Origin of the sequence: Arachidicoccus rhizosphaerae (assembly GCF_900107765.1) — a bacterium.
GTDB lineage: Bacteria > Bacteroidota > Bacteroidia > Chitinophagales > Chitinophagaceae > Arachidicoccus > Arachidicoccus rhizosphaerae.
In genome coordinates, this window is record NZ_FNQY01000011.1 from 57,672 (window position 1) to 115,342 (window position 57,671).

Annotated in this window: 50 protein-coding genes (2 of these 50 cut by a window edge); 21 read left to right on the forward strand and 29 right to left on the reverse strand. The window is 46.3% G+C overall.

Going from position 1 to position 57,671, the window contains the following annotated elements; genetic code table 11:
* Positions 1–745: the 5' portion of an LptF/LptG family permease gene (locus tag BLU80_RS10755; RefSeq protein ID WP_091397933.1), read on the reverse strand. 725 nt of this gene lie to the left of the window's left edge; 745 of the gene's 1,470 nt are visible here — the first part of the coding sequence; it begins with the start codon at positions 743–745; the stop codon falls past the left edge of the window.
* Positions 746–893: 148 nt separating this feature from the next.
* Positions 894–1,277 (reverse strand): START-like domain-containing protein, encoded by a 384-nt coding sequence (locus BLU80_RS10760; protein WP_091397936.1) that lies wholly within the window; start codon positions 1,275–1,277, stop codon positions 894–896.
* Between the two features lie 539 nt (positions 1,278–1,816).
* On the opposite strand from BLU80_RS10760, the gene BLU80_RS10765 reads away from it, so the two are divergent.
* The 4 genes from BLU80_RS10765 to BLU80_RS10780 all read left to right on the forward strand — a co-directional run bounded on the left by BLU80_RS10765 (position 1,817) and on the right by BLU80_RS10780 (position 5,311).
* The gene (locus BLU80_RS10765) at positions 1,817–3,343 is read left to right on the forward strand and encodes a GH3 auxin-responsive promoter family protein (RefSeq protein WP_091397939.1); all 1,527 of its coding nucleotides are present in this window, start codon (positions 1,817–1,819) and stop codon (positions 3,341–3,343) included.
* A gap of 37 nt (positions 3,344–3,380) precedes the next feature.
* Positions 3,381–3,644: a hypothetical protein gene (locus BLU80_RS10770; RefSeq protein ID WP_091397942.1), complete on the forward strand. Its 264-nt coding sequence runs from the start codon at positions 3,381–3,383 to the stop codon at positions 3,642–3,644.
* Between the two features lie 217 nt (positions 3,645–3,861).
* Positions 3,862–4,617: a 3-oxoacyl-[acyl-carrier-protein] reductase gene (fabG, locus tag BLU80_RS10775; protein ID WP_091397945.1), complete on the forward strand. Its 756-nt coding sequence runs from the start codon at positions 3,862–3,864 to the stop codon at positions 4,615–4,617.
* Between the two features lie 58 nt (positions 4,618–4,675).
* On the forward strand, positions 4,676–5,311 hold the full coding sequence (locus tag BLU80_RS10780) for a carbonic anhydrase (protein ID WP_091397948.1): 636 nt from the start codon (positions 4,676–4,678) through the stop codon (positions 5,309–5,311).
* A gap of 139 nt (positions 5,312–5,450) precedes the next feature.
* On the opposite strand, the gene BLU80_RS10785 is transcribed toward BLU80_RS10780, so the two are convergent.
* Complete coding sequence (locus BLU80_RS10785; RefSeq protein ID WP_091397953.1) at positions 5,451–6,017, reverse strand: hypothetical protein; 567 nt, start codon at positions 6,015–6,017, stop codon at positions 5,451–5,453.
* 169 nt (positions 6,018–6,186) lie between these two features.
* Entirely contained in the window at positions 6,187–7,374 is a 1,188-nt protein-coding gene (locus BLU80_RS10790) for an aspartate aminotransferase family protein (protein ID WP_091397956.1), read from the reverse strand.
* Positions 7,375–7,566: 192 nt separating this feature from the next.
* On the opposite strand from BLU80_RS10790, the gene rnhA reads away from it, so the two are divergent.
* Positions 7,567–8,046 carry a ribonuclease HI gene (rnhA, locus tag BLU80_RS10795; protein WP_091397959.1) on the forward strand — a complete coding sequence of 160 codons (480 nt, stop codon included), beginning with the start codon at positions 7,567–7,569 and terminating at the stop codon, positions 8,044–8,046.
* Between the two features lie 87 nt (positions 8,047–8,133).
* On the opposite strand, the gene rsmI is transcribed toward rnhA, so the two are convergent.
* From rsmI to BLU80_RS10820, 4 genes are all read right to left on the reverse strand, one after another.
* Positions 8,134–8,799, reverse strand: a complete 666-nt coding sequence (rsmI, locus tag BLU80_RS10800) for a 16S rRNA (cytidine(1402)-2'-O)-methyltransferase (protein ID WP_091397962.1) — start codon at positions 8,797–8,799, stop codon at positions 8,134–8,136.
* Positions 8,800–8,839: 40 nt separating this feature from the next.
* Positions 8,840–9,088 carry a phosphoribosylformylglycinamidine synthase subunit PurS gene (gene purS, locus BLU80_RS10805; protein ID WP_091397965.1) on the reverse strand — a complete coding sequence of 83 codons (249 nt, stop codon included), beginning with the start codon at positions 9,086–9,088 and terminating at the stop codon, positions 8,840–8,842.
* Positions 9,089–9,175: 87 nt separating this feature from the next.
* Complete coding sequence (locus BLU80_RS19720) at positions 9,176–10,027, reverse strand: NUDIX domain-containing protein (protein WP_211481816.1); 852 nt, start codon at positions 10,025–10,027, stop codon at positions 9,176–9,178.
* A 58-nt stretch (positions 10,028–10,085) separates the two neighbouring features.
* Positions 10,086–11,099 (reverse strand): SPFH domain-containing protein, encoded by a 1,014-nt coding sequence (locus BLU80_RS10820; RefSeq protein WP_091397968.1) that lies wholly within the window; start codon positions 11,097–11,099, stop codon positions 10,086–10,088.
* A 35-nt stretch (positions 11,100–11,134) separates the two neighbouring features.
* Between BLU80_RS10820 and BLU80_RS10825 the strand changes: the two genes are divergently transcribed.
* Positions 11,135–11,839 carry a 2-C-methyl-D-erythritol 4-phosphate cytidylyltransferase gene (locus BLU80_RS10825; RefSeq protein ID WP_091397971.1) on the forward strand — a complete coding sequence of 235 codons (705 nt, stop codon included), beginning with the start codon at positions 11,135–11,137 and terminating at the stop codon, positions 11,837–11,839.
* A gap of 55 nt (positions 11,840–11,894) precedes the next feature.
* Here BLU80_RS10825 and BLU80_RS10830 read toward each other — a convergent pair whose 3' ends face one another.
* The 9 genes from BLU80_RS10830 to BLU80_RS10870 all read right to left on the reverse strand — a co-directional run bounded on the left by BLU80_RS10830 (position 11,895) and on the right by BLU80_RS10870 (position 25,707).
* Positions 11,895–12,869, reverse strand: a complete 975-nt coding sequence (locus BLU80_RS10830) for a hypothetical protein (protein ID WP_091397973.1) — start codon at positions 12,867–12,869, stop codon at positions 11,895–11,897.
* 21 nt (positions 12,870–12,890) lie between these two features.
* Entirely contained in the window at positions 12,891–15,290 is a 2,400-nt protein-coding gene (locus BLU80_RS10835) for a hypothetical protein (RefSeq protein ID WP_091397975.1), read from the reverse strand.
* A 51-nt stretch (positions 15,291–15,341) separates the two neighbouring features.
* Complete coding sequence (locus BLU80_RS10840) at positions 15,342–16,769, reverse strand: sugar transferase (RefSeq protein ID WP_091397977.1); 1,428 nt, start codon at positions 16,767–16,769, stop codon at positions 15,342–15,344.
* A gap of 36 nt (positions 16,770–16,805) precedes the next feature.
* The gene (locus BLU80_RS10845; RefSeq protein ID WP_091397980.1) at positions 16,806–17,801 is read right to left on the reverse strand and encodes a Gfo/Idh/MocA family protein; all 996 of its coding nucleotides are present in this window, start codon (positions 17,799–17,801) and stop codon (positions 16,806–16,808) included.
* Positions 17,802–18,006: 205 nt separating this feature from the next.
* Positions 18,007–19,533, reverse strand: a complete 1,527-nt coding sequence (locus BLU80_RS10850; RefSeq protein WP_091397982.1) for a helicase HerA-like domain-containing protein — start codon at positions 19,531–19,533, stop codon at positions 18,007–18,009.
* 156 nt (positions 19,534–19,689) lie between these two features.
* Complete coding sequence (gene murI / locus BLU80_RS10855; RefSeq protein WP_091397985.1) at positions 19,690–20,517, reverse strand: glutamate racemase; 828 nt, start codon at positions 20,515–20,517, stop codon at positions 19,690–19,692.
* Between the two features lie 97 nt (positions 20,518–20,614).
* A complete protein-coding gene (locus BLU80_RS10860) occupies positions 20,615–22,975 on the reverse strand; it encodes an efflux RND transporter permease subunit (RefSeq protein WP_091397988.1) in 2,361 nt (786 codons plus the stop codon).
* Between the two features lie 111 nt (positions 22,976–23,086).
* Positions 23,087–23,788 (reverse strand): hypothetical protein, encoded by a 702-nt coding sequence (locus BLU80_RS10865; protein WP_091397991.1) that lies wholly within the window; start codon positions 23,786–23,788, stop codon positions 23,087–23,089.
* Positions 23,789–24,009: 221 nt separating this feature from the next.
* Positions 24,010–25,707, reverse strand: coding sequence for an OmpA family protein (locus BLU80_RS10870; protein ID WP_091397993.1), 1,698 nt, complete (start codon positions 25,705–25,707; stop codon positions 24,010–24,012).
* Positions 25,708–26,057: 350 nt separating this feature from the next.
* Between BLU80_RS10870 and BLU80_RS10875 the strand changes: the two genes are divergently transcribed.
* The gene (locus BLU80_RS10875; protein ID WP_170831211.1) at positions 26,058–27,020 is read left to right on the forward strand and encodes a polyprenyl synthetase family protein; all 963 of its coding nucleotides are present in this window, start codon (positions 26,058–26,060) and stop codon (positions 27,018–27,020) included.
* 273 nt (positions 27,021–27,293) lie between these two features.
* Here BLU80_RS10875 and BLU80_RS10880 read toward each other — a convergent pair whose 3' ends face one another.
* Entirely contained in the window at positions 27,294–27,719 is a 426-nt protein-coding gene (locus tag BLU80_RS10880) for an acyl-CoA thioesterase (protein ID WP_091397996.1), read from the reverse strand.
* A 56-nt stretch (positions 27,720–27,775) separates the two neighbouring features.
* Positions 27,776–28,096 (reverse strand): hypothetical protein, encoded by a 321-nt coding sequence (locus BLU80_RS10885; RefSeq protein ID WP_139188132.1) that lies wholly within the window; start codon positions 28,094–28,096, stop codon positions 27,776–27,778.
* Positions 28,097–28,202: 106 nt separating this feature from the next.
* Here BLU80_RS10885 and BLU80_RS10890 point away from each other — a divergent pair, with 106 nt between their 5' ends.
* Positions 28,203–28,799: a TetR/AcrR family transcriptional regulator gene (locus tag BLU80_RS10890; RefSeq protein ID WP_091398000.1), complete on the forward strand. Its 597-nt coding sequence runs from the start codon at positions 28,203–28,205 to the stop codon at positions 28,797–28,799.
* A gap of 228 nt (positions 28,800–29,027) precedes the next feature.
* On the opposite strand, the gene BLU80_RS10895 is transcribed toward BLU80_RS10890, so the two are convergent.
* The 6 genes from BLU80_RS10895 to BLU80_RS10920 form a co-directional block, all read right to left on the reverse strand.
* Positions 29,028–33,767: a translocation/assembly module TamB domain-containing protein gene (locus BLU80_RS10895; RefSeq protein ID WP_091398003.1), complete on the reverse strand. Its 4,740-nt coding sequence runs from the start codon at positions 33,765–33,767 to the stop codon at positions 29,028–29,030.
* Between the two features lie 108 nt (positions 33,768–33,875).
* The gene (locus tag BLU80_RS10900) at positions 33,876–36,131 is read right to left on the reverse strand and encodes a cation:proton antiporter (RefSeq protein ID WP_091398005.1); all 2,256 of its coding nucleotides are present in this window, start codon (positions 36,129–36,131) and stop codon (positions 33,876–33,878) included.
* 61 nt (positions 36,132–36,192) lie between these two features.
* A complete protein-coding gene (locus BLU80_RS10905) occupies positions 36,193–36,675 on the reverse strand; it encodes a YkgJ family cysteine cluster protein (RefSeq protein ID WP_091398008.1) in 483 nt (160 codons plus the stop codon).
* 203 nt (positions 36,676–36,878) lie between these two features.
* Complete coding sequence (locus tag BLU80_RS10910; protein ID WP_091398010.1) at positions 36,879–37,679, reverse strand: outer membrane beta-barrel protein; 801 nt, start codon at positions 37,677–37,679, stop codon at positions 36,879–36,881.
* A 29-nt stretch (positions 37,680–37,708) separates the two neighbouring features.
* The gene (locus tag BLU80_RS10915) at positions 37,709–38,842 is read right to left on the reverse strand and encodes a hypothetical protein (protein WP_091398013.1); all 1,134 of its coding nucleotides are present in this window, start codon (positions 38,840–38,842) and stop codon (positions 37,709–37,711) included.
* Positions 38,823–39,395, reverse strand: a complete 573-nt coding sequence (locus tag BLU80_RS10920) for an RNA polymerase sigma factor (protein ID WP_091398015.1) — start codon at positions 39,393–39,395, stop codon at positions 38,823–38,825. The genes BLU80_RS10915 and BLU80_RS10920 overlap by 20 nt, the downstream gene beginning before the upstream one ends.
* 122 nt (positions 39,396–39,517) lie before the next feature.
* On the opposite strand from BLU80_RS10920, the gene BLU80_RS20115 reads away from it, so the two are divergent.
* From BLU80_RS20115 to nagA, 13 genes are all read left to right on the forward strand, one after another.
* A complete protein-coding gene (locus tag BLU80_RS20115; RefSeq protein WP_091398018.1) occupies positions 39,518–39,682 on the forward strand; it encodes an AAA family ATPase in 165 nt (54 codons plus the stop codon).
* A complete protein-coding gene (locus tag BLU80_RS10930) occupies positions 39,672–39,974 on the forward strand; it encodes a hypothetical protein (RefSeq protein ID WP_091398021.1) in 303 nt (100 codons plus the stop codon). The genes BLU80_RS20115 and BLU80_RS10930 overlap by 11 nt, the downstream gene beginning before the upstream one ends.
* Positions 39,975–40,175: 201 nt before the next feature.
* Positions 40,176–40,586 carry a hypothetical protein gene (locus BLU80_RS10935; RefSeq protein WP_091398023.1) on the forward strand — a complete coding sequence of 137 codons (411 nt, stop codon included), beginning with the start codon at positions 40,176–40,178 and terminating at the stop codon, positions 40,584–40,586.
* A 110-nt stretch (positions 40,587–40,696) separates the two neighbouring features.
* Complete coding sequence (gatB, locus tag BLU80_RS10940) at positions 40,697–42,160, forward strand: Asp-tRNA(Asn)/Glu-tRNA(Gln) amidotransferase subunit GatB (RefSeq protein ID WP_091398151.1); 1,464 nt, start codon at positions 40,697–40,699, stop codon at positions 42,158–42,160.
* A gap of 109 nt (positions 42,161–42,269) precedes the next feature.
* A complete protein-coding gene (locus BLU80_RS10945; protein ID WP_091398025.1) occupies positions 42,270–42,857 on the forward strand; it encodes an adenylate kinase in 588 nt (195 codons plus the stop codon).
* Between the two features lie 495 nt (positions 42,858–43,352).
* The gene (locus tag BLU80_RS10950) at positions 43,353–44,270 is read left to right on the forward strand and encodes a dihydrodipicolinate synthase family protein (RefSeq protein ID WP_091398027.1); all 918 of its coding nucleotides are present in this window, start codon (positions 43,353–43,355) and stop codon (positions 44,268–44,270) included.
* 108 nt (positions 44,271–44,378) lie between these two features.
* Complete coding sequence (locus BLU80_RS10955; RefSeq protein WP_091398029.1) at positions 44,379–45,584, forward strand: hypothetical protein; 1,206 nt, start codon at positions 44,379–44,381, stop codon at positions 45,582–45,584.
* A 40-nt stretch (positions 45,585–45,624) separates the two neighbouring features.
* Complete coding sequence (locus BLU80_RS10960) at positions 45,625–46,857, forward strand: MFS transporter (RefSeq protein ID WP_091398031.1); 1,233 nt, start codon at positions 45,625–45,627, stop codon at positions 46,855–46,857.
* A 21-nt stretch (positions 46,858–46,878) separates the two neighbouring features.
* Positions 46,879–49,017, forward strand: coding sequence for a GDSL-type esterase/lipase family protein (locus BLU80_RS10965; protein WP_091398033.1), 2,139 nt, complete (start codon positions 46,879–46,881; stop codon positions 49,015–49,017).
* A gap of 66 nt (positions 49,018–49,083) precedes the next feature.
* Positions 49,084–50,253, forward strand: coding sequence for an AGE family epimerase/isomerase (locus BLU80_RS10970; protein ID WP_091398036.1), 1,170 nt, complete (start codon positions 49,084–49,086; stop codon positions 50,251–50,253).
* A 124-nt stretch (positions 50,254–50,377) separates the two neighbouring features.
* The gene (locus BLU80_RS10975) at positions 50,378–51,676 is read left to right on the forward strand and encodes a sialidase family protein (protein ID WP_211481817.1); all 1,299 of its coding nucleotides are present in this window, start codon (positions 50,378–50,380) and stop codon (positions 51,674–51,676) included.
* Between the two features lie 17 nt (positions 51,677–51,693).
* Positions 51,694–52,653, forward strand: a complete 960-nt coding sequence (locus BLU80_RS10980; protein ID WP_091398038.1) for a DMT family transporter — start codon at positions 51,694–51,696, stop codon at positions 52,651–52,653.
* 13 nt (positions 52,654–52,666) lie between these two features.
* Positions 52,667–53,839 carry an N-acetylglucosamine-6-phosphate deacetylase gene (gene nagA / locus BLU80_RS10985; RefSeq protein ID WP_091398040.1) on the forward strand — a complete coding sequence of 391 codons (1,173 nt, stop codon included), beginning with the start codon at positions 52,667–52,669 and terminating at the stop codon, positions 53,837–53,839.
* Positions 53,840–53,945: 106 nt separating this feature from the next.
* Here nagA and BLU80_RS10990 read toward each other — a convergent pair whose 3' ends face one another.
* The 4 genes from BLU80_RS10990 to yihA all read right to left on the reverse strand — a co-directional run.
* Complete coding sequence (locus tag BLU80_RS10990) at positions 53,946–54,959, reverse strand: tetratricopeptide repeat protein (protein ID WP_091398042.1); 1,014 nt, start codon at positions 54,957–54,959, stop codon at positions 53,946–53,948.
* Positions 54,960–55,004: 45 nt separating this feature from the next.
* The gene (locus BLU80_RS10995) at positions 55,005–56,237 is read right to left on the reverse strand and encodes a DUF1015 domain-containing protein (protein WP_091398044.1); all 1,233 of its coding nucleotides are present in this window, start codon (positions 56,235–56,237) and stop codon (positions 55,005–55,007) included.
* Between the two features lie 94 nt (positions 56,238–56,331).
* A complete protein-coding gene (gene serC, locus BLU80_RS11000) occupies positions 56,332–57,405 on the reverse strand; it encodes a 3-phosphoserine/phosphohydroxythreonine transaminase (RefSeq protein ID WP_091398046.1) in 1,074 nt (357 codons plus the stop codon).
* A gap of 193 nt (positions 57,406–57,598) precedes the next feature.
* A protein-coding gene (gene yihA, locus BLU80_RS11005; protein WP_091398048.1) for a ribosome biogenesis GTP-binding protein YihA/YsxC crosses the window boundary here: on the reverse strand, positions 57,599–57,671 show its 3' portion. The gene runs 572 nt beyond the window's last position; 73 of the gene's 645 nt are visible here — the last part of the coding sequence; its start codon lies beyond the right edge, outside the window — the gene reads right to left on this strand; the stop codon is at positions 57,599–57,601.

Below are 57,671 nucleotides of genomic sequence, written 5' to 3' on the forward strand. Positions count from 1 at the left end.
TATTCAGCTTGAAACTGGACATATCAAAACTCTTTCTATAAGTCTTAAAAGACATTCTTACAAACTGGGTATTGCTTCCGTACCTGGGACCTGACTCCTCATAACGGTGACCATCCTTTAAGGTAAAATCCATCGTCAGTTTGTCCGGGCTCATTTCCATGGTGCCTTCTTTGGCGGTCAGCAGGTTGTCCTGGATATCATGATTTTTTTCGTAAATCACCACATCGCCGATATGTTTACTGTCTTTATCCTTTTTACCCACCCGGATAACAAAGCCCTCAATCTTATCATAAAAACTGCCCACTTTGATATTGAGCGCCGGCTTGGAGGAAATAATATCAAACATCAGGCGGTCCTTTTTCAGGTTCACCACCGGGATGATGTTGTTGGCAAACAAATAAGCCACCCCGCTTAAGCCGATGGCCACGACCAGTAAAGGGCGCATAAATCTTTCCAGTGAAATCCCCGCCGATTTAATAGCGACCAGTTCAAAAGACTCCCCCAGCTTCCCGAAAGTCATAATGGAGGACAGCAGCAAGGATAAGGGTAAGGCCAGGGGCACAATAGTGGCCGTAATAAAGCCGATCAGCTTCATCACCACAAAAAAATCGAGTCCTTTTCCCACCAGATCATCAATCCACAACCAAAACACCTGCATCACCAACACAAAATTGGAGATCAGAAATGTGGCGATAAAGGGTCCGACAAAGGACCTGATAATGAGTTTATCTAGCTTTTTGATCATGAATCTTTCCAGGATATACTTTACAGGGCTCAAAAATAAGCAAAGCAGGCCGTGAATCAGGAAATTTATCCAAAAATTGACGTTAACCCTGGGTTCCGGCGACAAAAAAACCTGCTTTCAGAGCAGGTTTTTCTCATAATCATTAAGATTAGCTTCCTAATCTGTGGAACAGCTCCTTTACCTGGTGCTCCCACATCATGGACTCGTCTTTAATATCATTTTTTTCTGCAAAAGCACTGACCGTAAGTATGGTTTGATTTGAAACTTCTGCTGTATCAATTTTAAATTCAAAATATTCCTTCGGATCTTCATGCAACCAACTATATCTGATACTGACATTTTCTTCTGCAGCGACCACTTTAGCCTTCTCAGGCTTTCCGCCGCCCCAGGTGAAACTGAAAACGCCTTCGCGCTGATCTACCAGATCAGCAAACCATTCCTGTAACCCTGCTGGAGTAGCCAAAAAGCTATATAAGATATTTGGAGAGCAACGAACCGGAAATTCAATTGAATATAATTGCCTCTTTGCCATTACAATAAACTTTACATGAACAATGATGGTTGCAATAATAAAAAATAAATGACCAAATCAGCCAATTTTTAAAATTATTCTCTAATTTTTTTTAACACTATTTCTAAATATATTGATAACAAACATGTTATAAAGAAATTAGATTGAAAATCCCCACAATTTCCAAGAACTTTGTTAAGATATAATATCCGCCGGCCTTATAAGGCGGCAAAAATCCCAGAAAATCTGACAAAGGGAAGCTTTAAAATAGATCATTATTTTTTATCTTCGACCAGGCAGGCCGTCCGGTGGCAGAAAATGTGTACAGATTTCAAATAGCCTTGCCAGCCTTGAAAAGACCGGGTCCAATGCGTAGCCCCTTGTTTCAGGACGATTGAATACCAGAGTTATAAGCAGAGCCGTTCACTCATTTGAACATGGATGTATAGATTAAATATTGCGGCAAAGGATACCCGGCATACTCCCGAGCCCTGAAAAATATATTTTTTACACTATTTTTACCCAAAAAGGGAACCAAGGGTAGCGCCAAACAAGTATCTATGAAGATTTTCAGTCCGACCATATCAAGACTTGCGAGACTCAGGCACTGGCGTATCGAAGAATGGATGGCCAGTCCGGTTGCCATCCAAAGAGAAGTACTGCAGGACCTGGTAACGCATGGCCAGAATACGATATTTGGCAGAAAGTACGGCTTTCAGGGGCTATTCGGCACCCGTCAGTTCAAAGCAGCCGTCCCCATCCATGAATACCCGGATATAAAACCCTATATTGACCGGATCATGCAGGGTGAAGAAAATGTATTATGGAATACGCCGGTTAACTGGTTTGCCAAATCCAGCGGCACGACCACAGATAAAAGCAAATTTATTCCCATTACGACCGAGAGTCTGGAAAACTGCCACTACCAGGCGGCTAAAGATGTGCTGACCCTGCATTACCATAACCAGCCGGAGAGCGATTTACTGACCGGCAAGGGCCTGGTCATCGGCGGCTCCCATCAGGTCAGTCAGCTCAATGAAGAAATCTTCTACGGAGACCTCAGCGCTGTTTTATTACAAAACACGCCTTTTTGGGGACAGTGGCTCCGCACGCCAGAACTGTCCATAGCACTCATGGATGAATGGGAGGCCAAACTGGAAGCGCTGGCCCAGTCCACCATCAAAGAAGATGTCACTTCCATATCCGGCGTACCGACCTGGACACTGATTTTGCTGAAAAGAATTTTAGAGATCACGGGCAAACAAACCATAAAGGAAGTCTGGCCGAACCTCGAGCTCTATATGCACGGAGGCGTTTCTTTCACCCCCTACCGGGAGCAGTTTCAGCAACTGTTGGGCAACCATGTTTCTTATCTGGAAATGTATAATGCAAGTGAAGGCTTTTTTGCCGTTCAGGATATACCGGGTGGTGACGGTATGTTACTGTTACTCAATCATGGCATTTTCTATGAGTTTATGCCCATTGAGGAATATGGCAAAGCGGATCCCAAAACCATCGGCCTGAGAGATGTGGAACTGCATAAAAACTATGCGCCGGTCATCTCCACCAACGGCGGTCTCTGGCGCTATTTACTGGGAGATACCATTCAGTTTACCTCTTTATTTCCTTTCCGGATAAAAGTCAGTGGCAGGATCCGGCATTTTATCAATGCATTCGGGGAAGAGCTGATTGTAGACAATGCGGACCAGGCCATCGACCATGCCTGTCATGAGCTCAACTGTCAGATCGCAGAATATACGGCCGCACCGATTTACTTCAGCGATCATGGCAACGGTGCCCATGAATGGCTCATCGAGTTTGAAAAAGCCCCGGAGGATATGGACCGTTTTACAGACTTGCTGGATCAAAAACTGCAACAGCTCAACAGCGATTATGAAGCCAAACGCCACAAAAGCATCGCGCTGGGCCTGCCTGTCATCCGCAAAGTTCCGCCCCGCACCTTCAACAGATGGCTGAAAAGTAAAAACAAACTGGGCGGACAGCATAAAGTGCCCCGGCTCAGCAATGACAGAAAATATATAGAAGAAATTGACTGTTTACTGGCAGCAAAACAGACACTCGTATAACCCGGCTGCTACTTTCCAAAAGAAGTATTTAAAAAAAATGAATCCAACAGAGAAAAAAAAGCGTGTTAAAGACCCCAGAGAGAATAAATATCAGATAGGCATTATCGTATCACTGATTTTCATGATTATTTATGGCTATTCCCTATACATTGCCGTCAGGCTTGGCAGGACCACCAAGATATACATGAATGGTGGTATCATGTTTGGCTGGTTTCTGCTCTGCCTGTACTGGCTAAGACAACTGGGCCTGCTGCATAAGCAAAACCAAAGTAATCAGGATCTTCCGGATGATCAGAAATAAGCCATAAAATCATTCGCTAAGTCGCTCATTTTTAATTCAAAAATCATATTCGACCCCAGGGTCCGGGCTAAAGCCGATTCGAATGGAGCCATTTAGCGCAATATCCCTTAAATTTGAGCCGGATTTGAGCGGATTTAAACAGCGCCTTCACCCGCGCTGTATGAAACCTTTTATTCATAAGCAAAACAGTAAACATACAACTTAACGATTATCGTCCATGAGTTTATTAAAAGATAAAGTAGCGATTATAACAGGTGCCGCGCGTGGTATCGGAGAAGCCATCGCCTTAAAATTTGCCGAGCAGGGAGCAAATATTGCTTTCACCTATGTCAGTGACTCCAGCAAAGAAAAGGCAGAAGCCTTAACTGAAAAATTAAAAACCTACGGTGTACAGGCAAAAGCCTGGCAAAGCAATGCGGCTGATTTCAGTGCGGCTGAACAATTTGTCGCTGAAGTCGTGGAAACCTTTGGCAAAGTAGACATCTGTGTTAATAATGCAGGTATCAGCAAGGATAACCTCCTGCTCAGGTTAACGCCTGATCAGTGGCAGTCCGTCATTGAAACCAACCTGAACAGCATTTACAATATGACCAAACAGGTCATCCGTCCCATGATGAAAGCAAAGGCCGGATCTATTATCAATATGAGCTCCGTGGTTGGCCTTTCAGGCAACGCCGGGCAGAGCAGCTACGCTGCTTCCAAAGCAGGCATTATCGGCTTTACAAAATCCATCGCCCAGGAACTGGGCAGCAGAAATATCCGCTGCAATGCCATTGCACCCGGCTTTATTGAGACCGACATGACACATTATCTGAAAGATAATCCCGCAGGAGAGGCCTATCTGAAAAGCATTCCTTTGGGCAGGTTCGGAAAGGCAGAGGAAATTGCCAATACCGCATTATTTTTAGGTTCGGATCTGAGCTCCTATATCACCGGGCAGGTCATCAGTGCCTGTGGCGGTATGCATATGTAATTTTTTAAAATCGGGCCCGTGCCCGATTTTTTTTACCGGATTCTAATTTTTAGGCAATATGGAAATCATCAGAAAAGTCTTGCAAAACAATAAGGATTGGGCAGAAAAGGTCGCCCAAAGTGACCCGGAGTTTTTTAAGGACCTGGCAAAAGTGCAGAATCCGGAAATCCTCTGGATTGGCTGCAGCGATTCCAGAGTCCCGGCAGACCGGATTACAGGCACCATCCCGGGAGAGATCTTTGTACACCGTAATATTGCCAATCTCGTCATTCACACGGATGTCAACTTTTTAAGTGTGCTGGATTATGCAGTCAGGCATCTGCATGTAAGGCACGTAGTGGTTTGCGGTCATTACGGCTGCGGCGGCGTGGGAGCCGCGCTCTCCAATCATAACGTTGACCTGGTGCTTAATATGTGGCTTCGCCAGATAAAGGATGTGTACATGCTGTATGAACAGGAGCTCAGCGCCATCACGGATCCCACACAAAAGGCCAACAGGCTGGTTGAACTCAATGTCATTGAACAGGTAAAACACCTGGCCAAGACCTCCATTATCCAAAGAGCCTGGAAACATGAACAAATTCCTCATTTGCATGGCTGGGTATACGGACTGGATAACGGTAAAATAAATACGATCTGCGAGATGCATCCCGGCGAAGCGCTGGATCCCATCTACCAATATGACGACCTGTAATTCCTGATGGCATTTTTAAAATAACAGTCCCCCTGCGCTGCCTATACATGCATGAGTATGATAGACAGGTAGAGGGACTTTTTTTGCCCTACATGCTCTTTTGCTGTCCTATGTGACCCTCTTTTATTTTGGTCACCCCTTAATACAATGGTGTCTGCGGTTCAGCCATATAGGTTTCCACCCAATGCATAAAATCGGAGAATGGGCCATGCATTTTATTGGTGGCATCATCCAGCGTTGTATTATGCAGTAAGGACCCAACCTGTAACTCCGCAGGCAGCCTGGTTAATATAGCCATGCGCTGACTGGTCATATAAGACTTGACTTCTTTGCCTGTCGCATTAGCGCCAATGGCGCTTTTAATTTCCAGTACTGCTTTTTGGGCGACGGCATATAAATGCTGCCGTATGACACTGGTCGCACACTTGGTATAATCAGCAATTCTTTTTTCCAGTTTTACCGGATACTTATGAAAAATAATCTCCAGCCAGGTCCTGTTCATTTTAGGCATTAAGAGCTTACCCGCATCCTGTTCTTCTCTGGTAAACTGGTAAATGCCGGCAAGCACAGAACTTACACAGGCCTGATCCAGTTTTTCCGGATGGAATGCATGATCTGAAGATTCACTGACCTGATGATTGGGGTTTTCTTTTTCCAGCCTGGCAAATGCCAGGTGGCGCTGTACGGATTCAATGAGATTTGCCATAACATCTAGATTTAGCGTGAGAGCAAAATCGCTACTGTGAAAATACAATTTTCATAAGAAGCCGGGTGTTAACGGAGCGCCAAAACCTAACAATAGATAGTTTTTAACAGGACACAAACAATGGAATATTGTATATTGATTGTCAACAATTTAAAACACACACGCTTCTTTAAACGCCTGCTTTTTCAATGGAAAGGAGGATTTTGTCACAAACTTCTTCCAGCTGTTTTTCCGTGATAATCAAAGGCGGCCCGATTCTTAAGCCGGCAGGGTTAAATAAGAACCAGTCTGCTATTAAACCTGCCTGAATACACTGGTCAATGACTTTCTTATTGGTCTCAAAATCCGCAAATTCCAGACAGGCCCACAGACCGGCGGTGCGCAATTTTTTAATCGCCGGATGGCGAAGCTTGCTTTTAAGAACCTTTTCTTTGGCAGCCACCCCGGCTATATAGTCTCCTTCTAAAAGCACCTCTAGCGCCGCCAGACCGGCAGCGCAGCTGACCGGATGGCCCCCGAAGGTGGTGATATGACCCAGTACCGGGTTATAGGTCAGCTGACGCATCAGCTTTTTATCGGCGATAAAGGCGCCCAGCGGCATCCCTCCGCCTAAAGCCTTGGCCAGCAATAATATATCCGGCACAGTCCCGTACTTTTCAAAGGCAAATAAATGCCCGGTTCTGCCAAAACCGGCCTGGATTTCATCAAAAATCAATAAGGTGCCCGTCCTGGTACATTTTTCTCTGATGGCCGTGATCCAGTCCGGATCCGGGCGGATAATACCCGCCTCCGCCTGTACGGTTTCCATAATCACACAGGCCGTATCTTCATCAATGGCTTCGAGCGCCACGGGATCATTAAAGCGGTGATGGTAGATACCCGGCAATAAAGGCCTGAAACTCTGCCTGAAATATTCATCGCCGATCAGACTCAGGGCTCCCTGCGTGGAGCCGTGATAGCTATTATCAAAACAAATCATTTTACTGCGGCCGGTCACTCTTTTGGCCAGTTTCATAGCGCCTTCCACCGCCTCCGCGCCGCTATTGGTAAAATAAACACAGTTTAAAGAGTCCGGCAATAGGTCCGTTAATTTTTTAGCGTACCTGACCTGCGGGGTCTGGATAAATTCTCCATACACAATCAGGTGCATGTAGGCCGTGATCTGCTTTTCAATGGCAGCCAGCACCTGAGGGTGACCGTGCCCGATATTACAGACACTAAAGCCGGAGATTAAATCCACATAGGCTTTACCGTCCACATCATACTGATAAATGCCTTTAGCGGATACCATCTCAAGACCCATGGGGGCGTCAGAGGTCTGGGCCACATGCTGTAAAAATAATGCTCTGTTATTCATCTGCTTCTAATATATGTACGCAAGGGGGAGTCTTTTATGCTGTAATAAATCCTGCCCGCCCTTACCGGGTACAAAATTACAAATAGTTATCTCAGTTGTGGCAGCAAACTGTTAATTGCGGAAAAAGCCGTTCTGGTATTATTTCTCCCCAACACAAAAAATAGCCCTGATATCTGCTATCTTCGCGCCCATATGGCAGAACTGATTATATACACAGACGGCGCGTCCAGGGGCAATCCCGGACCGGGAGGCTATGGCATTGTGATGATGTTCGGACCGCATGTCAAGGAATTTTCTGCCGGATTCAGGAAGACCACCAATAACCGGATGGAGCTGTTAGCCGTTATTGTTGCCCTGGAATCGCTGACCAAAAGACAGATCCCCGTAAAAATATATACCGACAGCAAATACGTGGTGGACAGCGTGGAGAAAAAATGGCTGAATGGATGGCTCAGGACAAATTTCAGCGGAGGTAAGAAAAACAAAGACCTGTGGCTCAGATATGCAGCCATCTCCCGGGAATTTACCGTAAAGTTTCATTGGGTGAAGGGGCACGCCGACAATCCTTATAATAACCGCTGTGATCTGCTGGCGACTCAGGCAGCGGATAATAAAGCAGCCCTTGGTATAGATCACGGCTATGAGGCGGAGGCGCCAAAATTAAACCTGTAAGCCCTATTTTAAGACACAAAACCCCTATCTGCTGACAGCATCAGGATTTGCGGTCTTATCAGACCCGACGGGTAATAAAAAGTAAAGTCAGGATTTCCCCTGGACAATCAGAACGATTTCTCCTTTTACGCCGGCCTCCTGGTAGTGGGCATGCACCTCTAGCAGGCTTCCCCGGAAGGTTTCTTCATATAGCTTGCTGATTTCTCTACTCACACTGCAGGGCCGCTCGGCACCAAAATAACCGATCATCTCCTGCAGGGTCTTTACCAGCCGCATCGGGCTTTCGTAAAATACCATGGTCCTGGTTTCCTCCGCCAGTTGTTTCATTAAGGTCTGACGACCTTTTTTAAGCGGCAGAAAGCCTTCAAAACAAAAACGGTTACAGGGAATACCGCTACTCACCAGGGCGGGCACAAAGGCCGTCGCGCCAGGCAGGGTCTCTACCCGGACACCTCTTTGTGCACAGGCACGTACGAGTAAAAAAGCAGGATCAGAAATACCGGGAGTGCCTGCATCGGTAATCAGTGCCATTTTTGTACCGGCAGCCAGCTGATCCACCAGGCGTTCCACAATCTTATGCTCATTATGCATATGATAGGATACGGTCTGCTTCTGGATCCCATAGTGTTGCAGGAGTCTACCCGAGGTCCGGGTATCCTCACACAGGATAAGATCGCTTGCCTGCAGCACTTCAATGCTGCGCAGCGTCATATCCTTTAGGTTTCCAACAGGGGTAGGTACGATATAAAGCATAATCAACCAATGCTAATGGAGATAAGATGGCCGTGCCATCTTATCCAACCACCTCAATTTCAAAGAATTCCATTACAGGATTGGCTAAGAGCTTAGTGGCAGTCGTTTCAGCAATCTGCTTTGCCGCTTCAGCTGACTCCGCTTCGATTTCCAGGGTGATATGCTTACCGATACGGATATCATTGACACTTTTGATCCCCAGGTTCACCAGGCCGCCCATGACGGCTTTACCCTGCGGGTCCAATAAATCCTTTAAAGGCATAACATTTATCTGTACATGATAGGTCATAACTAACAAAATTTTGAAGGGCAAAGGTAATTTAAAAAATCGCTTTATGGATGCCTGCCGCCCTTAATTATTATATGGGCGGAGCCGTCACCCCTGCTCCCGGTGCACCCGTGCGGGGGAAAAAGCCGGCAGACAGACACTCCAGTATTCACAGGGCTCTTTAAAAGGATTGCTATAACGGACTTTGGCCCCTTTGGAGACCCACAGGCTCTGCCCGGCCTCGAGCGTCAGCACCTCATCATTTACCGCTACCTGCTTTTTACCCGAGCTGACCAGGGTCCATTCATCAAATTCAGGCCACTGGGCAGGCTCTGACCAGCCGGCGGGAGCTACCATATGGGCGATGCTGATATCCGTCCTTCTGGTAGAAGCGCCGCCAAAATGCTCCTCGATAAGTTTGCCGTCCGTTGTGGGCACCCTAAAAGGAGTTGTCTGCAGAAAATAAGCCGCCGGTTGTTTGGATCCGCCATCAATAGGCGGCCGGTTTTGTAAGATCAGCCGGATAACCGCCTGATCAATAGGTAAAGACATCAGGTTTTCATCCAGATCCTGCCAGCTGACCCACCGAAATGACTCGGTGTCCCTTTCTGGAGCGCGCAGCTCCGCCCCTTCAAAATCAAAAGGTTTTGTATGGGTTTTTAATCCTGTAATGTCCTGATCCGGGCAGTGTACCCAGTAATAAATAGAGATGATCTGCTGAGCAGCACTAAAGGCCGACATCTGGTAAAAATCCGTGGTATACAGATGCGCTCCGATCTGCACATCCAGGCCTGTCTCTTCTTTAAATTCTCTTTTCAGACAATCCCTGGTGCCCTCCCCCAGTTCCAGACCGCCACCGGGTAGTTTGGTATAAAAAGCGCCTTTGATATATTCGTCACTCACCAGCAGTCTGCCCTGATGGATTAAGACGCCGTATACTCTGACATTAAATTCGTTCATTTTTCTTTCCTGTTGCTTTAACTGCGGCTGCAGTAGTATTTGTTTTAACCTGGGCACATTAAGGGTGAACCGGAGGCGGATTCTGACTAAAGCCCGGATTGCCGGAAGGGCCTTTTATCCTTGCCCCGGAGCCGGATGAGGGCCCGCCGGGCACCTGCTGCTCATGCATATGCATCATGGCCATCAGTTCTTTCATGGTTCTTTGCATCCCATCGGCACTCCCGTCTAAAAAGATAATATTCCCCTTACCGTATTCCGCAAAATTCTGGATGGCTTCCGTCCACATGCTGAACAGGATTACATTGGTATCCAGATTCGCCTGTTTCATTTGTTCGGCCGCGTCACTCATCCCACGGGCTACTTCCTCCCTAAAAAGCGCCACCCCCTGACCTCTTAATTTGGCGGCTTCTCTTTCTGCCTCGGCAGAAATTTTAATGGCATTCCCGTCTGCTTCCGCCGCCTTGGTCTTGGTAATTAAAAGCGCCTGACCTTCATTTTCTGCCGCAGCCTTCAGGTTATTGCTGGCCACGACCTTACTCATGGACTCCATGATCACTTTATCGAAGGTGATATCATTGATCTGCAGATCCAGTAAATGATAGCCCCATTCCTCCAGCACCTGATCCACTTCCAGTTTGACTGAGCCTACAATATCCCTGCGCAGCGCCAGAATCTCTGCCTGCTTCTTGGTGGCTACATAGGAGCGGACATTCCCCTCAATGGTTCTGACCAGGGCCTGCATCAGCTCCCGGTCATTAATAAACTTAAAAGCCACTTTCTGGATGGTCTCCGCATCGGCACTCATAACGGCGTACAGTAACATGGTCTTAAAATACACGTTCGCCTGATCAGAGGTGACCGCCTGGAACTCCATTTCAATAGAGCGGTTCTGGATACTGATCCTTTTATAGATTCTCTCCAGTAGCGGGATTTTAAAGTTAAGGCCCGCCGGTAAAATGCGCCGGTATTTGCCAAACATGGTTACAACAGCAATCGATCCTTGGTTTACACTGACAAGCCCGCTTAAAATAATGATTAACAGTACTACCAGTACAACATAAAGTGGTATCATCGTATTTTTTTCTGAAAGTTAGGTACTTTTGACCTATGGACAAAATTGCGATTATCGTGGCGGCCGGCTCCGGTACCAGAATGGGCTCAGATATCCCCAAACAGTTTTTGCCCCTCAAGGGCAAAGCTGTTATTTTACATACCATCGAGGCCTTTATTAAAGCGGTGCCGGGTATTCAGATACGTCTGGTATTGCCGCCTTCCATGGTGGCATATGGTCAAAGCCTGATAGAGGGAATGCCGTATCAGGGCCAGGTAACCCTGATTAACGGAGGCAATAGCAGGTTCAGTTCTGTAGCCAGCGGCCTTGCCAGCGTCCCGGAAAACAGCCTGGTGGCTATCCATGACGGCGTACGTTGCCTGATTACGCCGGCGCTGATAAACCGCTGCTTTGAGGCAGCGCAGGCTTTCGGGTCGGCCATTCCTGTGACCCCTGTCACAGACAGCCTGAGAGAAGTTTCCGTGGAGGGTAATCATCCAACAGATGCCGTTTCCAAAGCCCTGGACAGAGTGAACATCAGACTTGTCCAGACGCCGCAGACTTTTAAAACCAGTCTGATTCAGGCGGCCTTCAGCCAACAGGAGCAGCCGGGATTTACCGATGAGGCTTCCGTGGCAGAAGCTGCCGGTAAGCAGGTACATTTAGTGGAAGGGGACCCGGAAAACATTAAGATTACCAGACCCGTTGATCTGATACTTGCCGCTGCCATACTGGATCAGAGAACAGCGCAGGATAATTAAATCAGCATTAAATCCGTAAGCCTGCTTAACTACTCAGCAGTAAAACAAAGAAATTTTATTTTTTCAGCCGTTGTAAAGGCCAGGGTAAGTGATTAAAATGATACAGATAATATGGACGGTTGACGGCCCCGAAACTTTCAATAAAAGTCTGTACGCCGCTCAGCGCGGAACCCATAAAATCAAAGATCAAAGGCTGCCCCCCGTATGTTTCCATTAAATAATCCAGGGCAAAAACAGTGGCCTGTTGCTTTCTGCCTTCCGGAGTGGCAGCTGTCATAAATTTATAAATACGGCTGTCGTCTTTTGCGTAAATACCTCTCAAAAGCACTTCTTTACTATCTGAGCGCTGTACCTGATATCCCTTAAAATGCGCTTTTCCAAAAGCCGTTTCCAGCAGTTGTAGACATCTTTTAAAATCTGTTGGCAGTTGGATATCTTCTTTATCCTTTAAAAGTTCTGCGTAGGCCGTTACCGCCTGCCGCGCTTCAAGCGGAGAGACCCTTAACAGCGCCTGTTTTTTTATCCGGCTTAATCGACTTTTCACCGTGCGGTGATAGCCTGCCATTATTTTATCATAGCCCTGTTCCAGATCAATTTCATAATTAGGCGCCGCCTTCAGGGCGCCGCCATACAGAGATTGTTTTTGCTTCGTTGCATCCGGGAAGAAAACACCGTTGTGATGATTAAAACAGATATCTCCATATCTTATAAACCGGTGAAGGGTTTTAAAAATTTCTTTGCTGAATGCGTCCCTCCGCTTTTGATCCGGCAGTTCCAGGGCAAGAGGATCTCCCATCAGTCCCAGCTGGCGGACAAATGCGGGTGCACATACATAACGAATCCCGAACTTTGACCGGATAATCAAGGGCATCACGGCCCGGTAGTCACCCACAACCAGACCGCTCCAGCCGGGAGTCATCTGCTGCAGGTATTCATAAAAGGCAAACAGACTTCCTCCCTTAGATGTGCGAACCCTGTGGTTCCATTTGTCTTTGTCAATATCCCCTGAAGAAATTATCCTGATATCCATCTGTTACTGCTTTGAGCGGCATTACCAATTCAGATCCGGTTGCAGCCTTTTGGGTAAAAGACGCTCCAGGTTAATGGAAAAACGAAGCCTTTGGGCAAAGCCTCCCAGATCTCCCATAGACTTATAGGTATCTTTGTAAATCTTGCTGTAGAGTACCGGCATATATATCGTTACCGCCTCTTTTAAAACACTGACCTGCAGGCCGGCGTCATATAAAAAGCGGCCGGCCGCCGGGTTTTCCGACCATAAGCCGCTATAAGTCCCCAGATCTAAAAATACCCGGACAGGCATTTTAAAGGGCAATACAGAGAAAGGATTTATACCGGCCGGGATATCGGAAGTCAGGTTAATGGCCGCCAGCCAGTCATCTGTCTGCCCTACCGGATCTGATAAATAAGGCGTGGAGACTTTAAAAAAACCGCCACCCGTTGTCATCTGCTGACTCATCCAGCCCTGGTAAGCACTGCGGCCTATAAAATAATCGCTATAGGTAAAGTCTTCTTTGCCGACTGGACCGCTCAGATTAAAAAAATAATTTTGAAGATTATAACTGCTTTGAATGTTTTTATCCTCCAGATAGAAGAATTTACCGGCGTAACCCCTGATGGCAAGGCCTGCCCCGGAAGCGTCATAATTTAAAAAATAATCTCCCCGGACCGCCAGGCGCAGGAACTGATCCGTACCCTGCAGCACAGCGTTTACCGCATATGGATAAAGCACCCTGTCGTTATTAAAACCGCCGCTTAATTCACCGATGGTCGTGGTTGTTTTATGAATGCTGAGCTGATCCTCACTGGCAAACCAGCTATCCTTATTTAATATATATGCCCTGGCCGACAATGACCAGGTCTTATCCGAATCATGATGGTCCGGCATCCATTTATACCTAAGAGACGGCACGATTCTTAACAGCCGCATATCTGCGCCCTTAATCATGGCGCCTGTCCCGTCGGAAAAATCACTATAGGCATTGAACCCGTAACGGGACGCCGTGACACTGATCTGCCACTTATCAAAGGGACGCCTTGCCGTATAACTTAATTTACCCAGACCGCTGAGCGTATGATCATGCGTACTGTATAAAGGAGCCAGTAAAAAATTAAAAGCGGTGGACGGCAGTCCGTAGTTATGAATCAGCACCCCTGGCATCCATTTGTCATAATCATTATATCCCAGGGCGGGACTGAAGCTCAGATAGCGGTAAATATCCGCCTGTCTGGCGTTGAATAAAAAAGCAGGCTTTAAAGGCTTTGGACCGGAGCTATACGCACCTATGCGGGCGGCTGTCATCTCCGCCCATAGGCTATCCGGGCGGGCGGGCCTTTTGCCTTTGAGCGGACCCGGTAAAAGCCGCTCAAAAAACTGCCCGGGATCCGTAGTATAAGCAGCTGCATCTTGATCCTGATCCTGATCTTTATTTCGATTTCGGTTCAGATCCGGATTGAAATTAGGTCCTGCAGTAATACCGCCGTTTTCAAGGCTGCCGCCTTGCTGTAGCAAGGCTAATGCCCCGTGGGGATCCATGGTAAAATGATAACTTCCCTGGTTACCGGCACTCCTGTTCAGTTCACCATTACCAGTAGGCTCCAGCTTTTGCCCGTCCAGATAAAGGGCCGCCTCCGAAGGGATCATCAGATGTATTTCAGCCTGCGCTAGCCGGTCTCCGGTCTTTTCTATTTGAATAAACCAGTCTTTCAGATAACTTACGCCGTCTGTATAGCCCAGATCTTTAATTCTTTGGGGTAAACGAAGCGTAAAAGGCGTCTCCAACAGGATACTGTCCCCCGGTAGCAGTGGCGCGGGCAGCGTTAACATCAGCAGCTCTTTGGTACCGGACGTTGTCAGATCAGAGAGCTGCAATGACGCCTGGTTATGGATACCACTTTTTCCCTGCAAAGAAATATTCAGTCCGCTGATACCGCCCAGTTGATCCGGGCCTGCAAAATACAGTCTTGTATCTCTTTGCTTTAACAGATCTTCTGCCAGCCGGGTACTATCGCTGCTGTAGCCGTTAGGGTACAGCCTTAGCATAAGGTTACGTACCGGTCGCGCGCCCATATTCACCATCTGAATACGTTCCATGACATCCAGCTGATGGGGGCGGATAGTTCCGGCAGCACCCGTTGGTTCATACCTGGCATAAATTATATAGCGAACCTGCAGGCCCTTTTCCAATGCCTCTTCTATGGACGGCTGACCGGGCCTCAATTGTCCTTTGGTCTTAAGAGCTGACTGCGCCCGGGCAGACAAAAAAAACACCTGCAGACTTAACAGTAAAAGCAGGGGCAAGCCTCCGGCTTTAGGCCATAACCGGGCCACTTTTTTGTAGGCGGAAGAGCTCTTTACAGCACCTGATACCACTTGCTGTATTCTCTTTGCCAATGCCTTGCCATCTGTATGGATCCATTCCCTTGTTGTCACAGTCGTAGTTTAAAGTGAAGCGCTTCATATAGAGCGCATTGGTGATTACCGTTATTTGCCCTTCCCCAAAAATATAATTTTTAGTGTATGTAATATAATCTTAAAATCAATCAGCAAAGAGGCATTCTCGATATACATTAAATCATATTTCATTCTTTCCAGCATCTCCTGCACGCTGGAGGCGTATCCGAAACGCACCATCCCCCAGGAGGTAAGCCCCGGTTTTACCTTCAGCAGGTATTTATAATAGCGGTTATGGATCATCATCTGATCAATAAAATACGCCCTTTCCGGCCGTGGGCCCACCAGGCTCATTTCTCCTTTGAGGACATTGATAAACTGTGGTAATTCATCCAGACGCCAGCGGCGCATGACTTTTCCCCAGGAGGTGATGCGCTGATCATCATCACTTGACAGCTGCGGCCCGTTTTTTTCGGCGTCCGCCACCATCGACCTGAATTTATAGATCTTAAAAGGCTGTCCTTTAAACCCGATCCGCTGCTGGGAATAGATGACGGTACCTTTGGTGGAAAAATAAGTTCTGATGGCCACAAAAAGCATAACCGGACTCAGCGTCACAATGGCCAGTACCGAGAACACCTTATCGAGGGCCATTTTCAGATTGTACTGCCAGTCCACCATGACCGTGGTATTTATGGTGATAAAAGGGGCGTTCAGCACATTGGATGTCTTAACAGACCCCTTGATGATATCCAGGTCCTCCGCTACAATGCGGATCAGTACATCATGTTCGCTGAGGATGCTGATCAAAGGCTGCATCATCTGGATTTCATCTTCTTCCAGGGCTACGATCACCTGGTCCACCCGGCAGGTTTTCATCAGAAAAGCAATATCTTCCACAATACCCAGCTTTTTGATCTTGGTTTCCAGGGTGGCCGTCACAGGAGAGTTGCCAAAACTGGTGGTCAGAAAGCCTACAATGCGGTAGCCCAGGTTCTTGTAAAAATCTTCCACGGAATAAAAGGCCTTTAAGGCTTTAAACCGGTTGCCAACCAAAAGCGTGGAAAAGAAAAATTCTCCGGATTTCATTTTTTGTTTGGCCCACCGCAGCTGCATTCCCCTTACAAAAAAAGTCAGTGCGAGCTGCAGCCACCAATAGAGGAAAAAGATTTTAAAATGATAGCCGTAATCCTCCTGATCCCTTAAAAAGAGCACGAAAAAGATAACCAGACACCCGAAGAGTGTCTGGAAAAAAGTGATAAAAAATTCGTTTAATCGGGATTTTTCAAAAATAGAATACCGGTAAGCCCCGGTAATGGAGAACAGCAGCATCCAGAAGGCAAATACGAACAGTGATTTCAGCAGTTGTGGCATACCAAACAGTCCTGCGCCATGGATATGCAGCTGACCGGAGCGCACGACGGCCACTAACACCCAAACCAATAAAACGGACAAGAAATCTAATAAAAAATAGTAGGTCTTCGCTCTGTTTTTTAATATTAGGGATTTCTCATTCATGCATAAGGTATAGGCTATGCACGTACCACTGAATCTCTACTGGAGTGCAATTGCGTTATTATTTCCAATCTTTTCCAGAATCTTATGAGCGACTTCCATGGCCAGATAGCCATCGATCTCACTCACAATAACCGGTTTTCCGTTTTCAATTGAATTAATAAACGCAGAAAGCTCCTCTTTTATTGCATTCGTTTCCAATATTTTGGGGTTGGCAATGGCGATGGTCTTTTTCTTCCCGTCGGCCACATCTATATCAAAGCTAAAGGCATCCTGATCATGATCGCCCTTCATTTTAATGATTTCCGTCTTTTTCTCCATAAAATCGATCCCGATATAGGCATCCTTTTGGAAAAGGCGGATCTTACGCATTTTTTTCATGCTGATTCTGCTGGCCGTCAGATTGGCCACACAGCCGTTGTTGAACTCAATGCGTACGTTGGCAATATCCGGGGTGTCCGTCAGCACGCAGACGCCGCTGGCGGAGATATGTTTGACATCGTTTTTAACCAGGCTCAGAATAATATCCAGATCATGGATCATCAGATCCATGATCACGCTGACTTCCGTCCCTCTCGGGTTAAACTGAGCCAGTCGGTGCACCTCTATAAACATAGGGTTTAAACTGTATTTGCGGGCAGCCACAAAAGCCGGGTTAAAACGCTCTACATGCCCCACCTGTACTTTTACATTGGCTTCTTTAATCATCTCAATCAACCGCTTGCCTTCTTCCAGGGTATAGGCCAGCGGTTTTTCCACAAATACATGCTTGCCGTTTTTGATGGCCAGCTCACACATCTCAAAATGATGATTGGTCGGTGTCACAATATCTGCAATATCAATGGCTCCGATCAGCGCTTCCGGCGACTCAAATCTTTTCAGTCCATATTTCTCGGTAACTTCCGCCGCGGTCTGGTCATGGGGATCATAAAAACCCACCAGCTGCGCATTTTCTATCTCCAGCCAGTTATTAATATGAAACTTGCCTAAATGTCCGGCGCCAAAAACGCCGACTTTATATTTTTTATTATACATGTTCTATTGCTATAAAAAATCGTAAAAACAAAAAGTAAATCAGTACCCCTTTTTCGCTCCTTTACCCCTTTTGCTTTTACGCTGTTTTCAAATTTTTAGGCCAAAGAATTTTTGGTGACGGTATATCCTGCCACCAATTCCCCGCCTGCATGACCGGTCAAAAATACGAACGTCCTCCCTTGCCAGGCTTGTCACCGCCTGCCGGCTACTTTTTACGTCTGCCACCCAGTCCCAGCGCCCCCATAATGCTACGGGTAATATATCCGGTAATGGTGACGGCCGCGGTCCTGGCCGCTGATTTTACAATGGGGTTGCTGAAAAATCCGCCATCCTCTTTCTTTTGCGCCTTCGGTTCAGCAGGTGCAGGCGCCCCAGCCGCCGTATTGAGTTTTTCCGTTAAAATCTCATAGGCGCTTTTCTCGTCTACCACATTTGCATATTTAGCCACCAGTTTGCTGGAAGACACTACCTGATCAATCTCTGCCGGGCTTAAAATATCCATCCGGCTTCTGGGAGAACAAAGCAGGGTATGCACCAGCGGCGTAGGGATGCCTTTTTCATTGAGCATGGTCACCAGCGCTTCACCAATACCCATCTGGGTTAACAGATCATCTGTTTTGTAATAACTGGTTTCAGGAAAATTTTCAGCGGCCGTTTTAATGGCCTTTCTGTCGTTAGCCGTGAATGCACGCAGTGCATGCTGCACTTTTAAGCCCAGCTGGCTTAAAATAGGTGCCGGTACATCCTGCGGATTCTGGGTACAGAAGAAAATGCCAATGCCTTTGGAACGTATCAGTTTGATGACGGTTTCTATTTTCTCTTCCAGGGCGTTAGTGGCTTCCTGGAATAGCAGATGCGCTTCATCAATAAAGAGCACCAGCCTTGGCAGATCCAGATCTCCCTGTTCCGGACTGCTGGCATATAACTCATCCAGCATCTGCAGCATAAAGGTAGAGAACAGTTTAGGTCTGTCCTGAATATCCGTTACTCTTAAAATATTAATCATACCCTTGCCATCACTGGTGGTACGCATCAGATCGGCCACCTCAAAGCTGGGCTCATCAAAAAACAGATCTGCGCCCTGGCCCTGCAGTTCAATTACTTTTCTTAGGATGATCCCGGTGGAAGAAGTAGAGATTTTACCGTAAGACTTCTCTATTTCGGCTTTACCCTCATCGCTGATATACTGTAACAGTTTAATTAAATCCTTCAGTCCTACCAGTGGCAGTTTCTGATCGTCGGCATACTTAAAGATAACGGCTACCAGAGAGCTCTGCGTTTCATTCAGGTCCAGGATTTTACTGATTAAAATCGGTCCGAACTCGCTCACCGTCGCTCTGAGCCTTACCCCCTTTTCATTACTTAAGGAAAGGAACTCCACCGGAAAAGCCTTGGGCTGATAATCCAGCTCCAGGACCTCATAGCGTTGCTTGATTTTATCATTTTGTGCACCGGCGGCAGCCAGTCCGCTTAAGTCTCCTTTAATATCCATCAGCATCACGGGTACGCCGGCATCACTTAAAAATTCACTGATGGTCTGCAGGGTCTTGGTCTTACCTGTCCCTGTCGCGCCTGCAATCAGCCCGTGCCGGTTCATCATTTTCAAAGAAAGGTTGACGTCCGCTCCGGGTACGGCTTTGCCATCCAGCATACCGACGCCTATTTTTACCGATGCGCCCTTAAATTGATATCCTGCTTTTACTGTCTCTACAAACTGATCTGTACCTGCCATATACTTACCGTTAAATTATATGATAAAAGTTATACTTACGCTTATGCTCGTTTATTTTTATTGGGACCGCCACGCAGTCCCTCTGACTTATGTATAAAAGTTCCTTGTAACCTGCCGCTCGCCCGGTGCTTTTACCTAAGAGCGGGCCGGTTATACTTATAGCTTATGCACCTGCGTGGCACTGAGTTCTGCTCCGAAAAATCGTTTTGCATGGTGGTTAAAGGTCTCCGCTTTTTCTGTTGTATAAAAGCTGACCGACTGGCCCTGGGTGATGCGCTGTTCTATTTCCGGGTGGCGCTTAAGATAATCTGCCAGGCTCGCAGCCACAATTTTGCCCTGACTGATCACCCGGATATCCACCGGCATATATTCTTTGATTTTCTTTTCCAGTAAAGGATAATGGGTACAGGCCAGCAGCACGGAATCTATTTTATCATCCTTTTTAAGAAGCAGATCAATATATTTTTTTATAAAATAATCTGTCCCCGGACTATCCTGTTCCCCGTATTCCACCAGAGGCACCCAGATCGGGCAGGCCTGCTGCTGTACCTTAACGGTGGGAAAAAATTTCTGGATCTCTAAAATATAAGAACCTGATTCTACCGTACCCTGGGTGGCTAAAATGCCGATATTGCCTGCCTCACTCATATGTCCGATGACCTCACTGGTAGGCCTTACAATGCCCAGGACTCTGTTATCGGGAGCCAGCCCGGGTAAATCATTTTGCTGAATGGTGCGCAGCGCTTTGGCAGATGCCGTATTACAGGCCAGGATAACAAGGGGGCAACCCTGCTTAAAAAACCATTTTACCGCTTCCAGCGTGTATTCATAAATTGTTTCAAAACTCCTGGAGCCATAAGGTGCTCTGGCGTTATCACCCAGATAAATATAATCATAGTCCGGCAATACAGCCCTTATCTGACTAAGTATTGTCAGGCCGCCATATCCAGAGTCAAATATTCCTATTGGACAGCTTGTTTGCATAAACCAAATATAGTCAGAACAAAGCAAATCAACCGCTATAATTATGCACACTGAAGCGCATACACCATACAGCTGACGCTGCCCTGTCCGGCGCTTACTATTTTTTAATAGACGCTTTGTTTGCCTTGCCCTTTTTTACCGATAAGGATTTAATCAGTACCGGCAATAGTACCAGATTGGTCAGGGTGGCTACCGCCAGGGTAAGCGACGTTAACCAGCCCAGACTCTCGGTGCCTGCGAACTGACTAAAAATAAAGATAATAAAGCCCGCTACCAGGACCAGCGAGGTATAGATAATGCTGATACCCGTATGGGTAATGGTCTGCTTAAGTGTACGGTCTACATCACCGTTTAAATGAGGCAGTTCCTGCTTATAATTGATTAAGAACCGAATGGTTACATCGATGGCGATGCCAAGGGCCACACTAAAGACCAGCACGGTGGAAGGTTTAATGGAAATACCCAGCCAGCCCATTACTCCTGCTGTTACAATCAGCGGGATGATATTGGGGATGAGCGAACAAAACAGCATCCTTGTGGATTTAAACAGATACAGCATCGCCAGTGCGATTAAAATAAATGCCCAGAAAATGCTTTCTCCCAGTCCTTCAATGATATAGGCGGAGCCTTCCAGGAAGGTCACAGTAGAACCGGTAAAGGTGACTTTATAATGCGCCGAATCAAAGATCTTATCTGCTTTGTGGCGGAAGCTGTCCAGCATTACCGGCAGCCTGGTGGTGCCCACATCTTTCATATTCACACTGATTCTGGCCACCTGTTTATTTGAATCAATAAAACGGCTCACCATGGAGCTCAGCGCACTGCTTTTGGCCTGCGCGTCTTTTGACTGCTTGCTGATGGCCTTGATATAATTCCCCATAAAAGGCACTTCAAACTGCGTCAGCACTCCATAATAAGTGCTGTCTCCTTCATAAAAAGCCTGGCGTGCAAATTTCAGCGCACTAACAAAAGAGAGGGGCTTGGCGACACCTGGCTGCGCTGCCAGATAACTGGAAAAACGGTCAATTTTCTCGATGGTACTCAGATTACGGAATAGTCCGTTTTTCTTTTTACTGTCTACCACCACTTCCAGTGGCATCACCCCGTTAAAATTCTCTTCAAACCATTTCAAATCCGTGTAGATTTTATCAGAGTGCGGCAGGTCGTCCACCACATGGGACACTGTTTTCATCCGAAGGGTACCCAGCACCGCTGCCACCAGCAGTACAAGAGTTACTCCGTAGACATATTTTACATGGTAGAATGCCCACTTTTCAATTTTAATCAGGACCCTGGTTAAATACTTATTATCCAGATAGCGCATGTGAGCGGCTTTCGGAGCCGGCAGCATACTGAGCACCGAAGGAATAAAAATCAGCGATATGATAAACAGCACCATGATATTGATGCCGGCTACCACCCCGAATTCTTTAAGTAAATCACTGCTGGTGAAGGCAAAAACCGCAAATCCGATGGCAGCCGCAATATTACAGAACAGGGTAACAATACCCATTCTGCCCACCATCACAATGATTGCCTGATATTTGTTGGCCTTCTCTTTATAGACGCTATGATATTTATTAAAAAAGTAAATACAGTTAGGAATACCGATGACCACGATCAGCGGCGGGATGAGCGCCGTCAGCAGGGTAATCTTATAACCAAAGAGTACCATGGTCGCCACGCTGAATATCACCCCCATGGCCACTACGGCAAGACTCATGATCATCGCGCTGAAGGACCTGAAAAATAACAGCAGCGTAATGGCCGACAGTAAAAAAGACCCTAACAGAAAATAATTCAGCTCATGCGCAATCTTATCTCCTACCGTGGTACGGATATAAGGCAGGCCGCTGACATGCACCTGGATGCCGGCATTCTTTTCAAAAGCTTCGATGGGCTTCATAATGCCCGCAATGATATGGGTTCTTTCCTTGCTGTTGATCAGGGTATCATTAAGAGATACGGCAATCAGATAGGCATTTTTTGCCGGATTATACAGCAGCCCCTGATAGAATGGCAGATTTAAAAACTGCTGACTATTACTGTCCAGCTGCGCCTGATCCGAATAAGGAGCATGGAAAATCGCTTCCGGTTTAAACTGCTGCAGGCTGTCGTTTTTAATCAAATCAACGGCCGTCGGAATACTTAAAATACCTGTCACCCCTCTGGCAGCCTTAATCTCATTTTGCAGGGCAGCAATCTGATTAAAGGTCCCCTTTTCAAAATATTTATCGGAATGGATGCCCACTACCACTGTATTGCCATCGCGGCCAAAAGTCTTTAAAAACTGCTGATAGTCCTTATATTTTTGATTATCAACAGGGATGGCTTTAGAAAACTCATAGCTCATTTTAATATCTTTGGCCACATAACCCATAATAAGGGTGGCCACGGCCAGTAGGGATAAAAGCAAAATACGCTTTTTTATAATCCACTTTCCGAGTCTATACCACATAGTGTATTAATTAAAGTCAAAATTGTTGGTTGGGTAGCTGCAAAAATGCCGCGTGGGTAAAGTTCGCTAGAAAATGTAGAAAAAAGACCATTTTCCCGGTAAATCCGCGGATTATCTGAATCTTTTGAGCTTATCATTGATATAATACAGCAAATCCACCTGTCTGTTATGCTGACGCAACCAGTTATAGGAGGGCCGGTATTTATTCATGAAGCGCTGGAGCTTGTCTCCTTTAAAGCCGGTATAACTGTGGACCAGGATGGAATTAAACCTGAAATCCACATATTTTTCCTGTTCGACTTCTTTAAACAGCACAAATGCGCGCTTTTTATTCTTTTCCTTTCGGCTGAATATCCTGTCCAGACTGATGCCCAGGCCGGCTCCGGTATTAGATTTATCAAACAAAGGTTTATTATAACCGATCGCCTGTTCAAAATACTTGATCCTATCTGCACTATCCGCCTGATAATCCGCATAATTATAAGCAGATACGGTGACGCTTTCCAGTTCATGGGTTTTGGGAGTCATGGCTAGGCGTAAGGTATCTAAAAGGACCCCTTCTGACAGGACTAGCTTTTTGGAAAAATAGCCCACTCTTAAAAAAGTCAGCGTATCGCCCTTGGCCGCCTTTATCACGAACAAACCGCTGCTATTGGTATAATCACTGGTATCCTCTCTGTTGCCGGAAACATGAACATCCTGAATCGGCAAATCAGTCAGGCTGTCTTTTATATACCCATAGATATAGGACTCCTGCGCACTGGCGGAAAAAGACAACAGGCAAACGGATATTATTACGAATAATTTATACATAGGCGCCTTTAATCACTTATTTATTGTAAAAATACTCAATCCCAGCCAAATACGCGGCCGTGAGTTGATAATTGTGTCCTAAGGTTTAAAAAAGCAGCCGGGTGCGCCTTACAGGGAAGGCAAAAGCGCCGTAGCGCATTGCTCATTGAGGAATAGCGAAAAAAAAGAGCCACTCATTGCTGAGTGACTCTCTTGTTATTTTCAATTAAATAGCTAGGCTATTATTTTTGAAGATTTGGATGTGGAGCTGGAACTGTAGAAGGACCAGATTCAGTAGTTGGCTGAAGATCTACAGTGTTTGCATCACCATCGTAACCATAAGTGAAGATGATACGACCTTCAGAGATACCTTGCTGTTCGATCAGGAAGTTCTTAACAGCGTTTACTCTATCCCAGCTTAACTGTTGAGCACGTTTGTTAGAAGCACCGTAACCAACAATTTTCACTTTACAATTAGGATTAGAATTCAACTGAGCAGCTGCAGAAGATAATGCTGATTTAGCAGCGTCATCTAATTTGATGCTAGATTTGTTGAACTGTACGCTTGGTAAGCTTGTGATAGCACATTCAGTTACTGGCTGAGCGGCTAATTTATCACGAAGCTCTTGGCAACAAGCTGGTTCTGGTTCAGTACCAACACCATCAGCGTCAACAGGGAACCAAGACTGAGGAGTCAGCACTTGTTTGTCTCTGCAATCAGGTACACCGTCACCATCTGTATCCAGAGAACGACCGTGCGTATCAACTGCACAACCGGCTGGAGTGTTAGGTTCTTGGTCGAACTGATCAGTTACACCATCACCATCAGCATCAGGTAAAACGTCACGAGTTGCTAACTTGTTGTAGATGTAGTTTTCAGGATTAACCCACCACAGTGGTTCGATTCTCTTATCGCTGTTACCCAGGTTGAAGTTGAAACGAACTTGAGTAGAGCTTAAAGTAGTGTTACGACCTTCGCGGCTCAGGTGTAAACCAGACAGAACGTCTGAGTTGCTGAAGAACATAGTGAATTTCTGTTCGATACCGATGTTGAATCTAGGAGAAACTTTGAAAGCTACACCCAGACCTGCATCTAAACCATGACGGTTTACAGTTTCGTCGGAACCGACAACATCATCTCTTTTGCTGTCTAAACCGGCAGTTTCATATTGTCTGCTGTTATCGTTTTTACCTTTAACATCCAGGATACCGTTAGACTGGTTGTTTTCCAGCTGTTGTTTAGCGGCATCTTTGATATCTTTTCTGGAACCGGTAGGCAGATTCCAAGTGTAGGCTGCACCATTAGCATCCAATGCGTTGATCGAAACGTTAGCCATGTTGAAGCTATAACCCACTAAAGCATAGAAGCTGGTTTTAGGGTTACCGCGGTAGTGGCTCAGAGAGTTCAGATCTGCAATCAGGTCTAAGGAAGCCTGTTGGATAAAGGTCTTATAGTTAGCCAGGTAAGTGTTACCAGCAGCATATTTGTTCTTTACAGACTGAGGCAGTGTTGCATCAGACACCGGACGCAGACGATAGTCCAGACCGAAGTTGTTAGATGCGCCATAACCTAATCTCAGAGAGAACGTATGACCCAGTGCTTTTCTCAAAGAGATGCTAGCACCGTAACCGAAACGAGGATCGATTGCAGTAAACAAGAAAGACGGACCAACACCGATACCCAGTTCCATCATGTTACGTGGTTTTGCTGGATAAGCGTTTGTGTGGTTTAAGAAACCATTTTGCTGATCTTCTTTGGTAACGCGCACTTTGTTAGTGCCATCGTAGATCCATGAATCGTCAGCATTGGTGCCGGCAGAGATGCTGGTACCCTGAGTGCTCACAGACTCGCTAGTAGTTGTACTGGTGTCTTGAGCAAAAGCTGCTGTCGAGATAAGGCCTAAAAGACCTAACATCATCGTGTACTTTTTGCTTGCCATAAATTGAGATTTAATTTTTTATTTAATGCTTCCAATGAATATTCGAGGGCAAAAATAGTAATAGTAATTGAAATAGCAAATATTTATTACATTTAATTCTCTAGTTGTTTACTAAATATAAGTAAAATTGCCTCCAAAGACCCTTTATATTTTATACGAATTTCATTCTTATCCATATTTACATATATCGTGCCAAACCAAACCCTCTAACTGTATAAATTAAAATTATTAGTTATTTGGTTTTAACTGATATAAAACGATGAATAGACTATCCTGCCAAAGAAAAGTTTATTTTTCCCTTTAAATTTTATAATATTATCTTAGCGAGCGTATTTTACGTATAATTATTAGTGAAAAAAGCAAATCAACTCATTGCTGCAGAACTCAAAGAGTTCGAGCATCATTTTAAGGAAGCCGTGAAAAGCAAAGTACCGTTGCTGGACCGCATTATGCAATACATTGTAAAGCGTAAGGGTAAGCAGCTGCGTCCCATGTTTGTCATGCTGAGTGCCAGACTGGGGGGGCCGGTAAATGAAAAGACTTATAGAGCCGCCTCTTTGGTAGAGCTGTTGCATACAGCCACCCTTGTCCATGATGACGTGGTGGATGATGCAGGCGAACGCCGGGGATTTTTCTCCATTAATGCGCTTTGGAAAAACAAGGTCGCCGTGCTGGTGGGGGATTATCTGCTTTCCAAAGGACTGCTGCTCTCTATTAATAACGGGGATTTTAGGATATTACAGATTCTGTCCACTGCCGTCAAGCAGATGAGTGAAGGCGAACTGCTTCAGATTGAAAAATCCAGAAATCTAAACCTGGACGAAGAAGTCTATTATAACATAATAAAGGGCAAAACGGCCTCTTTGCTGTCATCAGCCTGCGGCGCCGGCGCCTGTTCTACTTTTGAAAAAGAAGAAGATATCCAAAGATTGGAACAATTCGGGGAAAAAGTTGGCATGGCCTTCCAGATTAAGGATGATTTATTCGATTATGGTGCTGCTAATATCGGTAAACCTACCGGTAATGATATCAAGGAGAAAAAACTGACGCTACCTTTAATATATACCCTGAATAACTGCAGCCCCGACATCCGCAGAAAACTTATTTATATTGTCAAAAACCAGAATACCCGCAAGGACAAGGTCCAGTATGTCATAGATACCGTCAAGCAATGCGGAGGTATTGACTACGCGACGCAAAAAATGAATATATTCCGTGACGAGGCGCTGGAGTTGCTGTTCAAATATCCCCAGTCAGATATCAGAGATGCCTTGGAAGAACTGGTACGCTATACAACGGACAGAAAATATTAATTGAAGCAGGTACCCCTTTACAATCAATCCTTTATAAAGATTAAGGAATCGGTTCCACCATCCTTAGGCGGATTTTTTTGAACCGGCCAGGTGGCTGCAGCCATGGCCGTGGCATAAAATATGGTCGTCCCCGTCCAGTAAATTTGGCAGCTATCCCTTTAAATTTTGTCGCAATTTGCCAACCCCGTAGCCGTTTACGACATAACGGGACAGAATTACAGGAAATTTTTTCAAGAGTCGCTGTATTACCCTGGCGTCCTTTCCTTAAACCGATTAAAGATCCGCCTGCTTTTCATAGTAAGGCGCCAGCTTACGCTTAAGCGTTTCGGGGATGGCTATCTTTTTCCAGGATGATTTATCCATAAAAAACAACCTGATTTTACCGGTGGTCAATAATTTCCTACGCTCATTGAAGATTTCACAGTCAAAAACAATTTCATGATCCGTAGGTAACTTGCGTATGGCAGTGACAATGGTCAGCTCCTCATCATAATAGGCCGACCTCAGGAATTTGGTCTCCATGGAGACGACCGGCATAGCCACCCCCTCTTCTTCCATTTGTTTATAACTATAGCCTAATTGCCGGATCGCCTCTACCCTGCCGACTTCAAAATATTGGGCATAATTTCCGTAATAGACAACACCCATCTGATCTGTTTCTGCATACCTCACCCTGATTGTCGTGGAAGCTTGATACATATTTCTTGAATTTACGATCCGAACTTTGCCTGACTTTTAATGGCTACCTACGCATACTACCACAATTCCTCCTCAGAAGTGTCTTTAGGTACATCCATTTTAAAGCTGGCCCGTAAAGCTAGTTTTTGTTTTTGTCTTTCCAAAAGCAGGCGGGCAATTATTTCTGCCGGCGGCTCATCAGAACTTTGCAGGGCCGTTTTCAGTTTGTACTCATCTACATCAATCCGGTATAAGAGCTGACAGAGTCCGGCAAAATCCGTTTCGATCTTATGGCTGATGGCCTGCACCAGTAATTGCTCAAAGTTCTTTTGCTGTTGCTGTTGATTTTTCAGGGTGCCGTCAAGCAATTCCAGCATCCATTTTTCATCCATTATCATGACAATTAGCCTATTTTTCCCATTTACCATTACAAATTCTATTCCCTTAGTGGAAATACTAACAAATTTTCTTATTTTGCATTGAAATAATTTTAATTTTGTAGCTATGGCAAGAATCAAAACAGACAAAGACATCACGAAAAAAGACGTCATCCTCAATGCAGCGTCCAACCTGTTTCGTCAACGCGGCTATAAAGCTGCCAGTATGCGTGATCTGGCAGAAAAAATCGGCATTGAAGCAGCAAGCCTTTACAATCATATCCGTTCTAAATCAGAGCTCTTGTATGATATCTGCTTTAATACCGCCAATATTTATAACGACTACCTGGAATCCGTAGAAAATTCCAAGGAACCCTACCTGAAAAAAGTGGAGCTGATCCTGCGCTTTTTAATCAACCAGATGATTGAAAACTTTGACGATGTAGTTGTGGCGGACAGAGAATGGGTACATCTGGAAGATGCTTATCTTTCCAGTTATCAGACCATGAAACACAATTATCGTAAGAGAATTAACCATATCATTACCAAAGGCATTGAAGCCGGTGAAATCAAAGAAATCAATGTACCCTCCACCATCTGGCTGTTACTGCATGCCATCAATGGTATTGAATCCTGGCACCGCTCCAAAACGCAGATCCCGCCAGAAGAACTGGAAGAGAATATGATTTCCATTTTAATCGGTGGAATGAAAAAGGTTAATTAACGACCATGCGCTGCGTCCCGGACAAAAAGGCATTATCGCCACCAGGGGCCGGCGGGTTTTTCATATGTTTCTATAAAGGAATGCACAAGACACTTTTATAGAACCCCTGTAACAAATTATTTTTTTATTATTTTTTGCTTCAAAAAAGGACCACTGTCATACACGCACTAAGCGTCGTAACACAGTGGTCCTTTTTGATAAAATATACGCTTGTTCCCCATCCACCCCTTATTTGGGCCGGATTTCCATTTCATTTTCCCGGGTCTTGATTTCCTTAAACTGCTCTTTTTTACCCTGAAAGAGCTTCTCAAAATCCTTGGTATAGCTAATGGACACCCCATAACGGTTTTGCCGGCCTATGGATCCGGCCGAAGCGACGCCAAGGCTGCTTCGGTTAAATATGACCGCTCTTAATTTACGGTCCCTGGTCAGGATAAACTGCACCGAGATATCGGGTAAAAACTGAAAACTGCTGGTTTCCATCGAGGCGGCAGAGCTTCCCAGACCAAAATCCAGGTTAGAACCAAAACTCAGTACTATTTTATCGTTCGCCAGGCTTTGATACAGTTTAAAATTCACACTTTGTCTGTCCAGGCGGCTGTTACTGCTACCCGTTCCCAGGATACTGGCACTGCTGTAAGTGGAAGCGCCGACTTCAAAATGCAGCCCCTGATCTCCGGTGAGTTTATTCAGGGCATGAGAGAATAAATTATTCAGCTCATGGGTCACCAAAGAACTGATGGTATTCACCCCGGCCGAGGTAATATTAGCCGTATTGCCTGCCTGACCGTACGGAGCAAAGGAGTTAAACACAATCAGATAAGTCACCTGTTTAAGCATCTCATTCTCATCGCTTTGCATTCTGTTGATAAATAAAGCAAAGTCCGGGTCGGATTTCACCGAGCTTCCGGTCGGAAAATCGATCTTAAACCCGATATCCGGTTTCAGCAACAGGCCCCTGAGTTCAACGATGACATATACGTCACCTCTGTAACCTCGAATATTGTTCAGACCTGCCTGCCCCTGAACGCTGGATTGGGTATTAATTAAATCATTGATGCTGACCTGGTGGGCCGTATACTGGGCATCAATATGCAGATTTGCATTATACGGGTCACCGGTCCATTCAATAAAGTTGTTCGCACCTTCAATAAACTGGAAGGGCTTCTTAAGAAAAGTCTGAAAATTAAAATTATACCTCCCTTTGGAGATGGCGTACTTGCCTTTCATGGTCATGTCTCCGTGAGCCGGCATAAAAATCTGTAAGCGACCATTACCGGTAGCCGTTATAACGTCTCCGGTCAGCGGATCCAGGATGACATTAATCACGGCCAGATCATTGGCCGACAAATCCATATTGATATTCAGATGTGAGTCATGGGTGTCATCTTTTTTAACTTCCTGCCCATATTTTTTAAAGACGATAAAATCCGCATCGCTGCTGACAGCCGTGGTATTGGTATTGATACTAATGTTGGAGGAGTCTGCCACGCTGCCTTTAATATCCATCAGCATATTTTCTTCCGTTCCCTTCAGCGTAAAACGGGCGTTGGCAATGGCCTTTCCGTAAAAGCGTTCATTGTCGGAGGCCTCCGTGTTTAACACCAGTATTTTATCGGAACGCATATCAAAGTCAAAGCGCATATTGGTAAACCCGTCATGATAAAGCGTTCCTTTAACCGTGCCGGTATTTCCGTAGATATCCTTTACGTTAAACTGTCCAAAATCAATATTATCCTCATTAAAGACGAAGTCTGCCGAAGGAACAAAATACTTCACCTTGGTATAAATAACATCCAGACTCGCCGAATCTATATGGGCCTTGCCGAGCAGCCTGATTTTATCAAAATTACCTTTCAGTGTAATATCACCCGTCCCCTTCCCATCGATATGATCAAAGAGATTACTTAAGAACTGGTTTAAAAATGAAATTTTTGTGTTGGTCAGATGCACATTTAAATCCAAAGGTGAGCCGATGGAATCTTTTAAATTATAATAGCCGTCCGCATTAAAATGATAATCCTGATTATTTGCATCTGCTTTCAGGGATATCCGGTCATTTTTAGCAGAGTAGAACGCCGTGGAGTTTACCACGCCGACAGAATCGCCATTGACCCGGAGTTGTTCAAAGGTCAGTTTTTCAAAGGCGCTAAAGTCCCCAAAGAAGTTAATCATGACGATTGACCCTGTTGCCAGTCCTTCCAGTCTCGGACTGGAGAAAAACAAAGGGGTAATGTCTCCGATATTCACCTTGGACAAATTAAAGACCAGGTTATTATTGGTGGTGTCTCTTTTACCCTGCTGCGTTTCCACTGTCAGCTCCTGGAAACCCTGAGAGAACTTCACATTTTTGGCCGAAGCAAAATGCTTTTGAATGATAATTTCTCCTTGTTTTTCTAAATCCCACTTTTTATCATTGAGCACAAAATAGGAGGGCTGGAACTGTATTTTCACCCCATCGGATAAGTTATCTACCATGGCTGAGAGACTAATCTCATTTATGGTATTATTGGATCCCGTGGTCAGCTGTACCAGGGAGTGGTCATTTTTGGAATTAATCAACAGCTTGGTGTTGGGAAAAAAGGAGCTGTCATTGACGTAGAATTTATCTATCCTCGCGCCAAAATCTATTTTTTCAAAGTCACCCTTTCCAGCCAGATGGGTTCCGGTCAGTTTAAAGCGTTTATATTTGAGTTCAGGGATGCGCGCATCAAAAAAGAAACTTCCCGAATCATCTGTATTGACCGCGCCCTGGATACGCACACTGTCAAAGCCATGCAGATTTGAGTCAATCAGGTTGATATAAGGATCAAAATTTCCGGTCCGGATCTGAACGGTAAAGTGCTGATTTTTAGGCACCGCCCTCGGAGGGTTAATAAAAGCCGGATAATACTTATTTAAAAACGACTGAAAGGTTACCGGCAAATCCAAAATGGAATAATCCCCGGTGACTTTAGCTCCGAACTCATTGTTTTCTACGGTCAGCACCTTATGCAGCCCGCTGTCCACACTGGCAGAAAGCGCCAGGGAATCAAAATTCAATGCAGTGCTGTCCTTGAGCAAAGAAACGTTGAGCAATTTGGCAGAACCAATAAAGTCGTCGATATTATTTCCTTCAAAGTTTAAGTCAAATAAGCCGGTCAGATTCATATTCTGCCGGGTCAGATGCGTCTTACGCATATCCAGCCCCACCAGATCACCCAGCACATTAAATCTTGGTTTTGCTCCATTGAAATCTATTTCCACGTTGGATAAGAAGGTGGCGTTAGGATCGTCTATTTTCAGTTCCCCGGTAAAGTATTTCTTTTGAAAAGTACCGTTTACGTCTACTCCCGTATACGCATAATGATTGACTTCCAGGCTATCAAAATGTCCTTTCAGACCAGCGCGCAGACTATTGAGCGCAAAGGACCGGCCTTCAAAACTTCCGTCAAAAGAAATCCCGCCCAGCGCTTTGGCTTCTATAAAAGTTCCCAGGTCGAAAGACTTTGTTTTAATCGTACCTGTATAAGTGGGCTCACCTTTATCCGGAAATTTAAGATTCAGGTTTGCCTGCGCGCCGCCAAGCGCCGTGGAGAGGCTTCCCTTAGTCGTAAAATCATAGATGGTTCCGTGAAAATTACCGCTGTAATGCATGGCTCCGAGCGCCGCGAAATTCGGGTTTTTAATCTCTTTTAAGCCGGGAACGATGGGCAGAATCTGATTATAATCCGTGTGTAGGTCCAGGGTATCAAAATCCATTACCGTATGTTCTATATCGGGCAAGCCTTTCATCGCCAGGTCTCCTTTGAGCACCATGCCGCCGTTGCCGCTGATAAAAAAGTTCCGGGCTTTAAAATTGCTGACCGTACCCTGCATGGTTCCTGCAATTTTAAACTGCTTTTTCCAGTCTTTCAGCTCGGGGGCAAAATAGGCAATATCATTACTGCTGACGGATGCATTTTTAAACCGGGCCTTGATATGGACTTTCTCGGTAAAGTCACCCATATCCTCCTGAAAATCCTTATAGGACATGGCATAATAGTCTTCCAGGTGACTGCCGCCGGTCTGGATATCCAGATTTTTAAATTCCATCATCTGAGGTGTCAGCTTAAAATCTGACTTTAAATGCTTGATGGTAAAACCACTGCGCTCCACCGTACTGAGCTGCATATCCGCCCTTATCGTATCCTTGATAAAGGAAAGTTTCCTTGCCGAAATATCTAAATGATTACACTGAATATAACGGTCATCAAAATAAGAGACTACGGTATGGGGCCGCATATGATTGATCAGGGCAAAAGTCCCGTTCATCAGGTGCATGCTGTCCAGTTCAATATGCATGCCGGCGGCGTTAAAATACATGCCTGTATCTTTGAGCGTATCTACCGGCGGTGCCGGCCGGTTCCCTTTATATTGCAATAATTCAAAGCGCGGCTTATCCAGCTCCAGGTAATGCAATTTAAAATCCAGGGCGTTCAGGTCGATCTTCTGAGCATCTAAAAGCATTCTGCCTACATATACGTCCATGTCTTCCCCGCGCCATCCGTCCTTTTTATAGTAACGGACATTCTTAAAATCGACCTTTTTCAGATCAAGGCCGATATGGCTGCTGGCCGTATCCTTTTTGGGGCTCGAAAAATAATCTATCAGAAACTGAAAATTCCAGACCGAGTCTTTCCTGTTCTGATAGACGGCTGCATCTTCCAGCCCGATGTACTTAAGTTCAATATTGTTTTTCAGGAAAAACCAGTCACTGATTCTGACTTTAAGGGCACCGGCCGACAGTAAGGTATCTTTTTTCTGGTCCCTTATCAGGATATCATCCAGGTCCATTCTGTTGAACAGCGTAAAACTTACATGCTTGATGGATACTTCCGTATGCAGTTCTTTGGAAAGACGCCCGGTTATTTTTTTAACCAGAAAGTTCTGAACGGGCTCGGTTTGAATAAAAATCCATACCAACAGTAATACTGCCAGTATAATCAAAAACGTACGCCCAAGTATTTTTAGAAATGTTCTCAGAAATTCCTCGTTTTTAATGCATGTACTGCAAAGGTAATTAAATACCCCTAGCTGCCCATTCAGGGTTTACAGTCAGGCTTCTTTTAATGCCTGAATTTTTTGCTTATTGCCGACCAGCCAGATGACATCCCCCCACTCAAGCACCGTATCAGAGGAAGGATTGATAAAATGCTGATCCTCCCTTTCCACGCGGATGACCAGGCCGTCCGTTTTTTCCCTGATACCGCTGTCATGAATGGTCATCCCTTTAAAGCGCAGATGTTCATCCACTACCAGTCTTTGCAGACCGACATCCTCTACCTTACTGGTACTGGCCGCATAGGCCGGATCCTTTTGACTATCCAGCACTGTCTGAAATTTGGAGAGTTGCTCATCGGTGGCAATCACCCCCAGCTCATCACCCGGAAAGATAATCTCCGATCTTTTCGGCGGCAAAATGACCAGGTCACCTCTTTTAATAAAGGCGATATTGACCCCATACTTCTCCCGCCACTTTAACTCCATGAGGTTATGACCCAGAAAATCAGCATTCTGGCTGACTACATGCTGTGACATATGGGTTTCCCAGTCAGAGATATCATATCTTCCGATGTCCAAAAGCGGTTTTTTTGCCTTTTCCGCGGCCTCTCTGGCGTTCAGATTCGTTAAAAACCTCGCTTCCAGTTTGCCGTAAAACTGCTGTATCTTCTTACTCAACACATAAAAGAACAGCAGGATAATGGGAAGCAGGATAAGCAGGGCTACCCTGCCGGAAAAATACCGGTCCAGCAAAAGTCCGATCAGAGTGGCCCCGATCAGGTTTCGGGTAATCTCCACCATTAAAAGCGGGCCTCTGTTGTAGATGCTGTTCAGCCATAACTCCTTATAAGCCAGACCTGCCGGGCGCTTCATCATGAGCCCCCAGAAAAAAGGTGCGGCCATCAGCAAGGTGACAAAAACCCCTACAATGCCAACATAGGTCATATCCTTTAATTTCTCAATCAAAAATGGCTCCAATAAATTAATAGAGATCAACAGAATGGCAATTATAACAATTCCGTTGGTTATCAGAATAGTTGTATAGGATTTAAGCACCTTTTTCCAGGCGCTTTCCGCCTGAATCTTCTGCGTACTGGAAGCATACATATTAATGCGGGTCACCCATTTCTCAGGCACCACCCTCAGCAGTACCCGGTAGGCTCCGTCCGAGGATTTAATCATATAGGGAGTGGTAAAAGTGGTAAGGGCCGACACCCCCACTGCCACCGGAAACAAAAAGTCACTGGTAACGTTTAAGGTGATTCCCAGTCCTGTTATAATAAAGGCAAATTCTCCGATTTGAGCCATACTCATCCCTACCTGAACGGATTGCTTTAAGGGCTGACCACTCAACAGCGCTCCCAGACCGGAGCTGAATAGTTTCCCAAATATGGTCAGCAGCGTCACAATAATAATCGGCAGTCTGTATTCCCACATAGCTGCCGGGTCAATCATCATCCCTACCGAGACAAAGAAAACCGCTCCGAAAACATCTTTAACCGGTTTGAACAAATGCTCTATTTTCTCCGCTGAAGTGGTCTCTGCCAGAATAGAACCCATAATAAAGGCACCCAGTTCCGCAGAAAACCCTGCCTTTGTCGCCAGCACCACCATGCCCAGGCATAAGCCGATGGCCAGCATCAGCAGCATCTCCTCATCCATCATGGATTTCATGCGCTTTAAAAAAGTCGGGATTAAAAAAATCCCCAGCACAAACCATAGGATCAGAAAAAACACCAGTTTGACCAGGGTCATCAGCATGGCTCCGCCTTCAAACTCTCTGGAAACAGAAATGGCCGGTAACAATACCAGTAGCAGGATGACCACCAGATCCTCTACAACAAGTACGCCGAAGACCACCCCTGCAAATCTTTTTGACTTTACCCCTAATTCTTCGAATGCCCGGATGATGATGGTGGTAGACGAACTGGCCAGCAGTGCGCCCAGAAATATACTATCCATCTGCCCCCAGCCCATCCATTTTCCGACCAGATAACCGGCCACCACTATGAACCCGATTTCTACAAAAGCGGTGACAGAGGCCGAGCCTCCGACGCGCATCAGTTTTTTAAAGCTGAACTCCAGGCCCAGGCTGAACAAAAGGAAAATGACCCCCAGCTCGGCCAGTATCTTAATATTTCTTTCCTCCACTACCGTAGGCACCAAAGAAATATGCGGACCTACCAAAAGACCCGCTATAATATAACCGAGGACCAAAGGCTGTTTTAGTTTCCTGAATAGCAGTGTCACCACTGCACCGGAAAATAAAATAAGTGCCAGGTCTTCTATAAGCGTGGGTAAATGGCCCATAAAGTGGGGTCTGTATTAGTATGATCAATGATAATTACGGATACTAACGAAAATACGATTTTTATTCAAAAAGTTTTTCTAAAACGTAATAAACTGCCGGACAGAACTCTGCATTTTTCAAGGTGATACTTTTACGTTTAAAAAGGACGTCCTCATCGGTGTAAGGGAAACGGGCGCAGTCCGAAGGTCGGTCCTCATATATCCGGCAAGTGTTATCCTGTTCTAAAAAAGGACAGGGGGATGATTTTACAACATAATCCCCCTCTTCATCCATATTTAAATAGGTCGTGATAAACTGGGTTTCTTTCATCCCCAGCACTTTGGCAATCCGTTTAATATCCGGCATTTTAAACCGGGGGGAATAATGCTTACAGCATCTGGCACAGCTCAGGCAGTCCACCAATTCAAAAGCCTGCCTGTGCAGCTCCGGCAACCTGCGAAGTGTGGCCTTTTTGTCGATTTTAGCCAGACGCTGGGCATAGATCTTTTTGCGGTCTAAAGAACGTCTCTCCCAGTTATCAAAATTAAAATCCGGCTTGCTCATGGCTTCTTAGTAAATTATTTACGGTACAAAATTACATAAATCCGCCCGAACTCCTGGATTAAACCGCGGCCTCCCTTAAGGCCGGTTCCACATAAGCAAAAAATAAAAGGCCGGCCTTTCCCTTATCGGTAAAAGTGCCGGTCCTTCCTGCCATAGCAGTGTGTTCTGGATAAAATGGAAAATTCTTTTACAGCGTTTCTACCTTAAAAGAAACCGATATTAATGCCAATCGCTACCGTATTAAAGTCCTTAGGTCCTTCACCCGTGGCAAATACATCTGACATATAATATTTTGCATATATATTTACTTCTTCCGTACCCAGACCAAAGCGCAGGCCGTAACGGACAGGATTTAGATTAAAGGAGCCGTTAACCTTCACTTTACCGTCTTCCTTGCTGATTTGTTTGGTTTTAGCACCGATCAGAATACCCCCTTCTGCCCCCAGATTAATCTGGAAAGAACTTTTGGCGATGGGGTAGATTGAAAAAATCAGCGGCATGGTCAGATATTTACTACGCAGCAGGTTTTTGGAAAAATGCTTATCCTCGTCTATGGTATAGGTTAATTGATCCTGCCCCTTTTGCAGCGTGATATCTTTCTCAAAATGATAAGTATTCCAGGTGACACCCAGTGCGGTAGAGAGTTTCAAGACATGCTTTTTATCCAGATAGACGCCGCCCACAACAGGATAAAAGGCAAATTCCGGACCTTTATCCAATCTTAAATCACTGTTGCCGGCACCTACTTTCAGTTTACCATGGTCCATAAAACGGTTCCAGCCAAATTCCAGGGTCGGATCAATACCGAAGTAGGCATTTTTGGAATGGCGGACAAAATTCACTCTGACCCGGGTCGTTTTAGGTTTCCCCTCTTTGTCTGTTCCGTTGATGGTAACAATAGATTCCCCCTTCCCTTCTCTGAGTTTACTGGTCGAATCAGTATCCTGAGCCAGGCTGACATGGCATATCATGGCCATTAAAGTGATGAAAAACACTCTATTCATACAATTGATTTTATATGGTGATTATTTAATTATTTGTAGGTTGTAATGGCAAAGACGCCAACATTAATTACTGTTTTATCTTCATCCTGACTGACAACTTCTTCAGAAATGGCCTGGGCAGTGGTGGCCAGTTTATCAACAAAGCCCTTTAAAATGCCGCGGTTTCTTCTTTTGCCGGTGCTTCGTTCAGCCGCTCTGTCCGTCTCTGTAGCAGTAGTAAGCGCTACTTCGTTATTTCGGGTGACAGCTGCCTGATCCGTTAAAGCGGTGTGCTCACTTTGCCCGGTCACCTGCCTGTTATTATCTGAGATTACCGGCTCCGCTGTCCCGGAGGCATTAACCGCGAGCGCCGTAGCTGCCGCGTCCCCATGCGCTACTTTTGCCGGCTGACTAGTTGCAATTCCTTTTAGGGCAGTGACCGTTTTGGCGCTGTTCGCATCTGCTATGGCCAGTGCTTTATTTTCCACGCCAGCTTTCAAAGAGGTGGCTGTGGAAGGATTTATTTTTGCCAGACCTGCCGCCTTGGCGCTGACAGCTGGATCCCCCCCCTGTTTTGACCGGGAAGCCTGATGTAAGGGGCTTACCGCCTTTGCCACAGCGTTGTCATTGTTAATATTACGATTATTGCCCTGTAAGTCTGCTGCTGCTTTAACGGTCCTGTCTGCGTTTTTGAGGTTTTCAGTGGCTTTGAGGCCTGCGGCCTTTGCTGCTACCAGACCGTTTTCTGTCTTAGAGGTATTGCCTCCCTGGACACTTACCGCAGTCGGGGCAGTAGCATCTGCGGCCTTATCAGGCTTTGTGCTGGCCAGCCCGCTGTCAGCAGTAGAAGCAGTGATTACCACTGAGTCCGGACGCGTTAATTCTTTAATACCGATAGACAGTACCACTAATATACCCACAATGGCTGCCGCATAAGAAAACCTTTTACGCAGCTGGCGGACCTTGCTGACCTTGCTGAACATGTCGGGTGCTGTCTGCGTTTTAATCTCCGTGACCTCTTGCTTCAGTACCGGCTGCTCACTAGCCAGGCGATCCATTATCTGATCCAACAACTCCGCATCAGGCGTTAACTCAGCGTCTGACAACAGACGCCTGAAGTCCTGATCCAGTCTGTTCGTGTCCTTTCCGTCTGAAGGATGGGTGTTATTTTTCAAATCTTGCATATTCCACCTCCTGTCTTTTTTTTATGGCAAGCTGCAATAGCTGCCTTGCCCTGGAGAGTTGCGATTTACTGCCCCCCTCTGTAATACCCAGTTTATCTGCGATCTCTTTATGAGAAAATCCCTCAATCGCATACATATTAAATACCATTCTGTATCCATCGGGAAGCCCGGCAATTAAAGCCAGTAAATCTTCCAGGGCTAACTGATCGAGCCCTGATTGCTCATGACCGGCACGGTCAAAACTTTCTGTCAACGTCTCGGTAGGCATCATTTTCACGGCCTGCCTGTAATATTCAATCGCCGTATTTACCATCACACGCCTGATCCAGCCTTCCAAAGAGCCCTCCTTTCTAAAATGGACAATGGATTTAAAAACTTTTACAAAACCCGTCTGTAATAGTTCCTCAGCCACCATTTTAGTTTTGCCGTACCTCAGACATATCACATACATCCTGGCTGCAAAAATCTGGTACATCGCTCTTTGAGCAGCATGCTCGTTATTGATGCAGCCCTCTATCAGATTCTCCAGTGTATGAATGTTTGCTTTGCTCATGTCTCTGTTTTAATAAGACGAGCGCAAGTTAATAAAGGTTGCATGCACCGTTAATTTTTTTTGGCAAACGGTGGCAAATCATATTTTGAGGTGCCAGCCGGGAATATTCGTATCTTCGCTATATGTCAAGAAAGTACCCCATCGGCATTCAAAGTTTTCGGAAAATCCGGAAAGGTGGCTATCTATATATTGATAAGACAGAGATCATCCACCGACTAATTCAGTCTGGTCAGTATTATTTCCTGAGCCGGCCAAGGCGATTTGGTAAAAGCCTGCTTGATTTATGAACTGGGTTTTCCAAATAGGGAGGTCAAAGCCAGTTTTTTAGATGGGCTCCTCAGTTCCTACCGGGAGACCTATCCCGTCGGTTCCATAGCGCATGTTGCGAAAATAAAAACTGCATTCAGAAATGGAGATGTGCCTGCACTAATAGTGCAGTTGAATTCCTTGATTGGTGCTATCCCCTATGACCACTGGAATGCCGGGAAAGAATCCATTTTTACGATTATCCCCTTTTTAACCTTCAAACTACCCGGTGTAGATGTTTATACTGAGGTCCATAGCGCCAAGGGCAGGTAGGCAAAGGGACACTTGAGTAAGTGGGCTTTATGCTCCCTTGGCATAGTTTGGCCATCACGCAGCAATCATAGCAATAGTAATTGGGTGATGATGGAAGGGGCCATGAGGTCTGACCCGGCTGGCACCTCAAAATAAGATGTAGCCCAAACGGTAAATAAGCCTGTTTTTCGTACTTTTAAGCAGATCTGTAAAATAATTTTTATGCGACTGACCAATCAACAACTCGCCTACCAGGCCACAAGAATCGCCATCGGCATCAGTATTTTTATTCATGGTGCAGTCCGGGTGCCTAAACTGGACTTTTTTGCGCATAGCCATCTGGAAATGTTCAGCCACACCTTTATAGCCGGCACTCCGACCTTGATCATGTGTTATATGATTCCTTTTTTGGAGGCCACGACCGGTCTGCTTATACTGATCGGCGGCAAGCTCACCCGTTATGGGCTGACCTTAGGAATTGCCACAATGGGCATCCTGATGTTCGGGGCCAGCCTGGCAGAAAAATTCGATTTACTTATTTCTATGATCTTACACATTATTATATTTTATATATTACTAAATCATCCCCTCACCTACCAGCCCTCTTCCACAGAGGCGGCGAAAAGTGAATAGATTCCGGCTTACATTTTCTGCGGTTTTTGCGGCATTTAATCCGGCTGCTGATTATTTTATTAAAACTACCGAATGTTTTTCTTGAGCAGGTCTTTACCTTTGTCAGTAATATGGCAACAATTTATCAAGGCAAATACGAGGCCGTCATCGGTCTGGAAATTCATGTTCAGTTAGATACGGCGAGCAAATTATTTTGTGCGGACAGCACAAAATTCGGAGCTGAGCCCAATACACATATCAGTCCTATTACCCTGGCTTTACCCGGCACACTGCCCAAAATCAACAAAAAAGCCATTGAGTATGCCGTCCGCCTGGGCCTGGCCTGTCAGTGTGAAATCATGCCCTATAACTTTTTTGCCCGTAAGAACTATTTCTATCCTGACCTGCCCAAAGGCTGGCAGACCACTCAGCATACGCATCCCATTTGTATGGGCGGACTTGTACCGATCAAAACGCAAACAGGTATCCGGCAGGTACAGATGCATCATATTCACCTGGAAGAAGATGCCGGTAAAAGCATCCATGATATTTACGAGGGTGAAAGCTGCGTGGATTTAAACCGTGCGGGAACCGCCCTTGTGGAAATCGTATCCGAACCCGATATGTTTAGCGCCGATGAGGCCTGGAACTATGTTCAGGAGCTCAGAAGACTGGTGCGTTGGATTGGCGTCAGTGATGCCAATATGGAAGAGGGCAGTCTGAGGTGCGATGCCAATATCTCCATCAGGCCGGCAGGGGACACCAGACTCGGTACCCGCGTAGAGGTAAAAAACCTGAACTCTACCCGTAATATTAAAAAAGCTATTGATTTTGAAATCGACCGGATGATCCGCCTGGTGGAAGCGGGCGGAATGGTTCAGCAGCAGACCCGTAGCTTTGACGCTGCGACTGGGACTACTTTTGCCATCCGGGATAAAGAGCAGGCCAATGACTACCGGTATTTTCCGGAGCCGGATCTCCCCCCGATCCAACTGAGCCAGTCATTTATTGAGCAGATCCGGGCCTCCATGCCTGCCTTGCCGCAGCAGCTGGCCCATAAGTATCAGACCAGCTTCGGACTCAGTCCCTATGACGCCGAGCAACTGGTCAGCGATAAGGACATAGCCGTTTATTTTGAAGCGGCCACGCAGAAGACAAATCAATATAAAGCAGTGGCCAACTGGATAAACGGCCCCATCAGATCCATTATCAATGAGGAGCATCTATCCATTGACCAGGTAGGCATTACCCCTGAAACCCTGGCAGATATTATTCAGCTGGTAGACACGGGCAAACTTAATTTTTCAGTAGCTTCCACCAGGCTTTTACCGGCATTAAGAACGCCCGGTGCAGATCAAAAAGGCCAATCAGCCCTGGATATCGCCACCCGCCTGAATCTTATTCAGACCGATAATGAAGATTTGCTGGAGACCTGGATCAATGAGGCGCTGGAAAGCATGCCGGATAAGGTTCAGGCCTATCAAAAAGGGAAAAAAGGATTAATCGGATTATTTGTGGGAGAAGTAAAAAAAAGAAGCAAAGGAAAAGCAGATCCGGGGCGTGTTATGGATCTGATTAAGGAAAAATTAGGCTAGCCGAGGCAAACATTTGTTAGTCCTGATTTGTGTGTAATGCTGATGTGACCGGCATTTTGCATTAAAAAAATCATTACATTTGCTGTTCAAATTATATTTAATATAAGTTATGTTTAATTTAATCTTGTTTGGTGCTCCGGGTAGCGGAAAGGGTACACAAAGTTTAAAAATTGCGGAAAAATTCAATTTAAAGCATTTGAGTACAGGGGATTTACTACGTCATGAAATCTCCTCAGAAACTGCGCTGGGCAAGGAAGCAAAAGAATTTATTGACAAAGGATTATTGGTTCCTGATGCCGTGGTTATCGGCATGATCAGTAAGGCTATTGAATCCAATAAAACCGTTCGCGGGTTCCTCTTTGACGGATTTCCCCGTACAGAAGCTCAGGCGGAGGCGCTGGATAAACTGCTCAAATTATATGAGAGTTCCATTAATCTGGTACTTGCCTTAGAAGTGAGTGAGGATGAACTGGTGGAGCGTCTGCTGCTCAGAGGTAAGACCAGTGGCCGCTCAGATGATGCCAATGAAGAAATCATCCGGGAAAGAATCAAAGAATACCGCAAAAAGACAGCGATTGTTGCGGATTATTACGAAAATAACGGCGTTGTCAGAAATATTGCCGGTGAAGGTACCGTAGACAACATATTTGAGCATATCTCCCAGGCGATTAATGAAGAACTGGAAGTAGCCAGCTAAAGAAAGATCATTACTTGGACATCCATTAATAAAAAAGACCCGGTTTATACGAAAGTTAGACCGGGTCTTTTTTAATGTCCGGTCTGGTAAATGTTGCTGGAAAACCGATTGGCGCTATGTCGGGTTCTGCCCATTTCAACAGGGCCAAAGCCTTCCAAAATTTGTAAATTTTCTTGCAAACTTCGCATAGATCATTCTTTTTAAATTCAGAAACAACTAATTACCAATTTAATTTATATTATTTAATAAATTATATAAATTTTTCTTGGATTATCTTCAAAATTATTCTCACCTTTATTATGTCATACATAAGTATTTAATATTTTTATGTGTTTTAATGGAAAAGGAGGACAGGGAGCAATTTGTGTGTTGGGTTGTCGGATTTTTTAGCGGAATATGTCTGACAAAATTACGTAATTTTGGTGTTGCTCCCTGGTTTCCCGATGTATGATACTTACCCGGTTTTGATTATTTTTATTTTATAATATATAGAAAATGGTTTCTAAATTAAACGGCCTGATCGCTGCACCCTTCACCCCCATGCTGGCGGGTGGCAGCCTGAACCTGACAGTCATCAAAGACTATTATCAGTTGCTTAAAAGAAATAAGGTGAATGGGGCTTTTATAGCGGGTTCAACAGGCGAAGGCGTTTCCATGACCCTGGAAGAAAAGTTTCAGTTGATTGACGCCTGGGCGGCAGCCACCGCTGCTGACCCCGAATTTCATGTCATCGTCCTTGCAGGTGGTACCTGTATCCAGGATGCAGCCGCCGTCGCCGCCCGTGCAGAGCAGGCAGGTATCTATGGCATAGCCCTCACCGCTCCTTTTTATTTTAAACCGGCAAACGCCCAGGTGCTGGCTGAGATCTGCCGCCAGGTAGCGGCCGCAGCCCCCAACACGGCTTTTTATTATTATCATATCCCTGTGCTGACCGGTTGCTACATACCCATGTATGATCTTCTGAAAGCCGTTAACGGCACCATTGATAATTTCTGCGGGATTAAGTATACGCATGAGGATTTTATGGATTTTCAGAGTTGTATGCATGTGGAGAACGGCCGGTACAATATGCTCTGGGGCCGGGATGAAAATATGCTTTCTTCTTTACCTTTAGGCACAAAAGCAGCTATTGGCAGCACTTATAATTATGCAGCACCTTTATATCTGGATTTAATGGAAGCCTACCGGAGCGGAGATGTTCAAAAAGCAGAGACCCTGCAGCAGCTTTCCATTGATATGATTCGTCTGCTGGGAAAATATGGAGGCATTGCGACCGGCAAGGCTTTTATGAAGCTCGTCGGCATGGACCTGGGCGGCTTCAGACTGCCTGTTTCCAATATGAGTCCGGAGGCGTTCGAAGCCTTTAAAAAAGATGTTGCAGCCCTTGATTTTGAATCCTTCAGATCCAAATAGCCGCCAATGACCAGCGGCTACCCTGTTCATCAATATTTAGCGTCGGATGTCCGTACGAACAGCAACTGGCACTGGCGCAAAATCTTACCAGCATAAAGTCAGCATCTTATGCGCAAGGCAACAAAAATATTTTTTACTCCTTTTATTCTAAGCATTATGGCAATGGCTGCATCCTGCAGTAACCCGCAGCCTGGTACTGCGGGTGGAACTCCTGTTTCCATCCAATGGAAAAAATTAGGGGAGCTTCCCGGTGACCTGAACCAGGATGCCCCGAAAACAAACCCCGGTCTGGCAGGCCCCGTGGCCGGCATTACCGGTAATTACTTAATTGTAGGCGGCGGCTCTAATTTCCCGGATGGTCTTCCCTGGCAAGGTGGCACGAAGACTTATTATGCTAAATTATATACCTACCGGTTAGAACAGAGCGGACCACTAGACACCGCGATACTCACAAATATTGAGTCGCAGCTGCCTTACCAGGCAGGATACCCTGCCTGCGTTTCTACGGATCAGGGCATTGTGGTGGCCGGAGGAGAAAACCTGCAGGGGCCTTTAAATAAAGTCTCCCTGATCAGTCTGTCAGCCGCTAAGGACAGCCTATTGATTCGTCCACTACCTGATTTACCCGAGGCCAGTTCCGGGGGCATGATAGCCGTGCTTGATTCCAAGCTGTATTTCGCCGGGGGCAATAATGCTTCCGGCAGTACATCGACCGCCTTTCTGAGCCTGGATCTGAAGGATACCAGCGAAGGCTGGCAGCCTTTGCCTGATTTGCCGCAGCCCATCGGTTTCGGAGTTTTATATGCGGCACCCGACACGCATACGCTTTATCTGGCCAGCGGCAGAAAGGCCAACCCGCATGCCCGAACCAGTTTCTTTTCCTCCCTATTCGCCTTTTCTACCCAGTCTCAGAGCTGGCATAAAAAAGCGGACCTGCCTTACAGCGTGTCAGCCGCCACCGGCGTGAGGTTCCAGAACAAATTACTGCTGTTTGGCGGAGATCAGGGGGAGACCTTTCATAAGACGGAGGATTTACTCATTAAAATCGCAGATGCAAAAGACAACCGGCAAAAGCAGGAACTTATCCAACAAAAGAATAACTTACAGCAGCATCACCCCGGATTTACCCATCAGGTACTGTCCTATGATATCGACCAGGACAGATGGGAGCTGGCAGGTAAACTGCCTTTTGCCTCCCAGGTCACCACGACCGCTATCAGCTGGGGAGACAAAGTCATCATCCCCTGCGGAGAAATCAGAGCCGGCGTGCGTTACCCGGATATCATAGAAGCAGTCTTAAACCCCGGTAAATAATTTAAAACAGGCTTATCAAAAAATGGATTAAACATCTGGCATGTTACAACAAAAGAAATATTACCCCTGGTTACTGGTGGCCCTGCTCTGGGGAGTAGGTTTATTAAACTATCTGGATCGGCAGATGCTCTCTACCATGCGTCCGGCCATTGAGCTGGATATCCATGAATTACAGTCTGCCACGAACTTCGGTTTTTTAATGGGGATTTTCCTTTGGATCTATGGCCTGATGAGCCCGGTAGCAGGAGCAATAGCTGACAGGATCAACAGAAAATGGCTGATTGTATGCAGCCTGCTGGTCTGGTCGGCCGTCACCTACGGAATGGGCTATGCACAGACCTTTCATCAGCTCTATTACCTGAGAGCTGTTATGGGTATCAGTGAAGCCCTTTATATTCCTGCAGCCCTGGCACTGATCGCGGAATTTCATCAGAAAAAAACGCGTTCACTGGCCATCGGTATTCATATGACCGGATTATACCTGGGTTCCGCCCTGGGCGGCTTTGGGGCCACCATTGCGGCGGCCTATACCTGGCATTTCACCTTTCATACTTTCGGGCTGATTGGCATTGGCTATGCCATTATTCTTACTTTACTTTTAAGAGAAAGTCCGGACCGTTTCCAAATTCAGGAGCATCAGCATTTAATGGAGAAACCCAAAATCGGCAAAGCATTATCGGTACTGTTTTCCAATATTGCCTTCTGGGTTATCCTGATGTATTTTGCCGTACCCAGCCTGCCTGGCTGGGCCACTAAAAACTGGTTACCGACCTTATTTGCCCAACACCTGAATATGCCGATGAGTCAGGCAGGTCCGTTATCGACGATGACCATTGCCATCTCCTCCTTTGCAGGTGTCCTCGTGGGGGGCTTTATATCAGACAGATGGGTACAGCGGCATTTAAGGGGCCGTATTTATACGAGCGCCATCGGGCTGGCACTGACGATTCCCGGTTTATTATTTATGGGATTTGGCCACAGCCTGGCGGTCCTTGTCTCAGCCGGTGTTTGCTTCGGACTGGGCTTTGGTATTTTTGACGCGAACAATATGCCGATTCTATGTCAGTTTGTGGCACCAAAATACCGGGCGACGGCCTATGGCATCATGAATATGGTCGGCGTCTTTTTCGGGGCCTTTATTACAGACCTTTTAGGGAAATCCACGGATGGCGGCCACCTCGGCAGAGACTTCGCCCTGCTATCCGTTATTGTGCTGGTAGCGCTGGCGGTTCAGTTACTGACTTTAAAACCCACGGTCAATGATTTTAGATAATTAAGATAAATATTACGACACATGCGCTTTTTTAACACCATAAGGATCCATCCGTATCTGTGCCGCTTTATGGCCGCCGTACCGGGGGCCTTTTTCTTTTTATGTACCTCCGGCCTTTTTGCCCAGCCCGTAAGAGTTGCCTGCGTGGGCAATTCTGTCACTTACGGTTATAGCCTGAAAGACCCCGCTACCCAGTCTTATCCGGCTGTCCTGCAGGGGTTATTAGGCAGCAGCTATACGGTGGGTAATTTCGGGCATAGCGGCGCCACCCTGCTTAAAAACGGCCACCGCCCCTATTATAAAACAAAAGAATTTCAGGGGGCGCTTGCCATGCATCCTGATATTGTGGTGATTCATCTGGGTTTGAATGATACCGACCCCAGAGATTTTGCGCTATATGGCGACCATTTTATCCCCGATTATAACTGGCTCATTGATACCTTCCGCCAGGTGAATCCTAAAGCCCGGATTTATATCTGCAAGATGACACCCATTTTTACCGGTCATCCCAGATTCCTGTCCAGCACGCATGTCTGGTATCAAAAAGTCCAGCAGGCCATCGAACAGGTCGCCCGGATTAACAAGGTTCCCTTAATTGATCTTTATCAGCAGTTTCATGACCGGCCTGATTTGATTACCGATCAGCCGACCCTGCACCCCAATAAAGCAGGGGCCGCTAAATTAGCGAAGGTGATCTATCAGCATCTGACCGGCCGGTTCGGCGGCCTTACACTGCCTGACATTTTTACAAGCGGCATGGTCCTTCAAAGAGACCAGCCCGTTAAAATCTGGGGGACGGCCGACGCCGGCTCCACGGTCCTTGTTAAATTTCACGGGCAGGAAAAAAAATGCACCGTGCCTTTTGACGGCCGCTGGCAGCTGCAATTAGCGGCTCAAAAAGCAAATGCCCAGCCTGAAACGATGACCGTCATCAACGGTTCTGACAAAATACAGCTTCAGGACATTTTAATAGGAGATGTCTGGCTGGCCAGCGGACAGTCCAATATGCTGTTCACGGTAAAGCAAACGGATAAGGCCGACAGTCTGATCCGTCACAGGGAACTTAAAAAAGGTATCCTTCGGTTATTTAATGATAAAAATCTGGCGGCCACCGATGATATCAACTGGGACACCGCCGTTTTGAACAAAACAGACCGCCTGCAGTTTTTCAGCGGTCACTGGGCAAAGCCCGACCCGGAGGAGACTTCGGATTTCAGCGCGGTAGGCTATGTCTTCGGCCGCCAGATCGCCCTTAGTCAGGATATCCCCGTGGGCATGATAGAGGTAGCCGTGGGCGGCTCGCCCTTACTTTCCTGGGTGGACAGATCCACCCTGGAAAATGACCCGCTTTTTGAGCCTGCTTTACATGACTGGCTGCACTCGGATTACCTGATGGAATGGTGCAGACAAAGAGCTGCCAAAAATCTGGAGAAATCCACGGCCCCGTACCCTCGTCACCCTTATGAACCCGCCTATAACTATGAAGCCGGCATAGCTCCTATCGCAGGGCTGCCCATCAAAGGCGTTATCTGGTATCAGGGAGAAAGCGATGCGGACAATGCACCGCTTTTCGCCAGATTGTTTCCGGTATTTGTCAAAAGCTGGCGAGCAACCTGGCACAGGGCTGACCTCCCGTTTTATTATGTGCAGCTCTCCAGCCTGGATCGTCCTTCCTGGAATTATTTCAGGGACGTTCAAAGAAAATTACAGCACCAGATACCCCATAGTAAAATGGTAGTGACCAGTGATCTGGGCGATTCTTTAAACGTTCACTATAAGGACAAAATACCTGTAGGCCAAAGGCTGGCTCTGGTAGCCCTAAAGGAAACCTATCATCAGGATATAGAAGACCAGGGGCCTACCATAGAAAAGGCAACCCGGCTGAAGAGCCAACAACTGCTGCTACAGTTTTCTCATGCTGACGGACTTAGGGCCAAAGGCGGAGCGCCTTTAAGGGGATTTAAAATCTTTGATCAGAACGGCAACCTGGTGGATGTCCCGGGTAAAATTCAGGGCAGCAGCGTAGTGCTGCAGCTACCCCTGCATACGCAGGCTACAAGTGTGGTATACGGCTGGGAAGGATTCACCAGGGCTAATTTAATCAATAAAGCAGCCTTACCGGCCAGCAGCTTTAAGCTGGATCTGCCGCCCCTGCCATAACGGCCGGCTACGACAGAACACTCGATTCATTCAACTCAATACACTTATTTCAGATAAAACGATTTTATGGATACTTCTTATTTGTCTCAGTTACATACTTTTTATAAAACCCAGCTGCTGGAGGACACCATTCCTTTTTGGTTTCCCAGAAGCCTGGATGAACAGTACGGCGGTTTCTTACTGATGCGTGATCAGGACGGCAGCCTGATTGATGATGATAAAGCGGTCTGGATCCAGGGGCGCGCTACCTGGCTGCTGGCTACTTTGTACAATACCGTGGCGCCTAAACAGGAGTGGCTGGACGGCGCGGCCAGCGGTGTTCAGTTTTTACTGGAACATTGTTTTGACAGGGCAGGCAAAATGTATTTTCATGTGGCAAGAAACGGACAGCCCATCCGCATGCGCCGGTATTTTTTCTCTGAAACTTTTGCGGTGATAGCGCTTGCAGCCTACGCCAAAGCAACCGGCGACGAGCAGATAGCCCAAAAAGCAAGAGATCTTTTCACCCGGTGCCTGGAATACAGCACCGGGCAAACAGCCATAGCGCCAAAATTTGAGCCCACAAGGCCTGCCAAGGCCATCGGCATCCCGATGATCATGCTCAATACCGCCCAGCAACTCAGAGAAACCATTGGGGATCCCAGGTGCGATGAGCTGATCAAGGGCTGGATTGCAGAAATCGAGAAAGACTTTGTCAAAGATGATATCCGGTGCGTCATGGAGCAGGTCGCTCCGGACGGCAGTATCATTGACCATATTGACGGCCGGACGTTAAATCCGGGGCATGCCATTGAAGGGGCCTGGTTTATCTTGCATGAGGCTAGCTATCAAAATAGTGACCGTTACCTGAGACTCGGCCTTAAAATGCTGGATTATATGTGGGAGAGAGGCTGGGATCAGCAGTATGGCGGCATCTTGTATTTTCTGGACGTCTACGGCAAACCGGTCCAGGAATACTGGCAGGACATGAAATTCTGGTGGCCGCAGAACGAAGCGCTGATTGCCACCCTACTGGCCTATACCATGACCGGGGAGGATAAATACAAGCAGTGGCATGAATCCCTGCGCCAGTACACGGAAAAATACTTTCACGATCATCAGCATGGAGAGTGGTTCGGCTATCTGCACAGAGACGGCTCTATCGCCCAGACGGCCAAGGGTAACCTCTTTAAAGGGCCTTTCCATCTGCCCAGACAACAATGGTATTGCATGCAGCTATTGAGCAGTTTCTTGTAACGCCTTCCTATTGTCAGCAAAAAACAAGATCATGCATCTGCGGTTTGTTCCAGTCTTAATGGCTGGAGCAGCCCTTTTATAAGACTTCCTATTACATCTCATTTTAAAATGATAAATTCGTATCATGGTTCCACTAAGAATTAGTACAGCAGAGCGACCGCACAGCCCGGTTCGCTTTGGTTTATTCAAGCGTAAAAAATGCGGACACAGGCTGTCCGGCAGCACAGCACCTGGCCTGATGCTACTTGGCTGCGTAGTTGCGCTGTTTTCCTGCAGCAACCCGCATAAAACCCATACATCATCCGGCAGCCAGGTCATCTCTGAGACCGTCACTGTCTTTGAGTCCGGCGCACAGGGCTACAAATCCTTCAGGATCCCTGCCATCATAAAAGCGCCCGACGGCAGCCTGCTGGCCTTTGCAGAAGGCCGCGTTGACGGCGGAGCGGACTTCGGTCATGTTAAAATCGTGGTCAGGTCCAGTAAAGACCAGGGAGATAGCTGGAGTACCATACGTGTAGCCGCCTCCAATGGTAAATTACAGGCCGGCAATCCGGCACCCATCGTTGACTATACGGACCCGGCCTACCCCAAAGGCAGGATATTTCTTTTTTATAACACCGGTAACGTTGATGAAGGGGAAATGCGCAAAAAGCTAGGGGTCAGAGAAGTCTGGTATGTTACCTCCACGGACAACGGCAATAGCTGGTCAGCACCTGTGAATATTACGGACCAGACCAGTAAAATAGATCAGCCCCGGTTAAAGACCAGCTGGAATCATCCTGAAGACTGGCGTAGTTATGCCAATACACCCGGACACGGGCTGCAGATCCAGACAGGACCTCATAAAGGCCGCCTGTATGTAGCGGCCAATCACTCCGAGGGGGATCCCAAGGCGGACTTCACCGATTATGTGGCCCATGGATTTTACAGTGACGACCATGGCAAGAGCTTCCACATCAGTGATAACAACGCTTTCAGGGGTTCTAATGAATCCACGGCAGCGGAAATATCCAATGGACGTTTAATGATGAACAGCAGAGACCAGAGCGGAAGACAGCCTTACCGCATCGTGGCCATCAGCAGCGACGCAGGTCAAAGCTGGGACACCACCTATTATGACAAACAGCTGCCGGATCCGGTCTGTGAAGGCGCTATTGTGACCCTGCAATATCAAAAAAAGCAAAAAGGACATAACATACTTGCTTTTTCCAATGCGGCCAGCAAAACCTCCCGTGACTCCCTCACTTTAAGGATCAGTTATGATGATGGCCTTAGCTGGAAAGATCATTATTTAATCGACCCCAAAAACACCGCCTACAGCGACCTGGTAGCCCTGGATAAAAATCAGGTCGGGATTTTGTATGAGGCCGAGGGTTACCATAAAATCAATTTCAAGAAAGTGAACTGGAAGCATGGACAGTGACCGTTCCAATTAAATGTATGATCTCCGCCAGTAAATTAAACAACACCGGATTTAAGTGGGTACTGATCGGCTTTATTTTTACCCTGCTCTGGTCATCGGCTTCCACGGCCACCAAAATAGGTCTCAAAGTGGCACAGCCGCTGACCATTGCACTGATGCGGTTTTTAATCGCCTCAGTGTGCATGTTGATTTATGCGCATATAATCCGGGGTTATCCGCTGCCCGGGGCCAGAGAGTGGAAGAAGATCACTATCTATGGTATTTTTAATATCACGATTTATTTAGGGTTATATGTACTGGCCATGAAGGACGTGACTGCCGGCATCGGCGCCCTGGCCATTGCCACCAGCCCCATATTTATCGGCCTGTTATCCGTCATTGTATTAAAACAGATCCCTCCGGCAAAAGTCATAGCGGCCTTATTGCTGGGCCTGTTAGGCGTTGTGGTGGCCGCCTGGCCACTACTGCACGGCACCGGCGTCTCAGTGAAAGGTCTGGTGATTTTGCTGATCGGCATGCTCTCCTATTCTCTGGCCTCCATCTACTTTAATAAAACGGACTGGCAGGGATTAAAAATTCTTACGATTAACGGTTGGCAGACCCTGATCGGCGGCATGCTGCTATTGCCGTTTTTATGCATGACGTACCATAAAGAAGCCAATCATTTTACTGCTGACTTCTGGATATCCTCAGGCTGGCTGGCCATTTTTGTATCCATTGCCGCCATTCAGTGCTGGCTGTGGCTGCTTAAATCAGCTCCCATAAAAGCAGGCATGTGGCTATATCTCTGCCCTATCTTTGGTTTTATTATTGCAGCAGTATTTATGGATGACCCGCTCTCTTTATATACGCTGACGGGTGTCGTTATGGTTCTGCTGGCACTGGTGATGGTACGCGGTAAAAGACCCAGGCAAAAAGCGGAGCTACAGCAAAAACAAGCCGAGCTGACGCATACCCAGCAGTCCCTTTCAGAATAAATATTTAAAGGTTATGACACAAAAGATAAATTCCGCCGGTAAGCCTGTACTGATCACCCATGCGCTGATCCATACCGGTTCTGGCAGGCTGGACAGTATCATTGAAGACGGCGCCATACTGATTAAAAATGGTAAAATCCAGGAAGTGTTTGCTTCCGGCAGCCTGCCTTTTACAAGCGACAACACGGAAATTATTGATCTGCAGGGACGCCGGCTGGCGCCGGCTCTGGTAGACATCCAGATTAATGGCGGCTATCAGCGCTATTTTTCAAAAGACCCGGATGAAGCCACCCTGCTGGATATCACCCGTTCCTGTCACGACTACGGCACGCTTCATTTTTTACCCACCTTAATTTCTTCACCTACCAAGGTGATTATTCAGGCGATAGGCGCTATCCGCGCTTTTAAAGAAAAATACCCGGAGGCGGGCGTGCTGGGCATGCACCTGGAAGGTCCATTTTTTAACCCTGTTAAAAGAGGGGCCCATAGCGCCTCTATCGTCCGCAAGCCCACGGATCAGGAACTGGAGACCATTGTAAAAGAAGGCCGGGATATCATAAAAGTCATGACCCTGGCTCCGGAAATGTTTACCGACGACCAGCTGCGCTTTTTAATGGATCAGGGCATACTTTTATCTGCCGGTCACTCTGATATGAGTTATGAACAGGCCATGCACTATTTTGATCTGGGCATCAACCTGGTCACCCATTTATACAATGCCATGTCAGGATTCAGTCCCAGAACACCGGGCTTTTCGGGCGCCGCTCTGGAAAGAAAAGGAGTCTGGGCACCTATAATCCTGGATGGTCATCATGTTCATTACGGCGCTGCCAGACTTGCCCACCAGGCCAAAGGCGAGCAGCTCTTTTTGATTACGGACAGCAGCTTTCTGGGCCGCAGGGTCCGGGAATTCACCTGGGCTGATTTTGACGCCAAAATGACGGATGGCACCTACCGCAATAAGGAAGGCAATCTGGCAGGAGCCGCTATTTCAATGGTCGAAGCCTTGCAAAATGCCTTAAACCATCTACCCGTGACGGAGCCGCAGGCGCTGGCCATGGCCACCAGCCGCCCGGCAAAAGCGCTGGGACTCGACCGGCAGGTAGGCTATATAGCCCCTGGCTATCCGGCCCGGTTCTGCGTATATGACGCCGGATTTAACAACCTGGAGCCCCTGGTTGTATAAAAAGCCTCATTGAGGGTAAACAGCATAACGGTACAACATAAAAAATCCTGATCCATATTGACTGTCAATATGGATCAGGATTTTTTAATGCAGTATTACCCCTTGTTTAATTATGGGCGTAGTACTCGCCTTTGGGCACTTTAAACATGGAGGATTTCTGGAATTTGCTGAATTCTTTAATCAGACCATCATGCATATGCCCCCAGTTACTGAAACGGCTGGGATTATAAGAAGCAAACAGCCACTGATTATAGGCCTCAAAAATACCCAGTTTTAAGAGCTGCTGTTGTCTGTCAAAGAGTTTAAACGGAAAGTTTTTCGCATTGTCGCTATTGAACCAACTCACAATGAACTGTCCTCTTAAAGCATACAGGCTTTCCGGGGTCACGCCGCCGGATACCATATCCTGGAACTGCTGTAATGTTGTAGCCACCGCCTTTTCAAAATCCTGCCCATTATCAACATAGTTTTGTAATACGGCAGGGGTTGCAAATAATGCAGCATACTGATCCGTCACTACTGTACGGATTTCTGATGTTCTGCCGGAAAAAGATTCAAAATTGATGAACATTTCTCCGTACAGCACACTCCATAGCGGGTTAGCGTGTTCGGCATAGAACTTCGCCAGAAAATAATAATTACTACTGATAGAAGGGCCTACTTCAATACCTTTCTCCCAGGCGTCTTTCGCCTGAGGTGCTTTTTTATTCTGATTGAGCGCATCGCCCAGTTCTGCATACAGCAGGCTGTTTTCCGGATATTTAGCTACGGCCTGACTGTACACTTTTTCAGCTTCCGCATATTTGGAATCTGCCCGGTAAGCGGACCCTAATATCTGATAACACTGCTCATCCGCATCCGGGCTGGCAATCAGCTGTTTGCCGGCCTCAATGGCTTTAAAGTAATCTTTTTTCCAGGTATTAATAGAGGCCTCGTCTTTTAATAGGCTCAGATTATCCGGATAACTTTGTCTGGCCACTGCTATAATGGAAAGCGCTTTATCCAGATCGCCATCCTTAGCCTTATCCATGGCCTGTTTATGGGCGTCTACGACACCCGCCTGTCCAAAGGATACCAAGGCGCCTAATAAAAGCATAGGTAATACCAGTAATTTCTTCATAATGTTCTATTGATGTTAAAAGATTGAATTTTAAGTTGTTACTTATTATTTAATCAGGTGCGTCAGTAACCCGTCCCGTAATTTAGGTTCAAACCAGGTGCTTTTCGGAGGCATTACATTGCCACTGTCCGCAATTGCAAATAACTGCTGGATGTCTACCGGATACAAACTAAATGCCAGAACCATCTCCCCAGCGTCTACACGGGCTGTCAGCCCCTCCAGACCACGGATGCCCCCCACAAAATCAATTCTCTTATCAGTACGCTGATCCAGGATGCCTAAAATCGGACCCAGCACATTTTTTTGCAAAACACTGATATCCAGTACACCTACCGGATCCTGCTCATCAAAACTACCGGGTTTGGCCACCAGTTCATACCATGTATGATCGATATAAAGTCCGATATGATGCAGCGCAGCAGGCTTTACAGGCTGCACGCTCGGGGTCACCGTAAAGTTGGCGGATAATTTTTCTAAAAATTCTGTGGTAGTCAGGCCATTCAAATCCGTGATCACCCTGTTATAATCCAGGATCTGAAGTTCGCTGGCAGGGAATAAAGTGGTCAGAAAATAATCCGATGCAGGCGTCTTTGCGGCGCCCAGTCCTTTACGGACCTTGGCTGCGGAAGCTGCCCGGTGGTGACCGTCCGCAATATAGGTTTCAGGCACCTGCTTTTCAAAGATATCTGTAATCTGCCGGATGGTTTGCGGGTTGTCTACCAGCCAGACGCTGTGACGAATCCCGTCATCTGCCACAAAATCATAAATGGCGGTGTGCGCATCCTTCCACTGACTGATCAGTTCATTTAATACCGGCACATCTCTATAGGCCAGAAAAACATTCCCTGTCTGAGCCCCGGTAATGGTAATATGATTGATACGATCCTGTTCTTTTTCCGGACGGGTAAATTCATGTTTTTTAATCACGTCCTGTTCATAATCATCCACGGAACTCACCGCCACAAGACCGGTCTGGCTTTTACCATTCATTACCAGCTGATAAATATAATAAGCCGGCGACGCCTCCTGCACTAAAATGTGATTATCGATAAAGGCCTTCAGATTTTCTTTTGCCTTTTCATAAACGGACGGGTCATGAATGTCTACTGATTCCGGCAGGTCTATTTCACTTTTGGTAATATGTAAAAAAGACGCGGTGTTTTCGGCAGCCTCTTTTTTTGCTTCCTCCCGGTTCAATACATCATAAGGTCTGCTCGCTACGCCTGCGGCAAAATTTTCCGCAGGTCTTAAAGCGTTGAAAGGTTGTATTTTACTCATACTCTTTTATAATTGCGCTGTATCCGGATTCATTCCGGATACAGCAGCTAAATGATTCAAAAACAGGATTGCTCCTTTAGGATGAACAATTATTTTATTTGTTGGCCTGATTAAATTTCTCCATCAGATCCACCAGTGCCTGAACGCTGGACAGTGGCATAGCGTTATACATGGAAACGCGCAGTCCGCCCACACTTCTGTGCCCTTTGACCCCTACCATTGCGTTTTCTTTACAAAGTTCCAAGAACGGTGCTTCTAAATCTTTATTGCTGGTGGTAAAAGTGGCATTCATTAAAGACCGGTCCTGCTTGTCTACAATCGGCGTAAATACCTCCAGATTGTCCAGTGCACTATAGAATAAGTCGGCCCGCTGCTTCGCTCTTTTTTCCATTTCTGCAAGTCCGCCCTGCTCTTTAATCCAGCGCATGGTTAACATGGACACGTATACGGCAAACACCGGCGGCGTATTAAGCATGGATTCTGCCTTAATATGGCCCTCATAATCTAAAATCGGAGAGATATTTCTACCGGTCTTACCCAGCATATCTTTTTTGATAGCCACGATGGTCGTACCTGCCGCCCCTGCATTTTTTTGTGCCCCTGCATAAATCAAGGCATGTTTGTCAAAGGCAACGGGTCTGGAAAAAATATCACTGCTCATATCGGCAATAAGCGGTGTCTGTCCCGCTTCCGGAAGGGTATGCCACTGCGTTCCTTCTACCGTATTATTGCTGGTATAATGTAAATAGCTGCTGCCATCAGGCACTGAGAAAGTTTTCTGGATATAGCTGTGATTGCGATCAGAAGTATCGCCGATAACATCCGCCTGTCCGAAAACAGAAGCCTCTTTAATGGCCTTTGAGCCCCAGATACCGTTTTTGATATAGGCCGCATGTCCGCCCACAGGCAACAGATTAAGCGGGACCTGCATAAATTGCGTAGTCGCACCACCTTGCAAAAATAGGACGCTATAGGTATCGTCCAGTCCCATTAATTCTTTAACCAGCGATCTGCCCTCCTCAATAACTTCTGTAAACCAAGGAGTTCTGTGTCCAATTTCCAGGATGGACAAACCCAGGCCATTAAAATCTATAACGGCTTCGCTGGCCCGTCTGAGCACTTCGTCTGGAAGGATAGACGGTCCTGAATTAAAATTGTGCCTTTTCATTACTGAAAAATGTTTAAATGATGATCTGATGATAGATTTTGAGGCGGAAAGTTACGAGAAATGCCTGACCTTACCATATTAGGAGCCGGGAACTTCTAAATATGACAGAGACTGGCAAAAAAAAGCCGGAAAACACGTTTATTACAAACAGTTGTTTTCCGGCTTTGGGTATTATTTGAATAATATAGTCCGCTTAAGACTTGGTCGCCTCCTCAACAAACTGATCATTTAAGGAGTCTATTAATTCCAATACCTCGTCCCGTCCC

Excerpts from the sequence above, each read along its gene's own strand:
- BLU80_RS10760 (WP_091397936.1), bottom strand. The coding sequence starts at position 1,277 with ATGGCAAAGAGGCAATTATATTCAATTGAATTTCCGGTTCGTTGCTCT.
- BLU80_RS10765 (WP_091397939.1), top strand. The coding sequence starts at position 1,817 with ATGAAGATTTTCAGTCCGACCATATCAAGACTTGCGAGACTCAGGCAC.
- BLU80_RS10770 (WP_091397942.1), top strand. The coding sequence starts at position 3,381 with ATGAATCCAACAGAGAAAAAAAAGCGTGTTAAAGACCCCAGAGAGAAT.
- fabG (WP_091397945.1), top strand. The coding sequence starts at position 3,862 with ATGAGTTTATTAAAAGATAAAGTAGCGATTATAACAGGTGCCGCGCGT.
- BLU80_RS10780 (WP_091397948.1), top strand. The coding sequence starts at position 4,676 with ATGGAAATCATCAGAAAAGTCTTGCAAAACAATAAGGATTGGGCAGAA.
- BLU80_RS10785 (WP_091397953.1), bottom strand. The coding sequence starts at position 6,017 with ATGGCAAATCTCATTGAATCCGTACAGCGCCACCTGGCATTTGCCAGG.
- BLU80_RS10790 (WP_091397956.1), bottom strand. The coding sequence starts at position 7,374 with ATGAATAACAGAGCATTATTTTTACAGCATGTGGCCCAGACCTCTGAC.
- rnhA (WP_091397959.1), top strand. The coding sequence starts at position 7,567 with ATGGCAGAACTGATTATATACACAGACGGCGCGTCCAGGGGCAATCCC.
- rsmI (WP_091397962.1), bottom strand. The coding sequence starts at position 8,799 with ATGCTTTATATCGTACCTACCCCTGTTGGAAACCTAAAGGATATGACG.
- purS (WP_091397965.1), bottom strand. The coding sequence starts at position 9,088 with ATGACCTATCATGTACAGATAAATGTTATGCCTTTAAAGGATTTATTG.
- BLU80_RS19720 (WP_211481816.1), bottom strand. The coding sequence starts at position 10,027 with ATGAACGAATTTAATGTCAGAGTATACGGCGTCTTAATCCATCAGGGC.
- BLU80_RS10820 (WP_091397968.1), bottom strand. The coding sequence starts at position 11,099 with ATGATACCACTTTATGTTGTACTGGTAGTACTGTTAATCATTATTTTA.
- BLU80_RS10825 (WP_091397971.1), top strand. The coding sequence starts at position 11,135 with ATGGACAAAATTGCGATTATCGTGGCGGCCGGCTCCGGTACCAGAATG.
- BLU80_RS10830 (WP_091397973.1), bottom strand. The coding sequence starts at position 12,869 with ATGGATATCAGGATAATTTCTTCAGGGGATATTGACAAAGACAAATGG.
- BLU80_RS10840 (WP_091397977.1), bottom strand. The coding sequence starts at position 16,769 with ATGAATGAGAAATCCCTAATATTAAAAAACAGAGCGAAGACCTACTAT.
- BLU80_RS10845 (WP_091397980.1), bottom strand. The coding sequence starts at position 17,801 with ATGTATAATAAAAAATATAAAGTCGGCGTTTTTGGCGCCGGACATTTA.
- BLU80_RS10850 (WP_091397982.1), bottom strand. The coding sequence starts at position 19,533 with ATGGCAGGTACAGATCAGTTTGTAGAGACAGTAAAAGCAGGATATCAA.
- murI (WP_091397985.1), bottom strand. The coding sequence starts at position 20,517 with ATGCAAACAAGCTGTCCAATAGGAATATTTGACTCTGGATATGGCGGC.
- BLU80_RS10860 (WP_091397988.1), bottom strand. The coding sequence starts at position 22,975 with ATGTGGTATAGACTCGGAAAGTGGATTATAAAAAAGCGTATTTTGCTT.
- BLU80_RS10865 (WP_091397991.1), bottom strand. The coding sequence starts at position 23,788 with ATGTATAAATTATTCGTAATAATATCCGTTTGCCTGTTGTCTTTTTCC.
- BLU80_RS10870 (WP_091397993.1), bottom strand. The coding sequence starts at position 25,707 with ATGGCAAGCAAAAAGTACACGATGATGTTAGGTCTTTTAGGCCTTATC.
- BLU80_RS10880 (WP_091397996.1), bottom strand. The coding sequence starts at position 27,719 with ATGTATCAAGCTTCCACGACAATCAGGGTGAGGTATGCAGAAACAGAT.
- BLU80_RS10885 (WP_139188132.1), bottom strand. The coding sequence starts at position 28,096 with ATGATAATGGATGAAAAATGGATGCTGGAATTGCTTGACGGCACCCTG.
- BLU80_RS10890 (WP_091398000.1), top strand. The coding sequence starts at position 28,203 with ATGGCAAGAATCAAAACAGACAAAGACATCACGAAAAAAGACGTCATC.
- BLU80_RS10900 (WP_091398005.1), bottom strand. The coding sequence starts at position 36,131 with ATGGGCCATTTACCCACGCTTATAGAAGACCTGGCACTTATTTTATTT.
- BLU80_RS10905 (WP_091398008.1), bottom strand. The coding sequence starts at position 36,675 with ATGAGCAAGCCGGATTTTAATTTTGATAACTGGGAGAGACGTTCTTTA.
- BLU80_RS10910 (WP_091398010.1), bottom strand. The coding sequence starts at position 37,679 with ATGAATAGAGTGTTTTTCATCACTTTAATGGCCATGATATGCCATGTC.
- BLU80_RS10915 (WP_091398013.1), bottom strand. The coding sequence starts at position 38,842 with ATGCAAGATTTGAAAAATAACACCCATCCTTCAGACGGAAAGGACACG.
- BLU80_RS10920 (WP_091398015.1), bottom strand. The coding sequence starts at position 39,395 with ATGAGCAAAGCAAACATTCATACACTGGAGAATCTGATAGAGGGCTGC.
- BLU80_RS20115 (WP_091398018.1), top strand. The coding sequence starts at position 39,518 with ATGTCAAGAAAGTACCCCATCGGCATTCAAAGTTTTCGGAAAATCCGG.
- BLU80_RS10935 (WP_091398023.1), top strand. The coding sequence starts at position 40,176 with ATGCGACTGACCAATCAACAACTCGCCTACCAGGCCACAAGAATCGCC.
- gatB (WP_091398151.1), top strand. The coding sequence starts at position 40,697 with ATGGCAACAATTTATCAAGGCAAATACGAGGCCGTCATCGGTCTGGAA.
- BLU80_RS10945 (WP_091398025.1), top strand. The coding sequence starts at position 42,270 with ATGTTTAATTTAATCTTGTTTGGTGCTCCGGGTAGCGGAAAGGGTACA.
- BLU80_RS10950 (WP_091398027.1), top strand. The coding sequence starts at position 43,353 with ATGGTTTCTAAATTAAACGGCCTGATCGCTGCACCCTTCACCCCCATG.
- BLU80_RS10955 (WP_091398029.1), top strand. The coding sequence starts at position 44,379 with ATGCGCAAGGCAACAAAAATATTTTTTACTCCTTTTATTCTAAGCATT.
- BLU80_RS10960 (WP_091398031.1), top strand. The coding sequence starts at position 45,625 with ATGTTACAACAAAAGAAATATTACCCCTGGTTACTGGTGGCCCTGCTC.
- BLU80_RS10965 (WP_091398033.1), top strand. The coding sequence starts at position 46,879 with ATGCGCTTTTTTAACACCATAAGGATCCATCCGTATCTGTGCCGCTTT.
- BLU80_RS10970 (WP_091398036.1), top strand. The coding sequence starts at position 49,084 with ATGGATACTTCTTATTTGTCTCAGTTACATACTTTTTATAAAACCCAG.
- BLU80_RS10975 (WP_211481817.1), top strand. The coding sequence starts at position 50,378 with ATGGTTCCACTAAGAATTAGTACAGCAGAGCGACCGCACAGCCCGGTT.
- BLU80_RS10980 (WP_091398038.1), top strand. The coding sequence starts at position 51,694 with ATGATCTCCGCCAGTAAATTAAACAACACCGGATTTAAGTGGGTACTG.
- nagA (WP_091398040.1), top strand. The coding sequence starts at position 52,667 with ATGACACAAAAGATAAATTCCGCCGGTAAGCCTGTACTGATCACCCAT.
- BLU80_RS10990 (WP_091398042.1), bottom strand. The coding sequence starts at position 54,959 with ATGAAGAAATTACTGGTATTACCTATGCTTTTATTAGGCGCCTTGGTA.
- BLU80_RS10995 (WP_091398044.1), bottom strand. The coding sequence starts at position 56,237 with ATGAGTAAAATACAACCTTTCAACGCTTTAAGACCTGCGGAAAATTTT.
- serC (WP_091398046.1), bottom strand. The coding sequence starts at position 57,405 with ATGAAAAGGCACAATTTTAATTCAGGACCGTCTATCCTTCCAGACGAA.